Source organism: Catenulispora yoronensis (assembly GCF_039531695.1).
GTDB lineage: Bacteria > Actinomycetota > Actinomycetes > Streptomycetales > Catenulisporaceae > Catenulispora > Catenulispora yoronensis.
In genome coordinates this window covers 31,535-89,205 of the sequence record NZ_BAAAQN010000024.1, presented here as the reverse complement: position 1 = coordinate 89,205, position 57,671 = coordinate 31,535, and the positions used below count along the sequence as shown (strand labels likewise).

Annotated in this window: 48 protein-coding genes, 1 tRNA gene and 1 pseudogene (1 of these 50 cut by a window edge); 31 read left to right on the top strand and 19 right to left on the bottom strand. The window is 72.1% G+C overall.

Translation table 11 applies throughout. The features are described from left to right. The 7 genes from ABD481_RS20925 to ABD481_RS20895 form a co-directional block, all read right to left on the bottom strand. Positions 1-471, bottom strand: partial view of a hypothetical protein gene (locus tag ABD481_RS20925; protein WP_344667392.1) — the beginning only. The gene continues 660 nt to the left of window position 1, outside the view; only the first 471 of its 1,131 coding nucleotides appear in the window; the start codon lies at positions 469-471; the stop codon falls past the left edge of the window. Continuing rightward, positions 468-1,010 carry a SigE family RNA polymerase sigma factor gene (locus ABD481_RS20920; RefSeq protein ID WP_344667391.1) on the bottom strand — a complete coding sequence of 181 codons (543 nt, stop codon included), beginning with the start codon at positions 1,008-1,010 and terminating at the stop codon, positions 468-470. The genes ABD481_RS20925 and ABD481_RS20920 overlap by 4 nt, the downstream gene beginning before the upstream one ends. A gap of 54 nt (positions 1,011-1,064) precedes the next feature. Beyond that, positions 1,065-4,127: a hypothetical protein gene (locus ABD481_RS20915; protein ID WP_344667390.1), complete on the bottom strand. Its 3,063-nt coding sequence runs from the start codon at positions 4,125-4,127 to the stop codon at positions 1,065-1,067. Between the two features lie 8 nt (positions 4,128-4,135). Next, positions 4,136-6,043: an HSP90 family protein gene (locus ABD481_RS20910; RefSeq protein WP_425559242.1), complete on the bottom strand. Its 1,908-nt coding sequence runs from the start codon at positions 6,041-6,043 to the stop codon at positions 4,136-4,138. 276 nt (positions 6,044-6,319) lie between these two features. After that, positions 6,320-6,529: a DUF397 domain-containing protein gene (locus ABD481_RS20905; protein ID WP_344667389.1), complete on the bottom strand. Its 210-nt coding sequence runs from the start codon at positions 6,527-6,529 to the stop codon at positions 6,320-6,322. Between the two features lie 102 nt (positions 6,530-6,631). Then, positions 6,632-6,835, bottom strand: a complete 204-nt coding sequence (locus ABD481_RS20900; protein ID WP_344667445.1) for a DUF397 domain-containing protein — start codon at positions 6,833-6,835, stop codon at positions 6,632-6,634. A gap of 12 nt (positions 6,836-6,847) precedes the next feature. Then, positions 6,848-7,798 carry a helix-turn-helix domain-containing protein gene (locus ABD481_RS20895; protein WP_344667388.1) on the bottom strand — a complete coding sequence of 317 codons (951 nt, stop codon included), beginning with the start codon at positions 7,796-7,798 and terminating at the stop codon, positions 6,848-6,850. Between the two features lie 301 nt (positions 7,799-8,099). Between ABD481_RS20895 and ABD481_RS20890 the strand changes: the two genes are divergently transcribed. Then, entirely contained in the window at positions 8,100-8,363 is a 264-nt protein-coding gene (locus tag ABD481_RS20890; RefSeq protein ID WP_344667387.1) for a hypothetical protein, read from the top strand. Positions 8,364-8,421: 58 nt separating this feature from the next. Next, positions 8,422-8,547, top strand: a complete 126-nt coding sequence (locus ABD481_RS20885; RefSeq protein ID WP_344667386.1) for a hypothetical protein — start codon at positions 8,422-8,424, stop codon at positions 8,545-8,547. Positions 8,548-8,685: 138 nt separating this feature from the next. Here the strand turns inward: ABD481_RS20885 and ABD481_RS20880 are convergent, their stop codons facing one another. Together ABD481_RS20880 and ABD481_RS20875 are read right to left on the bottom strand one after the other, a co-directional pair. After that, positions 8,686-9,717, bottom strand: a complete 1,032-nt coding sequence (locus ABD481_RS20880) for a hypothetical protein (protein WP_344667385.1) — start codon at positions 9,715-9,717, stop codon at positions 8,686-8,688. A 109-nt stretch (positions 9,718-9,826) separates the two neighbouring features. Further along, on the bottom strand, positions 9,827-12,055 hold the full coding sequence (locus ABD481_RS20875; protein WP_344667384.1) for a (Fe-S)-binding protein: 2,229 nt from the start codon (positions 12,053-12,055) through the stop codon (positions 9,827-9,829). Between the two features lie 126 nt (positions 12,056-12,181). Here ABD481_RS20875 and ABD481_RS20870 point away from each other — a divergent pair, with 126 nt between their 5' ends. The 3 genes from ABD481_RS20870 to ABD481_RS20860 all read left to right on the top strand — a co-directional run bounded on the left by ABD481_RS20870 (position 12,182) and on the right by ABD481_RS20860 (position 15,017). Further along, a complete protein-coding gene (locus ABD481_RS20870) occupies positions 12,182-13,120 on the top strand; it encodes a MurR/RpiR family transcriptional regulator (protein ID WP_425559240.1) in 939 nt (312 codons plus the stop codon). A 94-nt stretch (positions 13,121-13,214) separates the two neighbouring features. Continuing rightward, positions 13,215-13,715: an ArsR/SmtB family transcription factor gene (locus ABD481_RS20865; protein WP_344667382.1), complete on the top strand. Its 501-nt coding sequence runs from the start codon at positions 13,215-13,217 to the stop codon at positions 13,713-13,715. Then, a complete protein-coding gene (locus ABD481_RS20860) occupies positions 13,716-15,017 on the top strand; it encodes an MFS transporter (RefSeq protein WP_344667381.1) in 1,302 nt (433 codons plus the stop codon). Positions 15,018-15,095: 78 nt separating this feature from the next. Here ABD481_RS20860 and ABD481_RS20855 read toward each other — a convergent pair whose 3' ends face one another. Then, positions 15,096-15,518, bottom strand: coding sequence for a hypothetical protein (locus ABD481_RS20855; RefSeq protein ID WP_344667380.1), 423 nt, complete (start codon positions 15,516-15,518; stop codon positions 15,096-15,098). Positions 15,519-15,681: 163 nt separating this feature from the next. On the opposite strand from ABD481_RS20855, the gene ABD481_RS20850 reads away from it, so the two are divergent. Further along, entirely contained in the window at positions 15,682-16,209 is a 528-nt protein-coding gene (locus ABD481_RS20850; RefSeq protein ID WP_344667379.1) for a sigma-70 family RNA polymerase sigma factor, read from the top strand. A 139-nt stretch (positions 16,210-16,348) separates the two neighbouring features. Further along, positions 16,349-17,818, top strand: a complete 1,470-nt coding sequence (locus ABD481_RS20845) for a hypothetical protein (RefSeq protein WP_344667378.1) — start codon at positions 16,349-16,351, stop codon at positions 17,816-17,818. Positions 17,819-17,913: 95 nt separating this feature from the next. Here the strand turns inward: ABD481_RS20845 and hutH are convergent, their stop codons facing one another. Then, positions 17,914-19,467: a histidine ammonia-lyase gene (gene hutH / locus ABD481_RS20840; RefSeq protein ID WP_344667377.1), complete on the bottom strand. Its 1,554-nt coding sequence runs from the start codon at positions 19,465-19,467 to the stop codon at positions 17,914-17,916. A gap of 106 nt (positions 19,468-19,573) precedes the next feature. Between hutH and hutU the strand changes: the two genes are divergently transcribed. From hutU to hutI, 4 genes are all read left to right on the top strand, one after another. Beyond that, complete coding sequence (gene hutU, locus ABD481_RS20835) at positions 19,574-21,247, top strand: urocanate hydratase (protein ID WP_344667376.1); 1,674 nt, start codon at positions 19,574-19,576, stop codon at positions 21,245-21,247. A gap of 65 nt (positions 21,248-21,312) precedes the next feature. Continuing rightward, entirely contained in the window at positions 21,313-22,506 is a 1,194-nt protein-coding gene (locus ABD481_RS20830; protein ID WP_344667444.1) for an allantoate amidohydrolase, read from the top strand. Next, positions 22,503-23,909, top strand: a complete 1,407-nt coding sequence (locus tag ABD481_RS20825; RefSeq protein ID WP_425559239.1) for a formimidoylglutamate deiminase — start codon at positions 22,503-22,505, stop codon at positions 23,907-23,909. The genes ABD481_RS20830 and ABD481_RS20825 overlap by 4 nt, the downstream gene beginning before the upstream one ends. A gap of 22 nt (positions 23,910-23,931) precedes the next feature. Continuing rightward, positions 23,932-25,095, top strand: coding sequence for an imidazolonepropionase (gene hutI, locus ABD481_RS20820; RefSeq protein ID WP_344667375.1), 1,164 nt, complete (start codon positions 23,932-23,934; stop codon positions 25,093-25,095). Here the strand turns inward: hutI and ABD481_RS20815 are convergent. Together ABD481_RS20815 and serS are read right to left on the bottom strand one after the other, a co-directional pair. Then, positions 25,089-26,537: a cell wall-binding repeat-containing protein gene (locus ABD481_RS20815; protein ID WP_344667374.1), complete on the bottom strand. Its 1,449-nt coding sequence runs from the start codon at positions 26,535-26,537 to the stop codon at positions 25,089-25,091. The genes hutI and ABD481_RS20815 overlap by 7 nt on opposite strands. Positions 26,538-26,779: 242 nt before the next feature. Beyond that, on the bottom strand, positions 26,780-28,057 hold the full coding sequence (gene serS / locus ABD481_RS20810; RefSeq protein WP_344667373.1) for a serine--tRNA ligase: 1,278 nt from the start codon (positions 28,055-28,057) through the stop codon (positions 26,780-26,782). A gap of 106 nt (positions 28,058-28,163) precedes the next feature. Between serS and ABD481_RS20805 the strand changes: the two genes are divergently transcribed. After that, positions 28,164-28,487 (top strand): rhodanese-like domain-containing protein, encoded by a 324-nt coding sequence (locus tag ABD481_RS20805; RefSeq protein ID WP_344667372.1) that lies wholly within the window; start codon positions 28,164-28,166, stop codon positions 28,485-28,487. Here ABD481_RS20805 and ABD481_RS20800 read toward each other — a convergent pair. After that, complete coding sequence (locus ABD481_RS20800; RefSeq protein WP_344667371.1) at positions 28,453-29,154, bottom strand: glycosyltransferase family 2 protein; 702 nt, start codon at positions 29,152-29,154, stop codon at positions 28,453-28,455. The genes ABD481_RS20805 and ABD481_RS20800 overlap by 35 nt on opposite strands. Before the next feature lie 30 nt (positions 29,155-29,184). On the opposite strand from ABD481_RS20800, the gene ABD481_RS20795 reads away from it, so the two are divergent. Both ABD481_RS20795 and ABD481_RS20790 read left to right on the top strand, forming a co-directional pair. Further along, positions 29,185-29,775, top strand: a complete 591-nt coding sequence (locus tag ABD481_RS20795) for a TetR/AcrR family transcriptional regulator (RefSeq protein WP_344667370.1) — start codon at positions 29,185-29,187, stop codon at positions 29,773-29,775. A 236-nt stretch (positions 29,776-30,011) separates the two neighbouring features. Beyond that, the gene (locus ABD481_RS20790; protein WP_344667369.1) at positions 30,012-31,145 is read left to right on the top strand and encodes an LPXTG cell wall anchor domain-containing protein; all 1,134 of its coding nucleotides are present in this window, start codon (positions 30,012-30,014) and stop codon (positions 31,143-31,145) included. Positions 31,146-31,249: 104 nt separating this feature from the next. Here the strand turns inward: ABD481_RS20790 and ABD481_RS20785 are convergent, their stop codons facing one another. Beyond that, on the bottom strand, positions 31,250-32,242 hold the full coding sequence (locus ABD481_RS20785; protein WP_344667368.1) for a DUF5926 family protein: 993 nt from the start codon (positions 32,240-32,242) through the stop codon (positions 31,250-31,252). A gap of 289 nt (positions 32,243-32,531) precedes the next feature. Between ABD481_RS20785 and ABD481_RS20780 the strand changes: the two genes are divergently transcribed. Continuing rightward, positions 32,532-34,700 (top strand): anthranilate synthase family protein, encoded by a 2,169-nt coding sequence (locus ABD481_RS20780; RefSeq protein WP_344667367.1) that lies wholly within the window; start codon positions 32,532-32,534, stop codon positions 34,698-34,700. A gap of 210 nt (positions 34,701-34,910) precedes the next feature. On the opposite strand, the gene ABD481_RS20775 is transcribed toward ABD481_RS20780, so the two are convergent. Together ABD481_RS20775 and ABD481_RS20770 are read right to left on the bottom strand one after the other, a co-directional pair. Then, positions 34,911-35,732, bottom strand: a complete 822-nt coding sequence (locus ABD481_RS20775; RefSeq protein ID WP_344667366.1) for an ATP-binding protein — start codon at positions 35,730-35,732, stop codon at positions 34,911-34,913. 70 nt (positions 35,733-35,802) lie between these two features. Continuing rightward, positions 35,803-36,696 carry a glycerophosphodiester phosphodiesterase gene (locus ABD481_RS20770; RefSeq protein ID WP_344667442.1) on the bottom strand — a complete coding sequence of 298 codons (894 nt, stop codon included), beginning with the start codon at positions 36,694-36,696 and terminating at the stop codon, positions 35,803-35,805. Positions 36,697-37,023: 327 nt separating this feature from the next. On the opposite strand from ABD481_RS20770, the gene ABD481_RS20765 reads away from it, so the two are divergent. The 8 genes from ABD481_RS20765 (at position 37,024) to ABD481_RS20730 (ending at position 46,182) form a co-directional block, all read left to right on the top strand. Further along, positions 37,024-37,446 (top strand): YbjQ family protein, encoded by a 423-nt coding sequence (locus ABD481_RS20765; protein ID WP_344667365.1) that lies wholly within the window; start codon positions 37,024-37,026, stop codon positions 37,444-37,446. 319 nt (positions 37,447-37,765) lie between these two features. Then, positions 37,766-38,086: a hypothetical protein gene (locus ABD481_RS20760; RefSeq protein ID WP_344667364.1), complete on the top strand. Its 321-nt coding sequence runs from the start codon at positions 37,766-37,768 to the stop codon at positions 38,084-38,086. Between the two features lie 9 nt (positions 38,087-38,095). Next, positions 38,096-38,743 (top strand): thymidine kinase, encoded by a 648-nt coding sequence (locus ABD481_RS20755; RefSeq protein WP_344667363.1) that lies wholly within the window; start codon positions 38,096-38,098, stop codon positions 38,741-38,743. A 55-nt stretch (positions 38,744-38,798) separates the two neighbouring features. Then, positions 38,799-38,883, top strand: a tRNA-Ser gene (locus tag ABD481_RS20750). Positions 38,884-39,054: 171 nt separating this feature from the next. Beyond that, positions 39,055-41,058, top strand: a complete 2,004-nt coding sequence (locus tag ABD481_RS20745; protein ID WP_344667362.1) for a cell wall-binding repeat-containing protein — start codon at positions 39,055-39,057, stop codon at positions 41,056-41,058. A gap of 56 nt (positions 41,059-41,114) precedes the next feature. Then, positions 41,115-43,115 carry a cell wall-binding repeat-containing protein gene (locus ABD481_RS20740; RefSeq protein ID WP_344667361.1) on the top strand — a complete coding sequence of 667 codons (2,001 nt, stop codon included), beginning with the start codon at positions 41,115-41,117 and terminating at the stop codon, positions 43,113-43,115. Between the two features lie 319 nt (positions 43,116-43,434). Next, entirely contained in the window at positions 43,435-45,054 is a 1,620-nt protein-coding gene (locus tag ABD481_RS20735; protein ID WP_344667360.1) for an ABC-F family ATP-binding cassette domain-containing protein, read from the top strand. Between the two features lie 75 nt (positions 45,055-45,129). Further along, positions 45,130-46,182, top strand: a complete 1,053-nt coding sequence (locus ABD481_RS20730; RefSeq protein ID WP_344667359.1) for a GNAT family N-acetyltransferase — start codon at positions 45,130-45,132, stop codon at positions 46,180-46,182. On the opposite strand, the gene ABD481_RS20725 is transcribed toward ABD481_RS20730, so the two are convergent. Further along, positions 46,172-46,801: a hypothetical protein gene (locus tag ABD481_RS20725; protein ID WP_344667358.1), complete on the bottom strand. Its 630-nt coding sequence runs from the start codon at positions 46,799-46,801 to the stop codon at positions 46,172-46,174. The genes ABD481_RS20730 and ABD481_RS20725 overlap by 11 nt on opposite strands. Positions 46,802-46,990: 189 nt before the next feature. On the opposite strand from ABD481_RS20725, the gene ABD481_RS20720 reads away from it, so the two are divergent. From ABD481_RS20720 to ABD481_RS47410, 7 genes and pseudogenes are all read left to right on the top strand, one after another. Continuing rightward, complete coding sequence (locus tag ABD481_RS20720) at positions 46,991-48,610, top strand: HlyD family efflux transporter periplasmic adaptor subunit (protein WP_344667357.1); 1,620 nt, start codon at positions 46,991-46,993, stop codon at positions 48,608-48,610. 188 nt (positions 48,611-48,798) lie between these two features. Then, positions 48,799-49,494 carry an ABC transporter ATP-binding protein gene (locus ABD481_RS20715; RefSeq protein ID WP_344667441.1) on the top strand — a complete coding sequence of 232 codons (696 nt, stop codon included), beginning with the start codon at positions 48,799-48,801 and terminating at the stop codon, positions 49,492-49,494. Then, positions 49,494-50,723 carry an ABC transporter permease gene (locus ABD481_RS20710; protein WP_344667356.1) on the top strand — a complete coding sequence of 410 codons (1,230 nt, stop codon included), beginning with the start codon at positions 49,494-49,496 and terminating at the stop codon, positions 50,721-50,723. The genes ABD481_RS20715 and ABD481_RS20710 overlap by 1 nt, the downstream gene beginning before the upstream one ends. 24 nt (positions 50,724-50,747) lie before the next feature. Beyond that, entirely contained in the window at positions 50,748-51,434 is a 687-nt protein-coding gene (locus ABD481_RS20705; RefSeq protein ID WP_344667355.1) for a DUF5666 domain-containing protein, read from the top strand. An 11-nt stretch (positions 51,435-51,445) separates the two neighbouring features. Next, positions 51,446-52,147 (top strand): response regulator transcription factor, encoded by a 702-nt coding sequence (locus ABD481_RS20700; protein ID WP_344667354.1) that lies wholly within the window; start codon positions 51,446-51,448, stop codon positions 52,145-52,147. Continuing rightward, complete coding sequence (locus ABD481_RS20695) at positions 52,144-53,907, top strand: sensor histidine kinase (RefSeq protein WP_344667353.1); 1,764 nt, start codon at positions 52,144-52,146, stop codon at positions 53,905-53,907. Before ABD481_RS20700 ends, ABD481_RS20695 begins: the two co-directional genes overlap by 4 nt. A gap of 104 nt (positions 53,908-54,011) precedes the next feature. Further along, positions 54,012-54,203: pseudogene (locus ABD481_RS47410) on the top strand (DUF6924 domain-containing protein); the annotation flags it as partial. A 22-nt stretch (positions 54,204-54,225) separates the two neighbouring features. On the opposite strand, the gene ABD481_RS20690 reads toward ABD481_RS47410, so the two are convergent. Continuing rightward, positions 54,226-55,911 carry an AMP-binding protein gene (locus ABD481_RS20690; protein ID WP_344667352.1) on the bottom strand — a complete coding sequence of 562 codons (1,686 nt, stop codon included), beginning with the start codon at positions 55,909-55,911 and terminating at the stop codon, positions 54,226-54,228. A gap of 377 nt (positions 55,912-56,288) precedes the next feature. Between ABD481_RS20690 and ABD481_RS20685 the strand changes: the two genes are divergently transcribed. Beyond that, entirely contained in the window at positions 56,289-57,596 is a 1,308-nt protein-coding gene (locus ABD481_RS20685; RefSeq protein ID WP_344667351.1) for a sensor histidine kinase, read from the top strand. Positions 57,597-57,671 lie beyond the last annotated feature (75 nt).

The following is a 57,671-nucleotide window of genomic DNA, read 5'->3' as shown; positions in this document are numbered from 1 at the left end:
CCCGAACTCGGCCGAGACCCCGATGTTCCCGTCCTTCGTGTTCTCCAGCAGCAGCGAGACCGGCGGCAGCAGCAGCCCCACCAGGTCCATGCACCGGGTCGGCGGTCCGTCGCAGCGGCCGGTGCGCACGTAGGACCACGGCTCGCCGTCCACGGCCCCGCTGAAGTGCACGTCGCCGTTCGCGGCGACGGTCGGGGGGTTGACCCGGACGCCCTGCGCGCCGTCGGCCGCCGCGACCGCGACCGACGCCGGGTCGTCCGTCCCGCCGCCGGCGCCGCCCGCTATCCGCACCGCCGCCGGCGCCAGCACGGCCAGGCACGCCGCGAGCACCAGCGCCCCGCCGCCCACCAGCCGCCGGCGCAGCCGGATCGCCCGGCCGCGCCGCAGCACGGCGTCCACCGGGATCCGCGCCGGCTCGAACCGGCCCAGGTCGGCGAACATCTCCTCGCCCGCCGCGTCGTCGTCGATCACCGCACCACGCTCCCATCCCGGAGCTGCGCGCTGCCCCGGAGCTTGGCCAGGGCCCGGGAGGCCTGGCTCTTGACGTTGCCGACCGAGCAGCCGAGGATCGCGGCGGCCTGGGTCTCGGTGAGCCCGTCCCAGTAGCGCAGCACCACCACCGCGCGTTGTTTCGGCGGCAGCTCCATCAGGGCCGCGACCAGGGCCTCGCGCTGGTCGAAGACATCGGTGCCGTCGGCCACGGACGGCTCGACCGGCACCTGGCCCTCGTGCTCGGCCACCCGCTGCTTGCGGAACCGCCGATGGTTCGCGTTGATCAGGATCCTGCGGATATAGGCGTCCAGGTCGTCGGCCCGGCGGACCCGGCCCCAGGACGCGTAGGCCTTGGCCAGCGCGGTCTGGGCGAGGTCCTCGGCATGACCGCGGTCGCCGGTCAGGCCGTAGCCGAACCGGACGAGGTCGCCCCAGCGGCTGGCCATGTACTCGCGGAACTCCGCCTCATAGTCCTCGCCGCGCACCCGTCCCCCTCGTGCCGCTCTCCATACCGCCATGGAGACCCGGCCCGAATCAGATCGTTGCATCATCCGCGCCGCGGATTCTCCGGGTCAGTCGGAGAGCTGCTCCAGGAACGCCGCGCACCGCACCGCCTCCACCCCGGCCCGCTCGCACGCCGCGATCGCCTCGCGCAGCCGCTCCAGCGCCGCGTCCCGGCTCCCGAACCGGTCCAGCAGCCAGGCGACCATCTGCTCGGAGAAGTCGTAGTCCATCCCGCTGTGCGGCAGCAGGGCCTTGAACCCGGCGGCAGCGCGCTCGGCGTACGGCATCGCCTTGTCCGCCAGTTCGGCGTTCAAGTGCAGCCGGGCCAGCTGGTCGTCGGTCTCGGCGATCTCGTACGCGATCACCTGCGCGTCCCGCTCGTACTCCTCGGACTCCCCGGCGGCGTCCAGCACCTGCGCGGCCTCGGCGAACAGCAGCAGCACCGAGTCCAGCACGTCCTCGCGCTCGCTGTCGTGCGCGATGTCGTCAGACTCGCCGAAGGTCACCCAGGCCAGGGCCCTGAGGGTCTTGGCCAGGTTGATCGGGTCCGGCAGCACCCGCATCAGGCCCACGGCGCGCTCGAAGGCCCGGCGCGCCTCGTCGGGCATCCCGGCGGCGCGCAGCGCGTGCCCGGCCGAGGCGGCCAGCATGGCGTGGCCGCCCTGCTGCGGGAAGTGCTCGGCGATCGCGGCGGCCAGCAGGTACTGCTCGGCCGAGCCGCGGTAGTCCTCCAGCCGGCCCAGGCACCGGGCCAGCGCCCAGCGCGCGTTGACCACCGTGGGATCGTCGAGATGGCGCACCAGCTCCGGCAGCGCCGACTCCAGGATGGCGGCCGCGTCGGCGTCCCGGCCCAGCTGCTCGTAGGCGAAGGCCAGGCTGTGCCGGGCGCTGGCGGCCAGATCGGCGACGCCGTGCCGGTCGGCCCAGGCCACGGCTTCCAGCGCGTGCTCGGCGCTGTCCTCGTAGCGGCCCTGCGCGCCGGTGGCGTTGGCCAGCACCTGCCGGGTGTAGCCGGCCGGGAACCGCTGCTCCGGCCAGCGGCCGGCGATCTCCAGCGCGGCCACGCCGGCCTGCTCGGCCTCGGCGTCCCGGTCGGCGGCCAGGAAGGCCTGCGCGAGCAGCATGTTCGGGTGCAGGTTCGCCCAGGGCCGGCCCGCGCGGTCGTAGAGCGCCATGGCCGCGAGCAGCTCGTCGACCGAGCTCTCCGGGTCGCCGCGGCGTTGCATTATCTCGGCGCGCATCGTGTGCGCCGCGGCCGCGCGCGCCGGGATGTCGAACTCCAGGGCGTCGGCGAGCAGGGCGTCCACGGTCACCTCGAAGGCTTCGAGGGCTGATTCGGCCGCCTCGTCGTCGAGGTCGATGCCGGACTCGGTGGCGCGGCGGGCCTCGAAGGCCTGCGCGCGCCGGACGGTGAGGACGTCCTCGGGTTCGGCGCGGCCGGCCGCGTGCAGGTCCCGTGCCACGCTGTACAGCTCGGCGAGCGCCTCGGTCTCGGCGGACGTGCAGGTGTCCTGGCGCAGCGCCTCGGCCAGCAGCAGCCGGGCGCGGACCGCGACCGTCCGCCCGGCGAGGCCGCCTTCCTCGTAGTGCTCGATCGCGGAGCCGAGCAGTTCCACGGCGCGCAGGAGGTCCTCGTTGTCGAGCGCTTCGGCGGCGCGTTCCTCGGCGAGCTGGCCGCGGGTCTCGCAGTCCAGGTCGATGCCGCGCCGGACGGCCAGCATGGCCATGCGTTCCCAGACCATGGTGGCGCCGGGGTGGGCGGACTGGAACATGCGGCGGGCCTCGGCGAGGAGGGCGTCGAAGTCGGTGTCCTCGTCCGGTTCGGTGTCGTCGTGGGGGTCGGCGTTCTGGTCCGGGCCGGCGTCCTGGTCCGGGCCGGCGGGAACCGGCTGGATCGGCGGCGGCTGCTCCGCCTTCGGCTCCGAAGCCGCGCTCTGCGCCGGGATGCGCACGTCCTGCGGCGCCGCGACCGTCAGCGACCGGATCCCGAGCGGCATCCGGTCGAGCAGCGGCGTCTGCGCCAGCACCCGCGCCGTCCGGGTGCCGACCGTGTCGTTGCCGTTGCGGTCGTCGAACCGCTTGGCGACGGCGGCGATCTCGGTCTCCAGATGCGCCAGCAGCTCGGCGGCGGGCCAGTCGCGGGCCTGCGGGCCCGGGACCGGCAGGTCCGGCGCGCCCAGGGCGTTGACGACGCGGCGCAGCAGCAGCGCGGTGTACGCGAGGAACTCCAGGTGCGGCAGCGGCTCGACCGGGGCGTCGAAGACGTCGCGGTTCTCGGCCAGGATCTCCAGGCCGCGGCCCTCGTTGCCGGACAGCGCGCAGAACTCCAGGTGGCGGCCGATGCTCGCGCGCAGCTCGATCCGGCCCTGGACCAGGCGGTAGCCGCGCAGGTAGTGCGAGCGCGCGGTGTCGACGCGGCCCAGGCGCAGCAACGGCTTCAGCGACTCGGCCAGGGTCCCGGCCGGCTCGGACAGGCAGGTGAGCTCGTCGCTGACGGTCGGCGCCCACAGCGCCAGCGCCTCGGCGTCGGCGCCCTGCTCCGCGCGCCAGGCACCGAGCACGTTGTGCTCGCAGGCCGCGCAGTCGCTCATCCGGTCGCGTTCGGCCGCCAGCCAGCGGCCGTGGTGCTCCTCGGCCGCGGCGGTGTCGCCGACGTGGTGCGCGATGTGGAAGCGCTGGGCGTGGACCGCGCGCAGGCCGTAGCCGGCCCGGCGGTAGCGGCGCTCCATCTCGTCGACGAAGCCGTGGACCGTGGCCAGCGGCACCTCCGGGACCAGCAGCAGGTCGGACGTCACCCATTTGAACTTCCAATGGGTGAGGTGCTCGAACCGGCTCCGGGCGGTCAGGGTGCTGTTGTGCCGGTCCCAGAGCCGCAGGATCCGGGAGAACGGGACCGGGGAGCGGAAGCGCTCGCCGCCGACCTGGTAGGCGTCGATGAGCGAGTGCAGGGCGTGGAGCTGGGTCTCCGGATGGGCGAGGCGGTCGGCGGCGTCGGCCAGCGCCTCGGCGCGGACGGTGCGGGCCCGGCCGTGCGGTTCGCGGTCGTTGGCGGCCAGGGCCGCGGCCAGCTCCTCCGGGGTCCAGGTGCCAGGGCTGGGCACGCGACCGGGCTCGCGTCCGGGATCGGCCATGCGCGCGCTCAGTCCTCGTCGCCCGTCTCAGGCCGCGGGCCGCGGCCGACGGCGTGGCCCAGCAGCCCGAGGAAGGCGCGGTTGAGCAGCGCGGACTCGGCGGCCCGGATCGGCCGCTTGGACAGCAGCAGCGCCTGGCCGTAGACGGCCTCGACCCCGGTCGCGGCCAGTTCGGCGTCGTCCAGCTCGATCAGCCCCTGGACCAGGGAGCTGCGATGGTTGAGCACCAGCCGGGCCCGGGGCCCGGCGGTGCGCAGCGCGCCGAGGATGTCCGCCCACAGGTCGTCGGTCTCGGCGGCGGCCCGGTCCTGCTCGTCGGCCCGGGCCCGCTCGTGCCGGGCCTCGCGGCCGTCCAGCAGCAGCGCCGGGATGGTCAGCGGGTGGAAGGCGCGCAGCGCCACGTCGCAGTCCAGCGGGTCCAGCACCCGGCGGGCCACCGCCAGCAGCCGCCCGGCGGCCAGTTCCTCGGCCGGGTCCACGCCGTCCAGGTGGGCCGCGACGGTGTCCGGGTCCAGGTCGGCGACCACCACGCCGGGCAGCGCCCGGGGCAGCTTGCGGACCAGCTCGGCGTCGTAGGTGTAGCCGCCGTTGACCACGCCCAGGCCGGCCGCCGCCGCGATCGGGGCGATCTGCTGGAACTCCTCGTCGCCGGCCGTGAGGTGCACGACCCGGTGCCGGTCGGCGAACTCGGTCAGCGGCACCCGGCCGGCCGTGGTCTCGAACGGCAGCCAGGGCAGGGTCAGCGCGAACAGGTCGTCGTCGTAGCGGGCCAGGGCCTTGACCCCGAGGTAGTGCACGGCCAGCACCCGGTTCAGGCGGGCCGGATCGGTGGCGGCCAGCCCGGCCAGCCAGTCGCGCAGCCGGGCGCCGAGCGCCTCGCGGACGGCGGTGAGCCGGTCGTCCTCGTAGAGCGCCTCGCGGGAGGCGGTGGGGCGCAGCGCGTCGGTGTCGATCACGCAGCGGGCGAAGAAGGCCCAGTCCGGCAGCAGGCCGCGGGCCTGGTCGGAGAGCAGCATGCCCTTGAGGTGCACCCGGTGCCCGCCCCGGTCGGCGGGGCCGGCGGTGGGCAGGATGTAGGCGGCGCCCCGGATCCCGAGCAGCGGGATGTCGAGCTCGACGACGTCCAGCGGCGCGAAGCCGAGGGTGTCCTGGCAGTAGGCGGCCAGCGCCTCGCGGCGCAAGCTCGGCGAGGGGTGGACCCGGTCCCACACCGCGGGCGTGTCGGTGATCCGGTAGGTGTAGCCGGCCTCGTCCTCCAGGACGGTCTCGTAAGGCAGCAGGCTGCCGTAGTCGCGAGCCAGCTCCACCACGCGCGGCGCCTGGAACCAGAACTCCTTGCCGGGCCCGGGGGTCAGGGTGACGGTGGTGCCCGGCTCGGTCGGCGCCTCGGCACCGGAGAGCAGGCGGACCCGGTACCGGCCGTCGGCGGCCCCGCGCCACTCGACGGCGGGCTCCTCGGGATGCACCGCCGACTTGGTGACCACGGTGATCTCGTCGGCCACCACGAAACAGGCCAGCAGCCCGATCCCGAACCGCCCCAGGAAGTCGCCCCGGCCGAGCTCCAGGACCTGCTCGGCGGCGCCGATCCCGTTCGGGTCGCCGTCGGGCCGCTTGGAGCTGCGGCCGATGGTGGCCAGGAACCGGTGCACCTCCGGCTCGGTCAGCCCGATCCCGGTGTCCCGCACCCGCACCCGGGCACCGGTGGCCGAGATCCGCACCGCCGCGGGCGCCTCGGGATCCACCGCACGCCGCGCCGTGACGGCGTCCACAGCGTTCTGCAGCAGCTCCCGGACGAACACCCGAGGGCTCGAATACAGGTGATGCGACAGCAGGTCGACGATCCCGCGCAGATCCACCTGGAAGGCGTGCGCGGGGGACACCCCGCGCGCGGCGGCGGAAGCGGACTCGGAGACCAGCGGTTCATCGGACGACACGGCCTCGATGCTACGGGCCCGCGGCGACACTCGACGCCGGAATGGCCGCAACCGGCACAGAAGGCGCAGGTGGCGCGCCGGAGAAAAGAAGAGGATTGCGTTGCGCGGGCCGCGCGGACGACGTCGGCGGCGCGGACCGCGGGGGCTCGGAGGCGCGGGGATTCGGGTGTGCGAGGGCTCGGATGATCGAGGACTCGGAGGCGCGAGGGCTCGGATGATCGAGGACTCGGACGATCGCAGCCTCAGACGATCGAGGACTCAGACGATCGCGTCGAACTCCCCGTCCTTCACCCCGGACACGAAGGCGGTCCATTCGGCCTTGGTGAAGCGCAGCACCGGCCCCTCGGGGTCGCGGCTGTTGCGGACGCAGATCTCCCCGGCGCGGACGCTGGTCGCCTCGACGCAGGCCCCGTTGCCGGTGGACGCACGAGCCTTCACCCACTCGGCTGTGCTGAGATTGGACTCCATGACGGTTTCCCTCCCGTGGACGTGCCGTACCGGGAGTTATTACTACCCATGAGTACATGTGGGGAATCGCGATGCGACCCCCCACCGGACGGATCGGCCGAATCAGTGCCCGAATTCGTCGAATTCGCCCGCCTTCGCCCCGTCCAGGAACGCGGCGATCTCGGTGCGGGTAAAGGTCAGAACAGCCCCCTGGGGGTCTTTGGAGTCACGCAGAAGAATCACACCGGCCTCCGGGGAGGCCAGCTCCACGCACGCGCCGGTCCCATTGCTCGCGGCGGCCTTGCGCCATTGCAGGCCGTCGGTCATGTTCGCCACTTACTATCCCTCTCCATCTTCCGCGGACCCGGACGGCCGCGCGGTGGTCCAGTGTTCGTAGTTGCCCTTCGCGATCCGCATCAGGAACTTGCGGGTGTCCGACGGACTCAGGGCCTTCTCGGTGAGCTTGGCGAACTTGGCCACGACCATGGCGATCTCCGAGTGCCCGCGGACGAAGAGGTCGATGAAGATCCCCTCCAGGTAGCAGGTGCTGGAGGCCTTGTCGGCGCCCTCGTCGACGTCGAGCAGGTTGATGGTGGCGCCTTCCATCCCCTGGTAGAAGTTCGCCTCGTAGGGGATGATCCGCAGCGTGACATTGGGCAGCCGGCTGGCCTGGATCAGCCGGTCGACCTGCTCCTCGCGGATCGCCCGGTTGCGCTTGTCCATGCCCGCGGGCCGCCACAGCACGTTCTCGTCCACGACGATGACCGCGGTCAGCGTGTCCTCGGCGTCGGCGTCCCAGATCCGGCGCTGGCGCGACATCCGGACCGCGACGTGCCGCTCGACGTCCTCGCCGACCAGGTCGCCGTTCAGCGAGACCACCAGCCGCGCGTAGCGCTCGGTCTGGAGCATCCCGGGGATGAAGGTCGACTCGTAGTTCCACAGGCTCCGGGCCTTGGACTCCAGAGCCACATAGGTCGCGTACTTGGCAGCGATGGTCGAGCTGGAGTTCTGGTCCGCGGCCGCGGCCTCCTTGCTCAGCTTCATCAGCTGTTCGCGCTGTTCCTCCGGGGCGTCGTAGAAGACGCACAGGTCGCGCACGTCCCGGGCCACCGCGCCGCGCTGGCCGTTCTCCATCCGGCTGATCTTCGCCGGCGAGCACTCCAGCTCATTGGCGGCGTCGGCGATGCTCCGGCCGGCCCGGATCCGCAGCGTCCGCAGTTCGTTGCCGAGTTCCCAGCGCAGCACATTGATCCCGGACACCGGCTGGCTGCGCTCACTGTTGGCTGGCACCTGGGGCCTCCTCGCCGTCAGGTCTGCTTCGCATGATCTGTCCGTATGTTCGGCATGAATGTTCTATGTGCATGTTCGCTGGGCATCTACCCAGTGAAATCTCCGGGCGAAAGTGCCAGTGGCAATTGACACACCACCGGATGCGGAGCATCGTACAACTCAGAGAGGGTGCGCGACAGGGTTCTGTGACAAGAGCCACCCGCCCGGAGCAACGACAAGCCGGGCCGACGTAGTGCGGCGTCGACCCGGCATAAGGAAGGCCCCTACCGGAACACTCATCAAAGAGAACGGAAGCAGCCTCGTGGAATCCCATACCCAACCCTTCCCCGACGAATCACAAGGCCTTGAGAACTGCCCGCGCTGCGTGCGCGGCCGGATCGGTGCCGAACGCCTGACCTGCACCCTGTGCTTCGGCGCGGGGATGGTGCAGCCCTGGGTCGCCGACCAGGAGCGGGCGCACCAGGCCAGCTGGGAACGCTACCTGTCCGGGCGGACAGGAACCGACCCCGACGGCTCCGAAGGGCCCGGCGACGGGCCCGCGGGCCTCGGGGCGCGCGCGGCCTAGTCCTCGGACGGGGCGGCGCGGCCCGACGCCAGACACCGAACGGGAGGCGGTCGACGTCATGGAAGTTTTGCTGATCTTCGGAGCCGTGTACGGCGCGTTCCTCGTCGGACGGCTGCTGCAGTACCTGTCGGATGCGAAGAACGTGCTGGGCAAGGGCGGTGACCGGAGCGACCGGCGGCGCTAGGAGCGCACGGCGCTGAATCAGTGCACCAGGATCAGTACACAAAAGGATCAGTACACAAAAGGTGCGCCCCGCGCGGAGGAGGGGGCGCACCTGTTGCTTGCTCCGGGTTCCGTCCCGGGCCGGGCGGCCCGGACCGGGTCAGCTCGCCAAGATCTTCGCGGTGTTCTGCACCACGTTCACCTGGATGTTGTGCTGGGCGTTGGTGTCCTGGTGCACCGGCCCGGTCAGGTCCTGCGTGATGTCGCCGTCGGTGCCGTTGCAGTGGCCGGCCGGGACGCAGGAGATCCGGTAGCCGCCGGCCGGGACGCTCAGCGTCACCTCCGCGGGCTGGCCGGCCGTGACCCGGATGGTCTGGATGGTCTGGATGTCGCCGGTGAGGTGCAGGTCGATCTTGTCGCCGATCGGTGCGAAGACGTCCAGGTTGGCCGCGCTCACATCGGTGGCCTGCACCCGGCCGTTGGCCGTGATGCTCACGTCCGAGGTGGTGGCCAGGTGGTCCACGGTGACGTTGCCGCGCCCGGTGAACAGGCGCACCGCCGCGGCCAGCCCGGTCGCCGAGATGTCGGCCTGGTCGCTGGAGTGGTCCATCATCGCGTCGACCGACATCGAGCGCGGCACCTCGATGTCGTACGCCGAGGAGCAGTCGTTGTTCGGGCAGTGCACGCTGATGATCAGCCAGCCGCCGCTGGAGATGATCTGCCGCTGCACCGGCTCCAGCAGCGTGGCCCGGTCGGTGGCCTTGATGGTGACCCGGTCGCTGTCGGTGCCGTGCACGTTGATCGCGCCGTTGCCGTCGATGGCGATCAGCAGGCGCTGCACGTTCGTGTACGCGTAAGTGTGCTTGCTGGTGCGCGGGTAGTGGTGGATCAGCACATTGCCGATCCCGGCCAGCCCCACCAGCACCAGCAGCGTGACCGCCAGGGTGCGGGTGAACCGCCAGGCCCGCCGGCCGCGCACCCGCCATGGCGACTCCGGCTCGTCCGGCACCGCCGGCCGGGTCCGGGTCCGCAACGGGACGGTCGCCTCGTCGTGGTCGTCCCGGTCGTCGAAGTCGTCGTCGAAATCGTCGTCCGGTTCGACGGTCGGCAACGCCGACGTCGGGTAGCGCGGCTCGTTCTCGCGCGTCGTGCCCAGGTCGTCCCGGTAGCCGTTCGGCTCGTCGAAAGACACTGCCCCACCTCCGCCGCTCCCCTTACCCCGCGGAGGCGAGGCTAGCAGCGTCGAACAGCCACTCGATGGCTGCTCGGCGCTTTTTGTCAGCCCTTTACTGGATGATCAGTCACGCACCCGCCGCCACGGCAGCCGGTCTGACCGAAGTAAGCAGCAATTGCGCCACATCAACCACTTCCATCGACTCAGGCACTTCGCCCGCCTGCTTGCGCGCGGTGATCGAGTCGCCCAGCATCACCAGGCAGTACGGGCACGCCGTGGAGATCACGTCGGGGTTGGTGGACAGTGCCTCGTCGACCCGCTCGACGTTGATCCGCTTGCCGAGCCGCTCCTCCATCCACATGCGCGCGCCACCGGCGCCGCAGCAGAAGCCCTTCTCCTTGCAGCGGTGCATCTCGGTGTTCTTCAGGCCCGGCACCTTGGCGATGATCTCGCGCGGCGGCGTGTAGACCTTGTTGTGGCGACCCAGGTAGCAGGGGTCGTGGTAGGTGATGTTCTGGTCGATCGGGGTGACCGGGGTCAGCTTGCCCTCGGTGACCAGGCGGTCCAGCAGCTGGGTGTGGTGCACCACGTCGTAGTGCCCGCCGAGCTGCGGGTACTCGTTGGCCAGCGAGTTGAAGCAGTGCGGGCAGGTCGCCACGATCTTCTTCTTCTCGACCGGGGTCTCCGCGCCGAAGACCTCGTTGAGCATCTCCACGTTGCCCTGGCCGAGCATCTGGAACAGGAACTCGTTGCCCAGGCGGCGCGCCGGGTCACCGGTGCAGGCCTCCTGGCCGCCGAGCACCGCGAACTTCACCCCGGCGATGTGCAGCAGTTCCGCGAACGCCTTCGTGGTCTTCTTCGCGCGGTCCTCCAGGGCTCCGGCGCAGCCGACCCAGTACAGGTACTCGACCTCGCTGATGTCGTCCAGCGTCTCGCCGAACACCGGCACCTCGAAGTCCAGCTCCGCGATCCACTCGGTGCGCTTCTTGGGCTGCATGCCCCAGGGGTTCTGGGCCTTCTCCAGGTTCTTCAGCATGGTGCCGGCCTCGGACGGGAACGAGGACTCGATCATCACCTGGTAGCGCCGCATGTCGACGATGTGGTCGACGTGCTCGATGTCCACCGGGCACTGCTCGACGCAGGCGCCGCAGGTGGTGCAGGACCACAGGATGTCCGGGTCGATGACGCCGTTGTCCTCGGCGGTCCCGATCAGCGGCCGCTCGGCCTCGGCCCGGACCAGGTCCGGCAGCGAGAGCCACTTCTCCTCGGCCAGCTTCTCGGTGCCCTCCAGGTCCTTGCCGCCGCCGGCGAACAGGTACGGCGCCTTGGCCGCGGCGTGGTCGCGCAGGCCCATCATCAGCAGCTTCGGCGACAGCGGCTTGTCGGTGTTCCAGGCCGGGCACTGGTCCTGGCAGCGGCCGCACTCGGTGCAGGTGGAGAAGTCCAGCAGGCCCTTCCAGGTGAAGTCCTCGACCGCGCCGACGCCGAACCTGGCGTCCTCGGCCGGGTCCTCGAAGTCGATCGGCACGCCGCCGGACACCATCGGGGACAGCGCGCCCAGCGCGGTGCCGCCGTCGGCCTTCTTCTTGAACCAGATGTTCGGGAAGGCCAGGAACCGGTGCCAGGCCACGCTCATCGTGGAGTGCAGGCCGATGGTGATGGCCCAGACCATCGAGATCACGATCTTGAGCATCGCGACCGCGTAGATCCAGTTCTGCAGCGACCCCTCCGACATCCCGTCGAAGGCCTTGATCAGCGGGTAGCTGACCGGGTAGTGGACGCTGTAGGAGGTCTCGCCGGTCAGGGCGCCCTCCAGCCCGCGCAGGGTCAGGATGCAGAAGCCGATGCCGAGGATGACCAGCTCGACGAAGTAGCCCTGCCACATCGTGGAGCCGAAGAACCGCGAGCGCTTGCCCTTCTCCTTGGAGCCGGGCCCGGCGGGCCGGTTCCGCAGGCGGACCGCGATCAGGCCGGCGATCGCGAAGATCATGACCAGCGTGATCAGCTCGACCACGAACTCGAACGGCCACCAGTGCCCGATCAGCGGCAGCGCGAAGTCCGCCTCGAACAGCTGGCCGTAGGCCGTCACCAGGGTGAAGAACAGCAGGCCGAACCCGACCATGACCACCCAGTGCATGGCGCCGATCCAGCGCTTGCCCTTGCGCGCCAGCCGGGTGTGGCCGAGGAACTCCCGGACCAGGTTCCGGGTCCGCTCCAGCGGCTCGCCGGTCCGGGCGCCCGGCGCCGTCGACTGCCCGAGTTTCACGAACTGGTAGATGTAAACGCCGGTCCGCCCCAGCAGACCGAAGCCGATGACCGAGATCACCAGCGAGACGACGATGGCTGCGAGCTGCATAGCCTCGGTCTCCTCCTACACGTGCGTATCGACGGACACATCCCGATCACCGTCCGTACGGAGGGTACGGTAGTCGAGGCCCCAGAATATTCTACTGACGAGTAACTTCCGGCGCGCCACTCAGTGATGTTGGCAGCCTCACAGGGAGGAGGGAAGCTCGTGACGGCCCCGGACGCTGTGACTCCCACTACATCGCCGACCCCCAAACCGGCTCCCGCCCTCCCACCAGCGGACGAACTCCTGGCCCTGTTGGACGGCCGGCGCCTCTCGCCGGCCCAGCGGCGCATAGCGCACTATCTCTTAGAGAATCTGACCGAGGTCGCGTTCCTATCGAGCATGGAGCTCGCCGAGCGCGTGGGCGTGAGTCAGCCGTCGGTGACGCGCTTCGCCGCCGCCCTGGGCTTCTCCGGCTATCCCGAGCTCCGCGCGGCGCTGCGGCCCATAGCGCTCCGGGTCCCGGAAGCGGGACTTCGCGATCGCGGCGCGGGCAACGAACTGCATGCCGCTCTGGAGAGCGACCAGGCCAATCTGGAGGCGCTCCACAAATACGCGGCCGATCCGGACCGATTGGCCCAACTGGGTGGCGACCTCGCCGCCTCGGAGCCGCTGACGGTCCTCGGGCTCCGGATGTCGGGACCGGTCGCGTCGTACTTCGCCTACGGGGCCGCGCGCATCCACCCGGACGTCCGAGTGATCGACACCCCGGGCTCGCAGGCCCACGAGGCGCTGCTCCAGGCGACGTCCGCGGGCGGCACCTGGCTCGTCGCCTTCGTCCTTCCCCGCTACGCCGCCGAGTCCGTCGCCGTCCTGCGCACCGCGCGGGAGCTCGGGATCAGGACGGCGGTCGTGACCGACATCCCGCTGGTGCCGTTCGCCCAGCTGGCCGACGTCCTCCTGCCGGTCGGCGTCGGCTCCCGCTCGGTGTTCGACTCGCACGCGGCGCCGATGGCCTTCGCCGCGCTGCTGCTCCAGGCCCTGGCGGACGCCGCCCCGGAGCGCACGCAGGAGCGGCTGGAGGCGTACGAGGCCCTCGCCGACGCGCGCGGGTTCTACGTCACCAAGTGACATAAACATCCTTATCCGCTTGTTCCCGGACCGCTGTCCGCCCTGACGGTCAAGGACTTTTGACTATCGGTCAAGAGTCCTTGACCATAGAGCCATGACGGATCGTGTCCACATCGAGAGCGACGAGCAGCTCCGGGCCATCGCCAGCCACATGCGCCACCGGATCCTGCGCGTCCTGCGCGACGGCCCGGCGACGATCACCCAGGTCGCCGAGCGCCTCGGCATCGCCAAGGGCAGCTCCAACCACCACATCAAGATCCTCGCCAAGGCCGGGCTGGTGCACGTCGTCGAGACCCGCAAGGTCGGCGGCGCCACCGAGCAGTACTACGCGATGACCGGCAAGACCATCGAGCTGCCCCAGACCGGCACCGGCCACCACGAGGTCCTGATGCGGCACGCCCTGATGGACGTCGAGGCCGCGCCGCCGAGCGACCAGCGGACCGTCGGGCTCAAGCACGCGCGCCTCAGCCCGGCCGCCTGGGACGAGTTCAACGAGCGCGTCCTGGCGCTGCTCCAGGAACTGAACGACCTCTCCGACCCGACCCAGCCGGCCGCCGACCTGTTCGTGGCCTTCTACCGCCCGAAGGATGTCTGAATGACCAGTCGGATGCCCCAGCGCTTCTACCGCATATGGAGCGCGTCAGCGGTCTCCGCCCTCGGCGACGGGATCTACTTCGCCGCCCTCCCGCTCCTGGCCCTGACGCTGACCCACAACCCCATCCTGCTGGGGGCGATGGAAGCCTGCGCGCTGCTGCCCTGGCTGTGCTTCGGCATGATCGGCGGCGCGCTGGTGGACCGCTGGGACCGCCGCCGCACGATGGTCCTGGCCGACCTCTTCCGCTTCGCCCTGCTCGTGGTCGTGACGCTCCTGGTGATGTCCGGATCGGCCGACATCTACCTCCTGTTCGCCGCCGCGTTCCTCCTCGGGACCGGCCAGGTCCTCTTCGACTCGGCCTCCATCGCCTACCTCCCGGAGGTGCTCCAGGACCGCGACCTGGCCCTGCTCCAGCGCGCCAACTCCCGGATGCAGGGCGCCCAGCAGGCTTTCGGCGGCTTCGTGGGGCCGCCGACCGGATCCCTCCTGTTCGGCCTGGGCCGCGCGGTGCCGATCCTGGGCGACGCCCTGACGTTCCTGTTCAGCGCCGTGACCACCTGGACGCTGCCCAAGACGCCCGCGAAGCCCGCCAAGCCGCGCGGCTCGCTGCTCCGCGAAGCCCGTGAGGGCGCGGCCTACCTCTTCAAGAACCGTCTCCTGGTGGGGCTCTCGCTCCGTCCCGCGGTGGGCAACTTCGCCTTCCTGGGCTGCAACGCGGTGCTCGTCCTCTTCGTGAAGGACACCCTGCACCTCGGCACGACCGCTTATGGCATCTACCTCACCGCGAACGCCGTCGGCGCCCTGCTCGGCAGCGCCGTGGCGGCCCGGACGGCGGCGCGCCTCGGCACGGGTACCTCCCTGACGGCCACCGCCGTGCTCGAAGCCCTCGCGCTCCTCGGCATCGGCCTGGCTCCCAACGCCTGGATCGCCGGCGTCGGCGAACTCGCCCTCGGCCTCGGCATGGGCGTCACGATGAGCCTGGCCCCGGCCATCCGCCAGGCCGTGGTCCCGGACGAGCTCATGGGCCGCGTCGGCGCCACCGGCCGCCTGATCGCCCTGTGCGCCGGTCCGCTGGGCGCCCTGTTCGGAGGCTGGCTGGCCAATGTCGCGGGGGTGCGGGCCCCGTTCATCGTCGGTGCCGGGATCCTGGCGACGATGACGGTGATCGTGGGGACCATGACGAACAACCGCACGATCGAGGCGGCGCTGGCGGAGGCGAAGGCGCGGCGCGAGGGGAGCGCGGACGAGAACGGTGCCGAGACCGGCACCGAGGACAGTGCCGGGGCCCTGGCCGTCGCCTGATGAAGGACCCTGACGGATCCTGAAGAACCCTGACAAACGCCAGTAGCCTGACCTCCGGCGGCACGCACGGCGCCGCGCCTAGACGTCGTACCAGCGCGCGGTCTGCCGGGCGATCGCCGCGCACGCTCCGGCCAGCGGTATCTCGAACATCATCGCCAGGAGCAGCGCCACCGCGAAGTCGCTCCCGTTCGACAGCATCACGTCGAACCATGCGTCCATCCCGAACAGCGTCGCGGCCACCGTGGCCGCCGTCCGCGCGCGGTGGTCGTGCCGCACCAGCAGCACGCCCAGCGCCGCCAGCGCCAGCGCCTCCATGGTGTCCAGGCCGATCCACACGGTGGACCAGTGGCTCACCACCGCCTTGCCGTGCAGGGTCTTCGCCAGGAACACCATCCAGGCGACCAGGACGATCGCCGCGCCGACGAAACCGATGGCCATCTTGTGGCGCGCCGCCTGGGACGCCATCAGGCCCCTGGCCCATATCGAGACTCTCAGCCGCATGGATGTCATGATCCATCGCCCGGCGGCGCACCCGCCATGATGTCCGCCCCCGGCCTCCAGTGGTGCCAGCCCTACCCTGAGAAACGCCGGGTTCCGGGTGCAACCGAGCGGGCGGCCCAGACGTGGTCTCCCTGAATCGTCCACCGAAGCAGGGGGAGGTGCCGTGGCGGAAGCTGAGGCGCCAGAAGGCTTTGACACGTTCTACCGCGCGACGGCGCACCGTGTGGTGGGTTACCTCTACGTCGTCCTCGGGGACCTCGCCGACGCCGAGGACGCAGCGCACGAGGCCTACGCCCGGGCCTGGCAGCGCTGGTCGAAGGTGCGGCACTACGAGGACCCGGAGGCCTGGGTCCGGACCGTGGGCTTCCGGGTCGCGGTCAGCGCGTGGCGCAAAACCGTCAACCGGCTGACCGCGCACCACGCCCGGCCGCCGGATCCGGTCCCCGACCTCACACCCGACCGCCTCGCCATCAGCGCGGCCCTGCGCAAGCTGCCCGCCGAACAGCGCCGCGCGCTGGTGCTGTTCCACCTCCAGGAGATGAGCGTCACCGAGATCAGCGCCGAGACGGGGGCGCCGGTCGGGACGGTGAAGGCCCGGTTGTCGCGGGGGCGCAAAGCATTGGCACCGCACGTGTGGGAGTTCGCCGACGACGAACCTCAGGCCCCGAAGGGAGTGGCATTCGATGCCTGACCCGACTTCGAATCAGAGCCCGGACAACGGTCCCGGCGCAGGCTCGCCCTCGGCTTCGCGAGGGAATCAGAACTCGGACTCGCAGCCCGGACCGCTCTCGAACCGGCGGCGGAATCCGGATCCAAGCGCGCTTCCCGACATGGGCGCCCCCCGCGAGACCTTCGCCGAGACCCTCGCCGCCCTCGCCGAGGCCGGCCGGGCCCACATGCGCCCGACACCCTTGGCGGCAATCGCCGACCGCCATCGCAGTCGCCGCCGCCACCGCACCTTCGCGGTCGCCACCCTCGCCGCGGCCACCACCTGCGCGGTCGCCATCGGCGTCGCTCTCGCGGCGAGCCCAGCAGCCCGCAAGGCGCCGACACCTCCGGTCGGCCCGACGCCGACCATCGCTACCAGCCCGGCCACACCATCGTCCTCGCCATCAGCCTCGTCCACGGCGACCACGGCTCCGACGCCGACCACCACCGGGCCCGCGACCTCCTCGAACCCGGCCTCGTCCGCGACCCGCACCGACCCGCCGGCCTCCACCACGCCCGCCAACCCCGCCGGCTCGACCGTCCCCCCGGAGTTTCTCGACCCCGCGCTCCTCCCGCTGTCCGCCGTCCTCCACTGGGTACCGGGTGCTGTCGACCCGCTCCATGTCGAGCAGCCCCTCCCCTCCACCTGCGGCAGGATGCCCGGCACCGAACTCACCCAAGGGGTCTCCCAGCTCGCCTACTCGTCCCCCACCGGGCCCGAACAGACCACCGAGGACATCTACGCCTACGACACCGAGGCCCACGCTGCCGCCAGGTTCAAAGCCATCGTTCCGAACTGCGCCGGCTCGGCCTCGAACGCGCCCCGCACGGCCGACGGCTTCGCCTGGGCCGAGACGACGGCCTACGCCACCGACCACCTCGTCGTCGTCCAGCACCGGAACCGGATCGCCGTCCTCGAATACTTCCAGCGCGCGGGCTGGCACGCCTACGACGCCGGCCACGACGCCGACGTCATGGCCGCGATGATCCACGCCCTCCAGGCCGCCGGCGTTCCGGATTCCGCCTTCCTCACCCCGTCCCAGGTCCCGTTCCCCGACGGCCGGCCCTGGGCGGCCCCCGGCGCGGACCTCGCCGGCAGCGCCATCCCCGTCACCGACGTCTGCGCCAGCGCCTTCGACCCGATCGACACCACGGCCGACGGCCACGCCGCCCCCGACTCCCGGCAGCGCAACTGGGCTCCGGGCAACACGGCCGACGTCTCCCCGGCCGAGGAGAACATCCATGTCTTCGCTTCCACGGGCGACGCGATAGCCGCGTACCAAAAGGCGAAGGCTCTCTACGCGTCCCAGACCTGCCACCACACCGAGGACACGGTCGGCAACGTCACCAGCGTCGTCACACCCGGCGGTGCGATGGGCGCGAACAGCGCTTCTCCGCAGGGCTTCGCCATCGGCCGCACCGATACCTACACGAACTCCGTGACCACCGGAACCTTCAACCAGTTCCGCACCTACGTGGTCCGCAAAGGCGCCACCATCGCCGTCCTCTCAGTCCCGGTCACCATGGACCACGTCACCGATTCCTCCAACGACCAGGCCACTCTCAGCGTCGTCGCGGCGCATCTTCCCTAAGTAAAACCGGCCGCTACATAAACAACGGCGCGCGCCACCGGGGTTCTCACCCAGTGACGCGCGCCGGCCTGCGAGAGGGTCGCCCCTCACTCACCTCATCCCAAAGTCCCCACCGCGGCCTCGACCGCGGCGACCACTCCTCCGCCCTTCAAGGCCTCCTCAGCAGCCCTCAACTCCGGCGACAGGAACCGGTCCGGCCCCGGGCCGCCGACGCCGCCGTCGCGCAGCGCGCGCACGGCCGCCCCGGTCCCCTCGGCCGGCACCAGCGGAGCGCGCAGGTCCAGCGCCCGCGCGGCCGTGACCATCTCCACGGCGATGATCCGCCGCAGGTTGTCCACGGCGGTCCGCAACTTCCGCCCCGCGGACCAGCCCATCGAGACGTGGTCCTCCTGCATCGCCGACGACGGGATCGAGTCCACCGACGCCGGCACCGCCAGCCGCTTGTTCTCGCTCACCAGCGCGGCCTGGGTGTACTGCGCGATCATCAGGCCGCTGTCGACGCCCGGGTCGTCGGCCAGGAACGGCGGCAGGCCGTGCGACCGTGCCACGTCGAGCATCCGGTCGGTCCGCCGCTCGGCGATCGACCCGAGGTCGGCGACGGCGATGGCCAGGAAGTCCAGGACCATCGCGACCGGGGCGCCGTGGAAGTTCCCGTTGGACTCCACGCGGCCCTCCGACAGCAGCACCACCGGGTTGTCGACGATGGCCGCCAGTTCGCGCTCGGCGACGGTCGCGGCGTGCGCCATCGTGTCCCGCACCGCCCCCGCGACCTGCGGGGCGCAGCGCAGCGAGTACGCGTCCTGCACCCGCGTGCACTCGTTGGGCTCGCGGTGCGATTCCATGATCGGCGAGTCGTGCAGCACCTTGATCAGGTTCGCGGCGGACGCGGCCTGCCCGGGGTGCGGCCGGATGGCGTGCAGCTCGGGCCGGAACACCTTGTCGGTGCCCAGCAGCGCCTCCACCGACATGGCGGCCGAGATGTCCGCGGCCTTGACCAGCTCGGTCAGGTCCGCCAGCGCCAGGATCAGCATGCCGAGCATGCCGTCGGTGCCGTTGATCAGCGCCAGCCCCTCCTTGGGCGCCAGCTCCAGCGGCATGATCCCGTGCTGGGCCAGCACCGGCCCGGCGGGCAGGACCGAGACCCCGTCCGGTCCGACCACTTCCCCCTCGCCCATCAGCACCAGCGCGACGTGCGACAGCGGCGCGAGGTCCCCCGAGCAGCCCAGCGAGCCGAACTCCCGGACCGCCGGCACGATCCCGGCGTTGAGCAGCGCGGCCATGGTCTCGGCAACGACCGGCCGGACGCCGGTGTGGCCGGTGGCGAGGGTCTTCAGCCGCATCAGGGTCAGTGCGCGCACCACCTCGGGCTCGACCAGCGGCCCCATGCCGGCGGCATGCGAGCGGATCAGCGAGCGCTGGAGCTGGGCCCGCAGCTCGGGGTCGATATGCCGGGTGGCCAGCGCGCCGAAGCCGGTGGAGATCCCATAGGCCGGGGTCGGGGCGGCGGCCAGGCGGTCGACCAGGGCCCGGCCCTCGGCCAGCACCTTCAGCGCGGCCTGGGACAATTCGACCCGGGCGCCTTCGCGGGCCACGGCGACGATGTCGCCGAAAGTGAGATCCGCCTCACCGATCACGACTGTCTGGCTCATGGACACTGTGCTCCCTTGTGGGGTCGCGACCTTGTGGGGGTACGACTCGGTCTGAATGAATGAGATCATACGGTCGATCGCCCGGATGAATGAGAGGGGACCAGCCATGACCGCGACCAGTGGCCCGCGCCCGGTGCGCGCCGCCCGTGGGACCAGCGTTTCCGCGCGAGGTTGGCAGCAGGAAGCCGCGATGCGGATGCTGATGAACAACCTCGACCCGGAGGTGGCGGAGCACCCCGACGAGCTCGTGGTCTACGGCGGCACCGGCAAGGCGGCGCGGAACTGGTCGTCGTTCGACGCGATGGTGCGCACGCTGCGAACGCTGAAGGACGACGAGACCATGCTGGTGCAGTCCGGCAAGCCGGTCGGCGTCATGCAGACCCACGAGTGGGCGCCGCGCGTGCTGCTGGCGAACTCCAACCTGGTCGGCGACTGGGCGAACTGGGAGGAGTTCCGGCGGCTGGAGGCGCTCGGCCTGACCATGTACGGGCAGATGACCGCCGGCTCCTGGATCTACATCGGGACGCAGGGCATCCTTCAAGGCACGTACGAGACGTTCGCCGCGGTGGCCGCGAAGAAGTTCGGCGACACCCTCGCCGGGACCATCACCCTCACCGCGGGCCTGGGCGGCATGGGCGGCGCGCAGCCGCTGGCCGTGACCATGAACGGCGGCGTGGCGATCTGCGTCGACTGCGACGAGCGCTCGATCGACCGCCGGGTGGAGCACCGCTACCTGGACGTGAAGGCGGACTCGCTGGATCACGCGCTCCAGCTCGCGGTCGCCGCTCGCGACAAGCGTGAGCCGCTCTCGATCGGCGTGCTGGGCAACGCCGCCGTGCTGGTCCCGCAACTGCTGGCGATGGACGCGCCGATCGACATCGTGACCGACCAGACCTCGGCCCACGACCCGCTGGCCTACCTGCCGATCGGCGTGGACTTCCACGACATGAAGCAGTTGGCGAAGGACAAGCCGGCGGAGTTCACGCAGCGCGCGCGGGAGTCGATGGCCAAGCACGTCGAGGCCATGGTCGGCTTCCAGGACAAGGGCGCCGAGGTCTTCGACTACGGCAACTCGATCCGCGGCGAGGCGCAGCTGGCCGGCTACGCCCGCGCCTTCGACTTCCCGGGCTTCGTCCCGGCCTACATCCGGCCGCTGTTCTGCGAGGGCAAGGGCCCGTTCCGCTGGGCGGCGCTGTCCGGCGAGGCGAGCGACATCGCCAAGACCGACCAGGCGATCCTGGACCTGTTCCCGGAGAACGAGTCGCTGGCCCGCTGGATCAAGCTGGCCGGGGAGCGGGTGCGCTTCCAGGGCCTGCCGGCCCGGATCTGCTGGCTCGGCTACGGCGAGCGGCACCTGGCCGGGGAGCGGTTCAACGCCATGGTGGCGGACGGCACGCTGGCCGCGCCGATCGTGATCGGCCGGGACCACCTGGACTGCGGGTCGGTGGCCTCGCCGTACCGGGAGACCGAGGCGATGGCCGACGGCTCCGACGCGATCGCGGACTGGCCGCTGCTGAACGCGATGGTGAACGTGGCCTCCGGCGCCTCGTGGGTGTCGATCCACCACGGCGGCGGCGTCGGCATGGGCCGCTCGATCCACGCCAGCCAGGTGACCGTGGCCGACGGCACGGCGCTGGCCGGGGAGAAGGTCCGCAGGGTCCTGACGAACGATCCGGGGATGGGCGTGATCCGGCACGTGGACGCCGGCTACGACCGGGCCGACGAGATCGCGGAGGAGCGGGGCGTACGGATCCCGATGCGAGAAAGCGGAAGCGCGTAAAAGTGTCCTTGCTCGAAACCATCCACAGGGCTGTGGACGAAGCGGAGGCGAGCGGCTACCACGAGATGTGGCGCTCGCTTCTGCCGCTCGGCCTGAACCCCGACACCGGCGGCTACCGCCGGTTCGCCTGGAACACCGCGGATCTGGCCTGCCGCGAGTGGTTCCGCACCGAGGCCGCGGCGCGCGGCCTGGACATGGAGACCGACCGCAACGGCAACCTGTGGGCGTGGTGGGGGCCGAAGGGCCCCGGCGCGGTCGTCACCGGGTCGCACCTGGACTCGGTGCCGGACGGCGGCGCGTTCGACGGTCCGCTGGGCGTGGTGTCGGCGTTCGCGGCGATCGACGTGCTGCGGGCCCGCGGCTTCACCCCGGCCAAGCCGTTCGCGGTGGCCTGCTTCTCCGACGAGGAGGGCGCGCGGTTCGGCGTCGCCTGCGCCGGCTCGCGGCTGCTCACCGGCGCCCTGGATCCCGGCAAGGCGCGCGCGCTGCGCGACCTGGACGGCGTCACGATGGCCGAGGCCATGGAGCGCGCCGGCCAGGACCCGGACACCCTCGGGCGCGACGACGAGCGGCTGGCGGGCGTCGCCGCCTACGTCGAGCTGCACGTGGAGCAGGGCAAGGCGCTGGCCTTCACCGAGTCGCCGGTGGCGGTGGCCTCGGCGATCTGGCCGCACAGCCGCTGGCGGTTCGACTTCGGCGGCGAGGCCAACCACGCCGGGACCACCCGGTTGGAGGATCGGCGCGACCCGATGCTGACCTACGCGAACACCGTGCTGGCGGCGCGGAAGAAGGCGAAGCTCGGCGGCGCGGTGGCCACGTTCGGGCGGCTGGTGGTGGAACCCAACGGGACGAACGCCATCCCGTCGCGGGTGCGCGCCTGGCTCGACGTCCGGGCCCCGGCCGAGGAGATCCTGGCGGCCGTGACCGAGGAGATCGTCCAGGCCGCCGGCGAACGCGCCGGGCGGGACGGCACCGTGCTGGCCGCCGAGCGCGAGTCGCACACGCCGGTCGTGGAATTCGACCACGTTTTGCGGAACCTTTTGACGGGCACCCTCCGTCAAAGCTTCGGAGCCGTGCCGGTCCTGCCGACCGGCGCGGGGCACGACGCCGGGATCCTGGCGGCGGCCGTTCCGACCGCGATGCTGTACGTCCGCAACCCCAGCGGCGTGTCGCACGCGCCCGGCGAGCACGCGGAGGACCGCGACTGCCTGGCCGGGGTGACCGCACTCGCCGACGTGTTGCAGGAGCTGGCTCAGTGACATTCGAAGAAGGCCGGTCGGACAGCGGGCGGCGCGCGCCGGAGCCCGGGGGCGCGGCGCCGGTGAAGTTCTGGTGCGATCTGGCCTGGATCCACGGCGAGGTCAAGAGCAAGGTGCTGATCGAGACCGCCGCCGGGCGGATCTCGGCGGTGACCTGCGGGGTGCGCAACCCGCCGCAGGAGGCGGTGCACCTGGCCGGGTTCACGATGCCGGGGCTGGCGAACGTGCACTCGCACGCCTTCCACCGGGCGCTGCGCGGCCGCACCCAGGTCGGGCAGGGCACGTTCTGGACCTGGCGGGAGCAGATGTACGCCGCGGCCGCGCACCTGGACCCGGACTCCTACCGGGACCTGGCCACCGCAGTGTTCGCGGAGATGGCGCTGGCCGGCGTCACGGCGGTCGGGGAGTTTCACTACCTGCACCACTCGCCGAAGGGCGGGCTGTATCAGGACCCGAACGCGATGGGCCACGCCCTGGCCGAGGCCGCGGCGGCGGCCGGGATCCGGCTCACGCTGCTGGACACCTGCTATCTGGCCGGCGGCTTCGACACCGAGCTGACCGACGTGCAGCGCCGGTTCTCCGACGGCGACGCGGGCCGCTGGGCGGACCGGGTGGAGGGGCTGCGCAAGGCGTACGCGGGCTCGGAGACGGTGCGGATCGGCGCGGCGGTGCACAGCGTCCGCGCGGTGCCGGTGGACCAGCTGCCGCCGGTGGTGGCCTTCGCCGCCGAGCACGAGCTGCCGCTGCACGTCCACCTGTCCGAGCAGCGCGCCGAGAACGACGCCTGCCTGGCCCGGCACCACAAGACGCCGACCGAGCTGCTGCACGCCCACGGCGCGCTGGGCCCGCGCACCACGGCGGTGCACGCCACGCACCTGTCGCAGATGGACATCGACCTGCTCGGCTCCTCCACGACCGCGGTGTGCATGTGCGCCACCACCGAACGCGACCTGGCCGACGGCATCGGCCCGGCCCGCGCGGTGCACCTGGCGGGCTCCCCGATCAACCTCGGCTCCGACTCCCACGCGGTGATCGACCTGCTGGAGGAGGCCCGCGCGGTGGAACTCGACGAGCGCCTGCGCTCCGAACGCCGCGGCCACTGGCGCGCCGCCGAACTCCTGCACGCCGCCACCGCCGCCGGCCACGCCGCCCTCGGCCGCCCCGAAGCCGGCACCCTGGCCCCGAACGCCCCGGCCGACTTCACGACCATCGCCCTGGACACCGTCCGCCTCGCCGGCGTCCAGCCCGCCCACACCGCCGAATCGGTGGTCTTCGCCGCGACCGCCGCCGACGTCCGGCATGTCGTGGTCAACGGCCGGTTCACGGTGCGCGATCATCGGCATGAGCTGGTCGAGGACGTGCCGGGACGGCTGGCGGCGGCGATCGGGGCGATCTTCAAGTAGCCCGCGACGACAGGGAAGCAGCGTGACCACCCTCATCACCGGCATCGCCGAGCTCACCACCCACGCCGAGGCCGGCATCCTCGCCGATGCCGCGCTCGTCGTCGGCGACGACGGCCGGATCGCCTGGACCGGTCCGGCGTCGCGGGCGCCCGACGCCGACGAGCGCGTTGATGTCGGCGGGCGCGCGGTCGTGCCCGGGTTCGTCGACAGCCACGCGCATCTGGTGTTCGCCGGGGATCGGTCGCGGGAGTTCGAGGCGCGGATGACCGGGACGCCTTACTCGGCCGGCGGTATCCGCACCACCGTGGCCGCCACCCGCGCCGCCGGCGACGACGTGCTGCGGGCCAACCTCGCGCGGCTCACCGGCGAGATGCTGCGGCAGGGGACGACCACTGTCGAGTGCAAGTCCGGCTACGGACTCACCGTCGCGGACGAGGCGCGGGCGCTGCGGCTAGCGCGTGAGCAGGTCGAGGCCGTCACCTATCTCGGTGCGCACGTCGTGCCCGCGGAGTACAAGGACCGCCCCGACGCGTACGTCGACCTGGTCAAGGGCGAGATGCTCGACGCCTGCGCCCCCTACGCCGACTACGCCGACGTCTTCTGCGAGCGCGGCGCCTTCGACGAGGAGCAGACCCGCGAGATCCTGACCGCCGCGCGGGAGAAGGGCCTCGCGCTGCGGCTGCACGCCAACCAGCTCGGCAACGGTCCCGGGGTCCGGCTCGCGGTCGAGTTCGGCGCCGCGTCCGCCGACCACTGCACGTTCCTGGACGCCAAGGACGTCGACGCCCTGGCCGGTTCGGAGACCGTCGCCACGCTGCTGCCCGGCGTCGAGTTCTCCACCCGCTCGCCGTATCCGGACGCCCGGCGCCTCATCGAGGCCGGGGCGACCGTCGCGATCGCCACCGACTGCAACCCAGGGTCCTGCTACACCAACTCGATGCCGTTCTGCATCGCGCTGGCGGTGCGCGAAATGCGCATGTCGCCGGCCGAGGCGCTGTGGGCGGCGACCGTCGGCGGCGCCAAGGCCCTGCGCCGGACCGACGTCGGCCGACTCGGGGTGGGCGCCCGCGCGGACTTCGCCGTCCTGGACGCCCCGAGCTTCCTGCACCTCGCCTACCGGCCGGGCGTTCCGCTCGTCCACAGGGTGTGGAAGAACGGAACGCCCGCGCCCGGCCTGTCTTACTGACCGGCGACCCGACCGGCGATCCGACCGGTGACCTGGCCGGCGACCGAGTTCAGCACCGAGGCGCCGTTCGACGTGTAGTGGCCGCTGTGCGCCGCGTCGGTGATCTGCGCGCCGACGTGGTCGCTCACCGCCTTCGGTCCGCCGAAGACGTCGACGTACGCCACACCGTCGTACTTCGCCAGGCCGTTGAACCACGGGCCGATCGTGTCCGGCAGGCTCGCCGGGTCGGTCAGCAGCAGCGGCTGCTGGAGGTTGGCCACGAAGGCGCCGCCGGCCAGCGCGTCGGCGAAGGTGGTGCCGCTCGCCACGCCGATCAGGTAGCCGCGCGGGAACTGCTCCATGATCTTGGAGGAGGTCGCCCAGCGGTCGTTGCCGGACAGGTCGCTGTGGCACTTGCCGGCCGCCAGCACGTCCACGGCCTTCACCGCCGCGCCGCCGACGGCGGTGACCGCCTGGCAGTCCGCGGTGCCCAGCTTGCTCTGGACGTACGCCGCGCTGGCCGGGTCGTAGAACCCGGCGCCGTCGGTGAGGATGATCGCGGCCGGCCGGGGCTCCTGCCCGGCTTCCTCGGTGGCGCGCGGACCGGCGGCCAGCGGCCCGGCCGACAGCGCGTCCGGGAACAGCCGCCCGGTGGCGACGACCACGGTCTTCGGGTCGCCCATGCCGTCCTTGGCGATCTGCAGCGCGGTGTCGAACCGGTCGTGGCCGGCGAACCGCTGGACCTTGTAGCCCTCCTTGACCAGCTGCGCGTCCACGGCCGCCGGCACCGCGGCGAACCCGCCGAGGATGTAGACGGTGTGCCCCTTGGGCACGACGCGGTTGATCTCGGCGTCCGCCGGCCCGTAGAGCCCGGCGTTCGGGTCGGTCAGCAGCAGCGGGCCCTTCCGGTAGGCCGCCAGCGGCACGCCGGCCAGCGCGTCCGGGAAGTTCGTCGACGTCGCGATGACGGCGGCCTGCGCCTGGCCCCAGGAGTTGTTGGGGTCGGTGTTGAGCCACTGCTTCTTCGAGATCTGCACGGCGGTGTCCAGGCGGTCCTGGCCGGAGATCCGGCCCACCAGCGCCTTCCCGGCCGCGCCCTCGGAGAGGAAGTGCCCGCTCTCGATCGCCGGGGTGAAGCCCGGCCAGTGCATGGTCAGCGTCACCCGGTAGTCGCCGGGGTTCTGGTACAGGTGCGTGACCGAGTTGTTGTTCGCCAGATCGACGTGCTGCCCGTCCCCGAAGTCCAGGACCGCGGTGCAGCCGTGCGCGGAGTCGATGGTGTTGCCGGCCAGGCTGATCGTGACGTTCACCGGCGCCACCGCGGCGGCCGGGGAGAAGCCCAGGTTCGCCTGCGTCTCCTGGTGCGTGCTGCTGCACGGTCCGGCGATCCCCGTGGCGTTGGCCGGCGCCGTCGCCAGCGCACCGGCCGCCGCGCCCGAAGCCAACGCGACGGCGGTGAGCAAGGAAGGTGTTCTGCGTCTCATCCGAGGGCCCCCGATGTCTATGACATCCAGTCATTGGAAGATTGCTGACGGGTCGGCAGACTAGTGGTGGGGGCCGGTTTTTGTCTCAACGAACTGAGATCAAATCCCGCATGACGTAGACGGAATCGCACTATCGCATGAGCTCGCCGGGCGCATGGAAAAGCGGCCGTCCGAATCAATCCAAGTGATCCGGACGGCCGCCGCTCGTTCCCCGATTCGCCTCAGCCGGCGATCGGCTCCAGCTTCTCCCGGCCGCCGAAGTACGGCCGCAGCGCCTGCGGCAGCGTCACCGAGCCGTCGGCGTTCTGGTGGTTCTCCAGGATCGCCACGATCATCCGCGGCATGGCGCACAGCGTGCCGTTCAGCGTCGCCAGCGGCTGGACGCCGTCGGCGCCGCGCATGCGGATCTGGAGCCGGCGCGCCTGGAACTCGGTGCAGTTCGAGGTGGAGGTGACCTCGCGGTACTTGCCCTGGGTCGGGATCCAGGCCTCGCAGTCGAACTTGCGGGCCGCCGAGCTGCCCAGGTCGCCGGCCGCGACGTCGATCACCCGGAACGGGATCTCCAGGGCGGTGATGAACTCCTTCTCCCAGTCCAGCAGGCGCTGGTGCTCGGCCTCGGCGTCCTCGGGCGCCACGTAGGAGAACATCTCGACCTTCTCGAACTGGTGCACCCGGATGATGCCGCGGGTGTCCTTGCCGTAGCTGCCGGCCTCGCGGCGGAAGCAGCTGGAGTAGCCGGCGTAGCGCAGCGGGAGCCGGGCGGCGTCGAGGATCTCGTCCATGTGGTAGCCGGCCAGCGCCACCTCCGAGGTGCCGACCAGGTACATGTCGTCCTCGGCGAGGTGGTAGACGTTCTCGGCGGCCTGGCCGAGGAAGCCGGTGCCCTCCATCGCCTCCGGCTTCACCAGGGCCGGGGTGATCATCGGGATGAAGCCGTACTTGACCGCCTGGGCCATGGCCAGGTTCATCAGCGCCAGTTCGAGCAGGGCTCCGGCGCCGGTCAGGTAGTACTGGCGCGCGCCGCCGACCTTGGCGCCGCGCTCGAGGTCGATGGCGCCGAGCAGCTTGCCGAGTTCGACGTGGTCGCGCGGCTCGAAGCCGTCGGCGGCGAAGTCGCGCGGGGTGCCGACGGTCTCCAGCAGGACGAAGTCGTCCTCGCCGCCCTCGGGCACGCCGTCCACGACGATGTTGGACAGCGCCAGCTGGAGCTGCTTGAGCACGCCGTCGGCCTCGTGCTGCTCGGCCTCGGCGCCCTTGACGTCGTCGGCGAGCTTCTTGGCCTGCTCCAGGAGCGCGGCCTTCTCCTCGGCCGAGGCCTTGGGGATCTGCTTGCCGAGCAGCTTCTGCTCGTTGCGCAGGCTGTCGAAGCGGGAGACGGCGGCGCGGCGCGCCTCGTCCGCGGACAGGAGCGCGTCGACGAGAGTGGGGTCTTCACCTCGGGCGCGCTGCGAGGCGCGGACACGCTCCGGGTCGGTGCGGAGCAGACGCAGGTCAATCATGGACCAAGGCTAGCCGGTCGGGATGGCCGCGCCGTAATGCTTTGATGGATGTCCGACCCCAGAATCGCCGTTGTCGGCGGAACCGTCTCTAGACCCGGGAGTGCCCATGCTCGCCACGACTGATGTGACCTCGCTGCCCGAGGACGGCTACCTGCTGGACGTCCGCGAGGACGACGAGTGGGCGGCCGGGCACGCCCCGAGCGCCACGCACATCCCGATGTCCGTGTTCGTGGCGCGCAAGGAGGAGATCGGCACTCCGGAGGGCCCGGTCTACGTGATCTGCCGGGCCGGGAGCCGGTCGGCGCAGGTGGCCACCTACCTGAACCAGAACGGTGTCGAGGCGGTGAACGTGACCGGCGGCATGCAGGCCTGGGCGGCGGCGGGCAAGCCGGTCGTCACCGACGCCGGCGACGCCGGGACCGTGATCTGAGCGCCAGCCACACATCGCGGTACTGGCGGGCCCGGTGCAGCTGGGCCCGCCAGTCCGTGCCGGTGACCCGGTGCCGCAGGTCCGCGGGGACTTCCACGACCTGGTGGCCGGCCGCCAGCAGATCGACGGTGAGGCCGACCTCCACGCCGAACCGGGACGCGAAGCGCACGGCGCGGGCCGCCTCGACGGTCAGGCAGCGCTGGCCGGACAACGGCGCGGCGGCCTCGAAGCCGGACTGCTTCCGGATCCCGTCGCGGGCCAGCCGGACCACGAACCCGTGGCCGCCGCCGGGTTGCGGCGGCGGAACCGCGACGGCCATGGCGCAGGATCCGGAGCGCACGGCTTCCAGGAGCGGCGCGGCCGCGGCGGCGCTGTCCTCCAGATCGGCGTCCAGGAAGAGGACGAACCGCGTCTCCGGCGGCAGCGCGGCCACGCCCGAAGCCAGCGCGGCGCCCTTGCCGCCGCGGGCCCGGCGCCGGACCACGCGGGCTCCGGCCTCGCGCGCCAGGCGCGCGGTGGCGTCCCGGGAGCCGTCGTCGACCACGAGGACCGGGGCGAGAAGGGCCGCGGCGCGCACCGTGGCACCGATCCGGCGCTCCTCGTTCCATGCCGGAATCACAACGAGTACGTCACTCGATGTGACCTCTGTGACAGATTCGGGCTCCATGCCCCGATGCTAGATGTAGCTTTACGAGGGATGGACCGCAGCCGACACAGCGACGACAAGATCCTGGACGCCGCGCAGAGCGCGCTGCTGGATCTGGGCCTGCGCAACACCACCCTGGCCGAGGTGGCGCGGCGCGCGGGCGTGTCGCGGATGACCTTGTACCGCCGCTACCCCGACATCGACGCGCTGCTGACCGAGGTGCTCGGCCGGCAGCTGATCCGCGTCGTGCGCCGCAACGCCGGCCTGAAGGAAGTCACCGGCCTCGACCGCTCCGCGCGCGACCTGCTGGTGACCGGGACGGTCGAGGTGGTGCGGGCGTTCCACGGCGACCTCTTGATGCACAAGATGCTGGACTCGGACGCCGAGTTCCTGCTGCCGTACCTGACGCGGGAGTTCGGCGGGCTCCAGCACTACGCGCTGGATCTGCTGTCGGTGCGGCTGGAGCAGGGGCACGCGGACGGGTCGATCCGCCCCGGGTCGGTCGCGTTGCAGGCCCGCACGGTGCTGTTGACGGCGCAGTCGTTCGTGATCTCGGCGCGCGCGGCCGGGCCGGTGCCGATGGACCGGTTGCTGGAGGAACTCAAGGAGATGCTGGACGCTTATCTGCGGCCGGTGAAGTGACGGACCGGGACCGCTGCGTAATACCCGCTGCCCACTGAAGGGCTAGACGCCCGGGCGCTGGTGACGGGGGATGCACCAGCGACCGGACTCCAAGCACCCTAACGAGGCAGATCGTTTAATGCAAAACTATCTGGGCGGGCCGGAGGCCGGCACCGGCTCGGAGACCCGTTCGAGGCGCGAATCAGTGGCGTGCGAAATGACGGATTCATTGCTGTTCATGCGATTTCATGGCCGCCATGGCACAACCGCACACCCAAGCCCGGTCCGGCGCCGCCCGTCCGTGGCGGACCGGGGCCCTGGCCGCGGCGGCCGCCGCGGGCGGGGTGGCCATCGCCAGCGCCGGGCTGCTGCTTCCCGGCCGGCCCGCCGCGGCCGCCGCCGACGTCGCCACCAGCGTCCTGGTGAACCTCACCATCGACGACGTCCCCGCGCTCGGCCTGACCGCGTTCCACGGGACATACGCGACCAGCGGGATCCCGCAGAACGGCGGCGACCACGCCGCGGACCCGGCGCAGGACCCGGACGGAGTGTTGCAGCACATCACGATCGCCGGTCCGGCATCGTCCAAGACGCACTCGGATCCGGTGAAGAACTGGGCGCAGAGCCAGCTGATCGCGGCGATCGGGACGAGTCAGCCGCCGCCTCCGCCGCCAGTGATGTATTTCATGAACGGCACAGAGATCTACACCATCGCGTCCCTGGACTCGTACGCCGAGTGCACGTCGCCGCCGGTCGGCCCGTACGCCCTGGCCTACGTGCACACCGACGCGAACGCGGTGAACGTGCTCGGGACCATCGTCCCGGAAGGGACCACCGTCAGCATCCCGGTCACCGGCGCGCAGATCGGCGTCCCGACCGTCGACCATGGCACTCTGAGCGCGCAGTACACCACGACGGCGGACCCGCCGCAGCAGACCGCCGGGGCCACCTCCGCCCATGCGCACATGGATCTGGTCCTCTCCGGGACGTTCTACGACGTGGCGGGCACGCAGCTCTACAGCGGACCGGTTCAGCAGGCCCGGTTCGGCGACGTCACCGCGACCTGCCAAGGCTCCGAACCGACGACGAGCAGTACGTCGGTGCCGACGACCACGCCCGTCACGCCGCCCACCACGCCGACGTCCGCGAGTCCGCCGCCGACGACCCCGCCGACTCCGCCGACTCCGACCACGGTTCCGACGTCCAAGCCCCATCCGCCGCACCACTCGTCGCCATCGCCCGGAGGCGGCGGGCAGACGCGGCCGGCCGGGACGCTGCCGGACACCGGTGGCGGATCCTCGGGCTGGTGGATGGCGTTGTCGGCCATCGGGCTCGGCGCTGGAACGATGCTGCTGTTCCTCGCCACGCGGCGGCATGGCAAGCATCTGTGATGAACGACTGCGTCCGCACATAACGAGAAGCGCGGAAGTCCCTGAGGACTTCCGCGCTTCTCACTATGCAGAGGCCTATACCGCCCTCATAGGGAACGCAATACTTAGCGAAGCGTCACCTGGCGGCTCACCAGACCGGCCCGCGCGCGCCGCTCCTCGTTGCTCAGCGGCGTCTCGTCGGCGAGCGCCTTGGCGAGCCGCTCGGCGAACTCGGCGGCCGGCTTCTCGATCTCCGAGGCCTCCATCTCCTTGGGGAGGTCCCACACCGGCACGACAAGGCCGCAGGCGCGGAACGCGCCGACGTAACGCGTGCCCTCACCGAGGTTGGACTGCTTGGCGGCGTGCAGCCGCGCCAGCGCGTCCATCAGCTTCTCTTCCTCGTACGGCATGACCCAGCGCAGGTGGCCCTTCTCCCGGATGCGGGTCCAGTACGCCGAGGGCACGGACTCCAGCTTCTTGGTCGGGTAGGCCGCGGCGTTGGCGTGCTCCAGGGACATCTGGGCCTCGGCGGAGACGTCGGCGCCGTCGATGATCCAGAAGCCGAAGTCGTCGTGGACGGTGATGTCCAGGCCCTCGGCGGAGGTGTCGAGCAGATCGCGCAGGCGCGGGCCGTCGGCCGAGGGCGCCGCGGAGTCCACGACGGTGCCCGGCTCGCTGTCCAGCGCCCGCAGCAGGGCGTCGGCCAGGTCCCGGTCCGGGTCGCCGGAGGTGGCCAGGGTCTGGAGCGCGAGCATGATCTCGCCGGTGTCGCGGTGCACCGCCGGGGCCGCCATCGGCAGCACGGTGGCCAGCGTGATCTTGCGGTCGGCGTGCTCGCCGAGCAGCTTCAGCGGGGCGGTGGCGGCCGGCACCAGCTCGCGCATCGCGACGATGTCGGTCTCGCCGGGCAGCCCCTCGAACGGGCGCTTGGCGGCGGTGACCTCGGCAGCCTGCTGCTGGGCCGCGGCCGACGCCTCCCGTCCGTGGCAGGCCTTGTAGCGGCGGCCGGAGCCGCACGGGCACTCCTCGCGCCCGCCGACGACCGGGATCTCGCCGTCCGCCGGGACGCCGACCTTCGCAGCGCCGGCCTTGGCCGCCCTGCTCGACTTCTTGCCCATGCCGGCCCTTCCTGCCCTGGGATGATTGCACCGGCCAGCCTAGTGGGCCCGGAGGGTGGGACGAGCCGACACCGCCGGTGACACCCTGCTCGCCACCCTGCTACTGTGCGGGTATGCGCTCGTACCAGCAACAGTGGTGGTGGTCCGCCCCAGGCGGACCCCGGTAGCAGCGCACTCACGCTCACCCACCGGCCGCCTTGAGAGGCGGCCGGTTCTGGTATCTCCGGGGACTTTCCGGAGGGCAGCCGGTGGGCCTCGCGGAGAGCGGCCTCGATCGAGAGGCACCGCAATGGCACACCAGGCGATGACGTCCCCCGCCGATCCGACGGGCCCGTCGCTGGCCTCCGCCCTGTCGCAATCCCCTTCCCATCCGCTCGCGGCGCTGCCCGCGGGACCGTTCGCGTTGCTCCGGCGCGGCGCCGAGGCCGACGTGGAGCTGCTCACCGGCGCGGCGTTCGAGCAGTTCCCGGCGTTGGCGGACCTGCCGACCGAGGACCCGGACGAGCTGCTCGTGCTCGTGCCCTACCGGCAGCTGACCGAGCGCGGCGACGCCTGCCACGACGACCACGCGCCGCTGCTGGCGCTGCGGGTCACGGGGCGCTCGCGCCTGGCGGTCGGCGCGCTGCCCCCGGCCGTCGCGCCGGTGCTGCGCGACGGCGCGTTCGACGTGGACGACGACGCCTACGGCGCCTCGGTGAAACGGGTGCTGGACGAGGAGATCGGCGCCGGCGAGGGCTCGAACTTCGTGATCCGGCGGACCTTCGTCGGGCACTGCGACGCCGCGCGGGAGACGGCGTACGGGGCCTTCCGGGCACTGCTGGACAGCGAGCGCAACGCCTACTGGACGTTCCTCATCGACACCGGCGAGCAGCTGCTGGTGGGGGCCACGCCGGAGCGGCACGTGTCGCTGGCGGACGGCGTGGCGGTGATGAACCCGATCAGCGGGACGCTGCGCGAGGCGCCGGCGACGGCCTCGCGCGAGCGGATCCTGGAGTTCCTCGGCGACGCCAAGGAGCGCGAGGAGCTGGCGATGGTCGTGGACGAGGAGCTGAAGATGCTGGCCGAGGTCGGCGACCTCGGCGGGTGGGTGCGCGGGCCGTACCTGAAGGAGATGACGAACCTGGCGCACACCGAGTACTACATCGAGGCCCGCACCACGATGGACCCGCGGCTGATCCTGCGCACGACGATGTTCGCGCCGACCGCGACCGGCTCGCCGATCCGCAACGCGTTCCGCGCGATCAAGCGCCACGAGCACGGCGGGCGCGGGTACTACGCGGGCGTGGTGGCGCTGATCGGGCGGGACGCCGCCGGGCAGCCGACGATGGACGCGCCGCTGATGCTGCGGGTGGCGTATCTGGACTACGACGGGACGGTGCGGGTGCCGGTCGGGGCGACGCTGGTGCGCGGCTCGGACCCGTTCGAGGAGGTGCGGGAGACCTACGCCAAGGCGGCCGGGGTGCTGCGGGCGTTCGGGGTGCGGTTCGGGGCGCGGAACAGCGGGATCGAGGGGATCGGGGAGGCGGATCGGGGCGCCCCGGGGGCTCCGGGGGCTCCAGGGGCTCCGGGGACTCCGGGGGGCGGGCTGGAGGGTCTTGATGTGCACGACGGCGCGGCGGACTACCGGGCGGCGAGTCCGGCAGCGAGTCCGGCGGCGAGTCCGGCGGCGGCGCGGCGGGGGCCGATCGGGGACGCGGTGTTGGGGCGCGGGGCGGAGATGGCCGGGGTCGCCGGAGCGGCTGGGGCGGTCGGGGAAACCGCGGAGCAGCCGGCCGCGCGCACCGCGCCGTGGTCCGACGACCCCGAGGTGGCGGCCGTGCTGGCGGCGCGCAACATCGGCCTGTCGCCGTTCTGGCTGAACGAGCACGAGCCGGCCGAGCTGGTCGACCCGGCGCTGGTCGGACGCAGTGTGCTGATCGTCGACAACGAGGACGCGTTCACCTCGATGCTGGCGGTCGAGCTGCGGGCGCTCGGCCTGGAGACCACGCGGGTGGCGCACGACGAGCTGCCGGACCCGGCCGGGTTCGACCTGGTGCTGCTCGGCCCCGGCCCCGGCGACCCGCGGGACGTGGCGACGCCGCGGATCCGGGCCGTGCGGAACCTGGCCAAGCAGATGATCGACCTGCGCAAGCCGACACTCGGCCTGTGCCTGGGGCACCAGGCGCTGGCCGCCGCACTCGGCCTGGAGCTGACCCGGCTGCCCACGCCGATGCAGGGCACCCAGGTGGAGCTCGACCTGTTCGGCAGTACTGAACGGGTCGCGTTCTACAACTCCTACGCCGCGAAGCTGCCGGAGTTCCTGGTGCTGGAGTCCGTGCCGATCCCCGGCACCGGGCTCGCGGCGGCGCTGCGCGGACCGTCGTTCACCGGTCTGCAGTTCCACCCCGAGTCGGTGCTCACCCTCGACGGGCTGGGGATCCTCGGACGCGAGATCCGGAGGCTGCTGACGGCGCGTTGAGGAGCTGTCGGCCCCGGCGCCGGTATCGGCATCGACATCGGTGCTGACGCCGGCCCGGGAGCCGACGCCGACCCAGGGGCTGACGCCGGCCCGGGTGCCGGCGCCGGTTCCGGGACCCGGTCGGTGACGGCCGCCTGGTCGTCACCCGCACCGTTGCCCCGGGCCCGCGCCACACGCCCGGTCCCGCGCCTCACGCCCCGGCTCCGCGCCTCAGGCCCCGGTCATCCGGACCCCGGCCGGGTACCGGGGCACCCAGGCGGTATCGGAGCCGGCCCCGGCCCCGGACTCGCCCCGTCCGCCCCGCGCCTGGCCCAGGCGCGACCCGCCGAGGCGGGCGCCGCGCATTCCGCGGACCCGTCCCGGGCTCGGGAAGCGTCCGGCCAGGGCCGTGCCCATCCGGCGCCACCAGCGGCGCGGCGGGTCCGGCGGGGGCGGGGGCGCGGCGTGCCGGGCGTGCAGGCGGACCGCCGCCCACACCGTCTTCGGCGCGCTCGGGTCGTCCGCGCGCACCGGTCCGGCCTGCCGGTCCCATTCCTGCGGGCACGGTTCGACGCCCCAGGCGTCGGCCAACAGCCCCACAATGCCGAGTCCGCGGCCGTCGACCGCGGACTCGTCCACCTCGTCCAGGTCCACCGCTTCCAAGTCCGCGCGCTCCGGACCGGAGGTGACCTTCGCCACATTCTCGGGATGGTGACCGCCGTCCGTGACGGCGATCCGCAGAACTCTGCTGTCCTCCATCCACCACGCCACCCGGATGGTGCCGCCCGTCAGCGGCAGCGCGTGCCGCAGAGCGTTGCTCACCAATTCCGAGAGGATCAGTACCGCGTCGTCCGCGACCGACGGCGCCACACGCATCCGGTGGAGCGCGTCGGCCAGCGCATGGCGCGCCGCCCCGACACTCTCGGGCGCGTGCGGGAAATCCGTCCCGCCGACTTCGTTGTTCGGTCGCGGCGCCTGCCCGCGCTCGACCGTTTCGGATATCTCCGCCGATTCCCGGGGACTCTCCGGTTTCACCGACATGACGACCCCCACGGCTCCCTCCCTGCCGACGAGGAGCTACTCGCGGTAGATGCCCGGTTCGTCCTCGGAGAAAACTGGAACCTCAGGGTTTATCAGGGTTCAACCCGGTGACGGCGGGCTGAGACCCGGCGGACACCCGCGCGCCGTCCCGGCCCAGTCTGGCCAGGACGGCTTTGGGGCGGTTGGAGATGATCGCGTCGACGCCGAGTTCCACGCACAGATCGATATCCGAGGCTTGGTCGACGGTCCAGACATGGACGCGGTTTCCCAGAGAATGCAAGCGTTCCACGTATTCCGGATGAGTTCGCAGAATGTGGATTCCGGGTCCTGCGATACGCACTCCGCGCGGCAGCGAGCCGTCCCGGAACCGCAGCGGCACCCGGTCCAGGAGCAGCACGGTCTCCAGGGACGGCGCCAGCCGCCGGATCCGGCGCACGGACAGCGCCGAGAACGACATGACCCGGACCGGGGACCGCTCGCCGAGGCGGGGGTGCGCCAGCCCGAACCGGTCCAGCAGCGCCACCAGGTGCTCCTCGACCAGGCCGGCGTAGCGGGTCGGGTGCTTGGTCTCGATGGCCAGCTCCACCCGGCGCGGGTGGTCGACGACCAGCTCCAGCAGCCGCTCCAGGGTGAGCACCCGGTGCGCGCCCTCGCGGCGCAGGTCCGGGTACTCGACGTAGGCGGCGCCGGGGCCCTCGGCCCCGGGGGCCGGCTGCTTCCAGGAGCCGAAGTCCAGCTGCCGCAGCTGGGCCAGCTCCAGCGTGGAGACCACGCCGCGGCCGTTGGAGGTGCGGTTGACCCGGCGGTCGTGCACGCACACCAGGTGCATGTCGGCGGTGAGGCGGACGTCGCACTCCAGGCCGTCGGCGCCCTGCAACAGCGCGGACTCGTAGGCGGCCAGGGTGTGTTCGGGCACGTCCTCGGAGGCGCCGCGGTGGGCGATGACCGGGATGTCGGCGGCGGCGCGCGGGGGCAGGGCCGGGCCGGAGGCGTTGGTGCGCAGGCCGACGTGGAGCGCGTGGGTGGGACGACCGCTCAGGCTGCTAGGGCCGGCCAGGCTGCTCGGTCCGGCCAGGCTGCTCGGGCTGTTCGGGGGCTCAGGCCGGCGCGTTGATTGCACACTCGAAATCCTTCCAGACTCCACCCGTCGCGCGGTCGCAAACCGTGTCCGGTATCCGCCCTATTCAACAGGCTTTCACCGCGACTTCAAGGGCCCGCCATCCTCTCTGTCCAGACAGTGGGGGTCTTGTCGTATCGTCGTACCGACGGACCACGACCGATCATCCGATCTCAGGGGGGACCCATGAGCCAGCAGCCGTACGGACAGCCCGGTTACCAGCAGCAGCCGCCGCCCCAGCAGCAGCAGTACGCGCCGCCGCCGCAGCAGCAGTTCCAGCAGAACTTCCTGTGCGTCACCACCAACGACATCCCGGGCTACCGGATCGACGTGGTGTACGGCGAGGTCTTCGGCCTGACCGTCCGCAGCCGCAACGCCTTCAGCCAGATGGGGGCCGGCCTGAAGTCGATGTTCGGCGGCGAGCTCAAGGGCATGACCAAGGCGCTGGTCGACAGCCGCAACGAGGTCATGCAGCGGATGATCCAGGAAGCGCTGAACCGCGGCGGCAACGCGATCGTCGGCATGCGCTTCGACACCTCGGAGATGGGCGACGTCTGGACCGAGATCTGCGCCTACGGCACCGCGGTGAGCATCAGCCGGGTCGGCTGACCGGGCGCGGACCTGGCCGGGCACAGAACTGGCTGGACACGGACCTGGCTGGACACAGAACTGCCTGGACACAGACCTGCCTGGGTACAGCCCTGGTCGGCGCGGCCTGGCAGGCAGGTCCGGGGCACCATCGGATCGCCGCCGACCGGCCGAGCCAGTTCGCCGTCACGCCATGCGTCCCGCGCGGGCGCGGAACCCGCCAACCGGGGTCCGCGCCCGCCGCTGTCTCTCGCGGTCATCCACCGCTTCTCCCCGCCGCCACCCGCCGCCATTTCGCAAGGTTTGCGTTTCGCGCATCCCCGGCGGATATCGTGAGCCGATGATCCGTCGCCTGCCGGCCGCGTCGGCCGCCGCCGTCGCGGCGGTGCTGTGTTGTCTGGCCGGCAGCGGGTTCCGTATGGTGCGGCTGATCGCGCGGGTGGAGCGGGTGTCGGTGTGGACCGTGCTGAACACCCGCCGGAGTCTGGCCTTCAACGCCTGGAGGGCGGCGCTCACCACCGGCGACCGGGTGCTGTTCGGCGCCGTCGGCGTGGCGGCCGCCGCCGGAGTGCTGGCCGCGCCGTATCTGCGGCCCCGCGTGGCCTCGGCCGCCACCCGCTTCCGCGCCGCGCTCGCAGCGCGCGTCACCCGTAGGGGATAATCAGCGACCATGGCCGAGCTCGTCTTCTTCACCGGAACCATGGACAGCGGCAAGTCGACCCTCGCCTTGCAGCTCGACCACAACCACAACGCCCGCGGCCGGGCCGGGCTCATCTTCACCCGGGACGACCGGGCCGGCAGCGCCACCATCTCCAGCCGCCTGGGCCTGAAGGCGGCCGCCGTCGAGGTCGAGGACGACACCGACCTGCTGAACCACGTGGTCCAGATGATGTCGGCCGGCGGCAAGGTCGACTACGTGGTGGCCGACGAGGCCCAGTTCTACACCGAGGACCACATCGAGCAGCTGGCGCGGATGGTCGACGAGCTGTCGATCGACGTCTACGCCTTCGGCATCACCACCGACTTCCGCACCCGCCTGTTCCCCGGCAGCAAGCGCCTGATCGAGCTGGCCGACCGCATCGAGGTGCTCCAGGTCCAGACCCTGTGCTGGTGCGGGGCCCGGGCCACCCACAACGCCCGCACCGTCCGCGGCGAGATGGTCCTGGAGGGCGAGCAGGTGATGGTCGGCGACACCGCGGTCGAGGACGAGATCGGCTACGAGGTGCTGTGCCGGCGCCACCACCGCCGCCGCCTGACCGCCGCCCGCTCCGGCGCCGGCTCGCTGAGCCCGGACACGCTGCCGTTCGGCGCCGCCTGACCGGGACCGGCCGGTTGTGAGAGACTGCTTCCTCACGGGCGCCCGAGGCGCCTGAGGAGGATTTGCCTAGCGGCCGAAGGCGTTGGTCTTGAAAACCAAAGTGGTGAGAGCCACCGTGGGTTCGAATCCCACATCCTCCGCTGCCGCCGGCGCCCCGAACCGCACGCCTGCCTGACCGGATCCGTCGAGCGGCCCCGCTCTACGCATCGATTGCGTTTTTCGCATCGTGCACGGCCTGAATCAGGGCTCGGAAAATAAGTGCCGGGTCATGCCCTGCCTTCGCTCCGCTCTCGTCATTCGGGGATACCACTTTGCCCAAGATCCATACCCTGCGACTGGCCACGCTCGCCGTCGCCGGTACCGCGTTCCTCACGGTCGGAGCCGGTCCGGCCCTCGCCGCCGGGCCGTCCGGCGGGTCCGTCGCCACGAGCGACGCGCCCGCCGCTCCCCTGGTCGTCGGCCTCGGGTTCTACTCCGGCACGCTGCACGCCACCGCGAACCTGTACGTCTACAACGTCGATCTGGCGAAGCAGCCGACCACCACCTACCGGATCGACTGGGGTGACGGCAGCGAGCCCTGGACCCGGACCGGCGGGACCGTGCCGAACGGCCTGGACATCCAGCACGACTATCCGCACGCCGGGCTCTGGACGGTGACGGCGACGGTGGACGACGGGACGTCCACCGCCGGCAAGACCACCTCCTACACCGCGCACTACCCGACGGCTCCGACCACGCCGGGCACGACCTTCACCCCGGTGTCCGGGAACGCACCGCTGGCCGGGGACCTGAGCATCGTCAACGGCGCCGTGGATCCCGCGGCCGCCAAGAGCTACGTCGTGAACTGGGGCGACGGCTCTCCCTTGCAGACGGTGGCCGCCGCCGTCTCGGGAGCGACGCTCGTCCACCACATCTTCACCACGCCGCGCTCCTACGAGGTGTCGGCGGTGACCAGCGACGGCGTCGACACCTCGCTGCCGCCGACGTACCCGACCAGGGTCGGCGCCTGGGGCGTGGCGTTCGCCACCACGGTGAACACGTCCGCCTTCGCGACGGTGTCCATCACCTCCTCGGCGGGTCCGGCCCTGCCGACGTACAGCGACTACTACGTCTACTCCGTCAACTGGGGCGACGGCACCACCTCGTCCCTCACCCAGTCGCTGGGCATGACCCACCAGTACAAGTCCGGCGGCTCGTACCCGGTCACGGTGACCATGGCGCCGACCATGGACGTCGACCGGACACCCGCCTACACCTGGACCGCCACGTCGACGCTGGCCGTGCCCACGCCGCCGCCGCCCGCGCCGGTCGCCACGGGTGCGCGCCCGGTGCAGCGCATCGGCGGCGACGACCGGATCGGGACCGGGATCCTGGTCTCCCTGAACGCCTGGAGCTCCTGGCAGAACCCGTATCCCACCCTCGACCGCCTTCCCGCCGACGCCGTCGTGCTGGCGCGGGCGGACGGCTTCTCCGACGCGCTGGCCGGGGTTCCGCTGGCGGCGCACGTCAACGGCCCGCTGCTGCTGACCGACGGCGCCGCCCTGCCCGGGAACGTCGAGCGCGAGATCGGCCGAGTCCTCAAGCCCAACGCCGGCAAGACCGTCTACCTGCTCGGCGGCCCGGCCGCCGTGTCCCCGGCGGTCCAGCAGCGACTGGGCCAGCTCGGCTACACGGTGCAGCGCTACTCCGGCTCCGACCGGTTCGGCACGGCCCTGGACATCGCCCGGCGCGGGCTCGGCGACCCGGCCAGGATCGTCGTGGCCACCGGCCTGGACTACCCGGACGCGCTGGCCGCCGGGCCGTACGCGTCCTCGGTACTGGGCACGGCCGGGCACGAGGCGGCCGTGGTCCTGTCCCAGGGCGGGGCCCTGGACCCGGCGACCGCCGGGTACATCGGCTCCCGGCTCGCCGGCTCCAGCGCGGGGGCGCCGGCGGTGGTCACCGTCGGCGGCCAGGCCGGCCACGCGGTCGACGCGGCGTTCCCGGCCCTGGCCGGCCACGAGCTCAAGCTGGAGGGCTCGGACCGCTTCCGGACGGCGGAGAAGGTCGCGTCCCGGTTCACCGCGGTGTCGCGGATCGGGGTGGCGACCGGCACCGGCTACGCCGACGCGCTCACCGGCGGAGCGTTCGCCGCGGCCCGGCACTTCCCGATCGTGCTCACCGAGCCGGCCGGCCTGGATCCCGCGGCGCACGACACGATCGCGACATTCTGGACCCAGCTGTCCCGCGCGTACCTCTTCGGCGGCAAGGCGGCCCTGACCGACCAGGTCCTGCACGAGGTCGACGCGGTCCTCAACGCGATGTCGCAGCCGTGAGCCCGGCGCGCTCCCGAAGCCGTCTCCGACGCGCCCCTTCCGACCAGGAAAGCACAATGCCCTCCATCAGAACCCGCACGACATCCCTGTCCCTGGCCGGCGCGGCGGTGCTGGCCCTCGGAACGGCGGCCTGCCCGGCCCAGGCCTCGGCCGCGGCCTCGGGCCTGCCGCAGCACGCAGCCCGCAACGGCGCCATCACGTTCGCCGCTCCGTACTTCACCGGCGTGGCCGCTGTCGATCCCGTCACGGGCGCCAACGTCCCGTTCCCCATCCCCGCGCTCAGCGCCCTGAAGGGCACGCTCAGCGACGTCGCATGGGCGCCGGACGGGACGAGGATCGCGGCCGTCCTGGCCCACGGCACGACCGAGGGCCGGGACCTGATCACCTACTCCTTCCTCGACCAGACCGTCACCACGGTCGAGGCCGGCATCCCGCTGCTGTCGGGTCCGTCCTGGACCCCGGACGGGTCCGCCATCCTGTTCTCCAGCCCCAGCGGGCCGCAGCGCAACGGGCCGGACGTCCTGTGGACGATCAGCCCGGCGGCGGGCAGCGTCGAGCACCAGGCGCTGCCCGACGAGCCGAAGTGCCAGGAGATCGAGCCCTCGGCCGGGCCGGGCGGCGCGATCCTGTTCACCCGGACCCCGTACCTCTCCTGCGACGGCGGCAACGGCATCGGCTACTCCGTCAACGGGCACACCACCGTCATCGGCCAGGCGCAGGACTTCCACCCGGCGCTGTCCCCGGACGGCAGGACCATCGTGTACTGCCACCCGGACCCGACCAGCGGCAGCTACCAGATCTACCGCTCGGCGATCGTCGACGGGATTCCGCAGCCCGGCGTCCCGCTTCCCGGCACGCCGAACCGGGTCACCGGCGACCTGGTGTTCTCGCCCGACGGGTCGGCCATCGCGTTCCACGTCGCCACCGCCTCGGGCGGACAGCTGATGACCATGCCGGCCGCCGGCGGCACCCCCGTCGGCCTCGGCCAGCCCGGAAGCACCGGCACCCGCCTGAGCTGGCAGCCGGTCTTCGACAAGGACGTGGTCCGGCTCTACGGCGACAGCCGCGTCACGACGGCGGTCAACGCCTCGCGCTTCGAGTGGGCCGGCAACGGCACGGCCGACCCGGCCCGCAAGCAGGCGAAGGCCGCGGTCATCAGCCGGGCGGACAACTACGCCGACGCGCTCGGCGGCGCCGTCCTGGCCACCCGGGCCGGCGGCCCGCTGCTGCTCACCGCGACCGGCACCCTGGACCCCGCGGTCCGGGCCGAGCTCGACCGCATCCTTCCCGCCGGAGCACCGGTCTACGTCCTCGGGGGCGGCGCCGCGGTCTCCCAGAACGTCGAGAACCAGCTCGCCGGCCGCTACAAGGTGCAGCGCGAGGCGGGCTCCGATCGCTATTCCACCGCGGTGGCCGTGGCCAAGGCCACGCTCGCGCTGACGCCCGCCTCGGGCAACCCGGTGCACATCCTGGCCGCCACCGGCCTCAACTACCCGGACGCGCTGTCCGCCGGCGCCGCCGCCGGAGCGCTGGGGAACGGTGTGGTGGTCCTGACCGCGGACGGCCGGCTGCCGGACGCGACCCGGCGCTTCCTCGCCGACCCGACCGGCACCCGGGCGGCCGTCGAGGTCGACACCATCGGCGGCCAGGCGCACCAGGCCATCCCCGACTACGTGGGGAGCGTGCCGCTGCCGGCCGGGTCGTACATCAGGGACTACTCGGGCCAGGACCGCTTCGACACCTCCTACAAGGTGGCCAACAGCCTGCTGACCGGCCTGGTCCCGACCGCGGCGGGCATCGTCACCGCCGAGAACTGGCCCGACGCCCTGGCCGGCGGCGCCCTGCTCGGCACCCTGCGGGGACCGCTGCTGCTCTACCCCTCGGCCGCGACCGCCGCGACCGGTGCGACCGACAAGTGGCTCCGGGCCAACGCGGCCCATCTGCGCTCGGTGCTCATCCTCGGTGGTCCGAACGCCTTGGGGCCCTCGACGCCGCGCCTGATCCAGAGCGACATCGCACCGCCCGGCGGATCGGTCTACACGGAGAACCCCTACTGACCAATCACGTGTTCTGCTGAGCGATACGGCTACGAGCCGGTGCTGCTCGGGCGTCCGGATCCCGGTGCCCGAGCAGCGCTGTCTCCGGCCGCCTCAATAAACCCCTTAACGGCACCGGCTCCCGTGTTACCGTAATAAGCATCCCCGTTTAGAGGAGCGCGACATGTTGGGCGAAGACGACATCTCCGGCTGAGCTGCCGGGTGGTCGAGCGTGGGTGGGTCGTCGATCCGCCGCTCGGCGTCTGTGTCTTCTTGTCTCCCCACTGGTCTTTCCCGTATCGAGCGGACTGCTCTGCGGGCTCCTCTAGGGCGTGTTCCCATGTCTTTCTCCCCCATTGTCGTCGCCGACCTGTCGTTCTCGTGGCCGGACGACACCCCGGTGTTCCAGGACCTCTCCTTCAATGTCGACGCCGAGCGCGTCGGGCTGGTCGCGCCCAACGGGGCCGGGAAGAGTACGTTGCTCAAGCTCGTCGCGGGGGTGCTGACGCCGCGGTCCGGGAGTGTCTCCGTGGAGGGGGTGCTCGGGTATCTGCCGCAGGATCTTCCGTTGACCGCGGAGCGCAGCGTGGCCGAGGTGCTCGGAGTCGCGGAGGTCGTGGCGGCGCTGGACGCCATCGAGGGCGGCGACACCGACGAGCGGCACTTCGCGGTGATCGGCGACGACTGGGACGTGGAGGACCGGGCCCGGGTCGAGCTGGAGCGGCTGGGGCTGGACCAGGTGTCGCTGCGCGACCCGCTCGGTGCGTTGTCCGGCGGGCAGGCCGTCTCGCTGGGGCTGGCCGCGGAGCTGTTGCGGCGTCCGGACGTGCTGCTGCTGGACGAGCCCACCAACAATCTGGACGGACCGGCCCGCCGGCGCCTGTACGAGGTGCTGGAGAAGTGGCGCGGCTGCCTGCTGGTGGTCAGCCACGACCGCGAGCTGCTGGAGCGGATGGACCGCATCGCAGAGCTCGACGACAGCCGGATCCGTTTCCACGGCGGCAATTTCAGCGCGTATCAGGAAGCTGTCGAAGCAGAGCGGGAGTCGGCGGAACGCCGGCTGCGCAACGCCGAGCAGGAGCTGAAGCGCGAGAAGCGGGAGATGCAGCAGGCCCGGGAGCGGGCCGAGCGGCGGGCCGGCAACGCGGCGCGCAATCTGGAGAACGCCGGGCTGCCGCGCATCGTGGCCGGCGGGCTCAAGCGCAGCGCCGAGAACTCGGCCGGCACCGCGCGGCAGATGCACGTCTCACGGGTGCAGGACGCGAAGGAGCGGGTCGACGACGCGTCCCGGGCCGTGCGCTCGGACCAGCAGATCGCGCTGGAACTGCCCGGGACGCGGGTCCCGGCCGGCCGCACCCTGTTCGTGGGGGAGCAGCTGCGCAAGCGCTTCGGCGACCGGGAACTGTTCGCCGGCGAGGGCGTGGACCTCACCGTCCGCGGCCCCGAGCGCATCGCGCTGACCGGCGCCAACGGCGCGGGCAAGTCCACGCTGCTCCGGCTGATCAGCGGCGACCTGGCCCCCGACGCCGGCTCGGTCCAGCACGCCGACGGCCGCACCGCCTATCTCTCCCAGCGCCTGGACCTGCTGGACGAGGACCGCACCGTGGCCGAGAACCTCGCCGCCGCGGCGCCGACCCTGCCCGACGCCGAGCGCCTGCATCTGCTGGCCCGCTTCCTGTTCCGCGGCCGCCGCATTCACTTGCCGGTGCGCGCGTTGTCCGGCGGCGAGCGCCTGCGCGCGACGCTGGCGTGCGTGCTGTTCGCGGAGCCGGCGCCGCATCTGCTGCTGCTCGACGAGCCGACGAACAACCTGGACCTGGTGAGCGTCGGACAGCTGGAGAGCGCGCTGAACGCGTATCAGGGGGCGTTCATCGTGATCAGTCACGACGAGCGTTTCCTCGCCGAGATCAAGGTGGAACGGCGTTTGGCGCTGATGGAAGGGCGGCTGGTGGCGGGCTGACCGCGGATCCGCTCATCGCAGCATCCTGTTTTATTCGCGAGCACGCCGGCCGGTCCGGCGGTAGCGTCCGATGGCATGACGCCACCTCCGCCGCCCGTCATCGAACCGTTCGACCCGCACGCCGCCTCCGAGGCCGACCTGGACGCCCTCCACGCGTTCCGGGTCGCCGCGCGGGCGGTCGACATGCCCGAGGACCCGGCTCCGAGCCGCGCCGCGGTGGTCGGCCAGGCGCGGACCGCGACCTGGTCGGACAGCGTGCGGGCGCTGTGGGTGGCCCGGGTCGACGGCACCGTGGTCGGGCTGGGCTCCCACGAGCTGCTCGCGGGCGTGAACTCGACGATCGGCTACGTGGACCTGCGGATCCACCCGGCGCATCGGCGGCGCGGGATCGGGACCGCGCTGATCCGGCCGATCGCCGAGTCGGTCACGGCGGGGGGCCGGGACCTGGTGCTGGGCGTGCCGGTGAAGCCGGGGTCGGCCGGCGAGGCGTGGGTGACCCGGCTGGGCTTCGCCTTCACCGCCGACGTCGTCGTCCAGCGGCTGGTGGTGCGCGGCGAGGACGCCGTCCGACCCCGGTCGGCGCCGGTGGCCCCGGGCTACCGCCTGGTGGAGTGGTCGACCGCGGCGCCGGAGGAGCTGATCGCGTCCTATGCCGCAGCCCGCCAGGCGATCGCGGACGCCCCCAGGGGAGGCTCCTCCTATCGCGAGGAGGGGCGGTGGACGCCGGAGACCATCCGCGAGGCCGAGCGCCACTATGTGGAGCAGGGCGCCCAGGAGCGGGTCGCGGTCGCGGTCTGCGAGGCGGACGGCACCGTGGCCGGGCTGACCATCGTCGTGCGCTACATGTTCCGCCCCGAGTTGGGGTACCAGTTCGACACCGCCGTGATGCCCGCCCACCGGGGCCGCGGCCTCGGTCTCGCGCTGAAGTCCGCCATGCTCGGCACGCTCCGGAGCGAGTGGCCCGAGTTGGAGCGGATCCACACGAGCAACAACACGACGAACACGTACATGCTCGCGGTCAACGAGGAGCTGGGATTCCGGCCGCTGCGCCATGGGCGCTATTACGAACTCCCGACCGCGCAGTTGCTGGCGAACCTCGCCCAACTGCCGGACGCCGTCAGCCGGTGAGCTTCGCGACGTCGGCCTTCGCCGTCGCAAGGTCCTGCGTCACCAGGGCGGCGGCCGCGTCCAGGTCGTCTTGGGCCGCGGTCCCCTGCTGGTACCGGGACGCCGTGGCCACCCAATCGCTCAGGTCCCACTTGGCCTTCGCCATGTCGCGCGTCCACTGGTTCAAGGTCCCGGGTTTGCCGTCATAGGCGGCCGTGGCTTCGTTCACGGCCTCGGTATACGTCGCGTCCGCCTCAGGGTTCGGTGACAGCCGGAACTTCGCGAACGCCGCGGCCGGCGAGGTCGAATCCGTGAACGCCTGGCTATAGGCGGCCTCGGAGGCATAGTGCGTAGTGCCGATGATCGTCTGGCCGGTCGCGAGCAAGTCCGTGTAGTGCTGGACGGATGCCAGCAGGATTTCGGAAGCCTTAGCTTTTCCTGAGAGATGGTCCGCGCCGCCGGAGCCGCCGGAGCCGCCGTCCGCGCTCCGCCGAGCATCCGGATCCGCGCCGAGGCCGGCCGACGCGCCGGCCACCGATCGCGGGTCGTCGTCGAATCCGCCCAGCGCGGCGACCGCGGCGAGCAGCACCATCACCCCGGCCAGGACGGACAGCAGGGTCAGGCCCTGCCGCTGCCCCATGCCCAACACCCGGCGCAACGGCCGGCCGCGGCGGCCCGTCCCGGGCCTCCAGTCAATCTTCGGCACCCTGGAGAAACTAGCGGGGACCACCCCCTGTTCACCAGGGTGTCGAATAGTACTGAGGCCCAGGCTGAGACTGAAGGGCGCCCTTCACCTTCGCTTCAGCCAAGCAGAGAAACCTCTGGCGCCATGACCGATAGCCCGCGACTCCCCAAGGGAGTCTGGATAAACACCTCGCTCGCCGTGGTCGTGGCCGCCGGCGGGGCGGGCGCCTGGGCCCTGCTCGGCAACGACACCACCACCAAGGCCGCTTCGAGCAGCCGCACCGTCGCGGTGCAGCGCGGCGACGTCACCGCGCAGGTCTCGGCCTCCGGCAACGTCACGCTGCCCGCCCAGGACTCCCTCGCGTTCACCGCTTCGGGCACGGTGACCGAGGTCGACGTGAAGGTCGGGGACGTCGTCAAGGCCGGCCAGGTGCTGGCCAAGGTGGACCCCGCCGACGCCAACCAGCAGCTGACCGCCGCGCAGGCCCAGCTGGCCACCGCGCAGGCCCAGCTGACCAAGCTGCAACAGGGCCAGACGCCGCAGCAGCAGGCGCTCAGCGCCCAGCAGCTGAAGTCGGCCCAGGACAGCCTGGCCGCGGCCCGGACCTCGTACAGCGACTCGCAGAACTCGATATCGCTGGACGCCTCGAACCTGGCCTCGGCGGTCGGCAACGCCAAGTCCGCGCTGAGCGCGGACCAGGCGACGCAGGCCGCGGACTGCGCCGCCGGCGCGGCCAAGGCGGCGGCCTGCACGGCCGACGCCAACAAGGTCGCGCAGGACCAGAACGCGCTGACCCAGGCCCAGAACGCCCAGAAGACCGGGACGCAGAAGGACACCCAGTCGCTGCACCAGGCGCAGAACTCGCTGAACCAGGCGCAGAACTCCTACAACACCACCGTGGCGCAGCAGGCGGTCTCCGCCGCCCCGGCCACCCCGGACCAGCTGGCGCAGGCCAACCAGTCGGTGGTGAACGCCCAGAACTCGGTCGCCTCGGCGCAGAAGGCGCTGACCGGCACGACGATCACGGCGCCGACCAACGGCACGGTGCTCTCCGTCGGCGGCGTGGTCGGCGACGCGGTGAGCGCCGGGTCCTCGGGCTCGTCCTCCTCGTCCTCCTCGGGGTCGACCGGCTCCTCCGGCGCCTCCGGGTCGTCCGGGTCGTCGAGCTCCTCCAGCACGGCCAAGTCCGGCACCGGCTTCATCACCCTCGGCGACATGAGCACGCTGACCGTGCGGGCCCAGTTCGCCGAGACCGACGCCTCCAAGCTGAAGGCCGGGGAGTCGGCGCAGATCTCGATCAACGCCGTCCCGGGCTCGGCGCTGACCGCCTCCGTGCAGTCCGTCGACCCGACCGCGACCGTGGTGTCGAACGTCGTGGAGTACGGCGTCACGCTCCAGTTCACGGCCGGCCAGCAGGACCTGGCCTCGCTGAAGCCGGGCCAGACGGCCTCGGTCACGGTGGTCACCGACAAGGTGACGAACGTGCTGTACGTGCCGTCCTCGTCGGTGACCACGGTCGGCGGGCAGAGCACGGTGACGGTGGTCAGCGGCAAGGCCCAGACCCCGACGCCGGTGCAGGTCGGCGTGGTCGGCGACCAGACCACCGAGATCACCTCCGGCCTCAACGAGGGCGACCAGGTGCTGCTGTCCTCGCGCACCACCACGGGCACCACCACGAACCGCGGCGGGTTCACCGGCGGCGGCGCGGCCGGCGGCGGCCTGGGCGGCGGCCTCGGCGGCGGCCGGGGCGGATTCGGGGGGTGACCGGCATGCGCGGCAAAGACGGCCGCAGCGATCCGGAGGCGCTGGACACCCTGGTGCTGCCGACCGTTCCGGACGCTCCGCACACCGCCGGCGGCCCGGGCGGCCCGGGCGGCCCCGGGGGTCCGGGCGGCGGGCCCGGCGGCCCCGACCCGGTCATCCAGCTCACCGACATCACCAAGACCTACGGCATGGACGGCACCGCGGTGCACGCCCTGCGCGGCGTGACCCTGACCGTCCCGACCGGCGACTACGTGGCCATCATGGGCGCCTCGGGCTCGGGCAAGTCGACGATGATGAACATCATCGGCTGCCTGGACGTGCCCACCTCAGGCAGCTACCGGCTGGACGGCATCGAGGTCGAGCAGCTCTCGGACCGGCAGCTCGCGCTGGTCCGCAACCGCAAGATCGGCTTCGTCTTCCAGTCCTTCAACCTGCTGCCGCGCACCACCGCGCTGGACAACGTCGAGCTGCCGCTGATCTACGCCGGGGTCGGCACCGCCGAGCGGCGCAAGCGGGCCCGGGCGGCGCTGGAGCTGGTCGGTCTGGGCAGCCGCCTGGACCACAAGCCCAACGAGCTCTCCGGCGGCCAGCAACAGCGGGTGGCAGTGGCCCGGGCGCTGGTCACCGCGCCGGCCCTGATCCTGGCCGACGAGCCCACCGGCAACCTGGACAGCACCTCCTCGGCCGACGTGATGGCGCTGTTCGACCGGCTGCACCAGGCCGGGCGCACGATCGTGCTGATCACCCACGAGCACGACATCGCCGAGCACGCCGACCGGGCGATCCGGCTGATGGACGGCCGGATCGTCTCCGACGAGCGCAACGGCGCCCGGGGCTGGCTCTCCGGCCGGCCCGGCGCCGGCGCCACACACGGGAGCGTCTGATGAGATTCCGCGAGGTCTTCCGCTTCGCCTTCGCCGGCCTGCGGGCGAACAAGCTGCGCTCGGCGCTGACCACCCTGGGCATCCTGATCGGCGTGGGCGCGGTGATCCTGCTGGTGGCGGTCGGCAAGGGCTCCGGGGCGCAGGTCCAGGCCAACATCAACAAGCTGGGCACCAACCTGCTCACCGTCTCCCGGCAGGCCGGCGGCTTCGGCCAGCGGGCCTCGCGCAACACCGGGACGCAGAGCTCGGTCTCGGCGCTGACCACCGCCGACGCCCAGGCGCTGGTGGATCCGACCAACGCCCCGGACGTGCTGTCCTCCTCGCCGGTGGTGACCGCGAGCCCGACCGCCACCTACTCCGGGGCCACGCACCAGATCGCGCAGCTGGTGGGCAGCGTGCCGGCCTACTTCACGGCCACCAACTGGGAGCTCGCCGAGGGCTCGCTGCTCGGCGACGACGACGTGACCCAGGCCCGCAAGGTGATCGTGATCGGCCAGACGGTGGCCACCGACCTGTTCGGCACCGCCGACCCGGTCGGGCAGCAGGTGCAGATCAACAGCGTCCCCTACACCGTCGAGGGCGTGCTCAAGGCCAAGGGCTCGACCGGCCTGAACGACGCCGACGACTTCGCGGTGGCGCCGCTGACCACCGTGCAGAACTCGCTGACCGGCTTCGGCTCGCTGAACCAGATCGTGGTGGAGGCCAAGTCGGCCTCGGCCACCACCGCGGCGCAGGACGAGATCACCTCGATCCTGATGTCCCGGCACCACCTGGCCGCCACCGCCTCCCCGGACTTCCGGGTGCTGAACCAGCAGTCGCTGCTGGCCACCTCGGACTCCACCACCCACACCTTCACCGTGCTGCTCGGCGCGGTCGCGGCCATCTCGCTGGTGGTCGGCGGCATCGGGATCACCAACATCATGCTGGTCACGGTGACCGAGCGGACCCGGGAGATCGGCATCCGCAAAGCGCTCGGCGCGCCGCGCGCGGCGATCCTCGGCCAGTTCCTCATCGAGGCCGTTTTGCTGTCCCTGATCGGCGGAGCGCTGGGGGTGATCGCCGGCCTGGTCGGCACCCGGTTCACGGTGGCCGGCGTGAAGCCGGTGATCGTGCCGGCCTCGATCGCGCTGGCCTTCGCGGTGTCCGCGCTGATCGGGCTGTTCTTCGGGTCGTTCCCGGCCAACCGGGCGGCCAAGCTGCATCCGATCCAGGCCCTGCGCCACGAGTAAGCAACCACGAGCGGGAGAAGTCAGATGTCTGAGAACCAGGCCGGCCAGTCCGCCGGCGACGGCACCGGCACCGGCACGGGATCCGAGTCCGGCACCGGCAACGATGAGTTCGAGCTGCTGTCCACCGCGCCGAGCGCGCCGGACATCGCCGGCCAGCTCAAGGCGCGCAACGGCGGCGGCGGGCTGCCGAAGGTCACGCTGGCGCTGATCGGCGTGGTGCTGGCGGTCGGCGGCTTCGTCGGCGGCATCGCGGTCGGCAAGTCCAACACCGACTCGACCAAGACCACCAACAACGCCGCGACCGGGACCGGGGCCAACCGGGCCCGCGGCTTCGGCAACGGGCAGTACGGCGGCACCAACGGGCCGTCCGGCGCGCCCAGCGGCGCGAACGGCCAGTTCGGCCGGGGCGGCACGGTCACCGGCAAGGTGACCGCGGTGAACGGCAGCACGCTGACCATCACCGACTCCACCGGCAAGCAGGTGACGGTCGACACCGACGGCCAGACCACCATCACCATCGGCAAGACCGGCGCGCTGTCGGACCTGGCCGACGGGTCGGAGGTGACGGTGATCGGGACTCCGGACAGTAGCGGCAAGATCACCGCGCGTTCGGTGCTGAGCGGCATCAGCAACTTCGGCGGGTTCGGCGGGGGCCGGGGCGCCCGCACCCCCTCGGCGTCGGCGTCTTCGCCTGGTGGGTCAAACGGGTGATACTGGACGGGATGGACACCCGAGAATCCCGCAGCCTGCTGGTCGTCGACGACGACACCGAGATCCGTGACGCGGTGGCCCGGGCGTTCCGCCTGCAGGGCTACCGCGTCCGCACCGCCTCCGGGGGCCTGGCGGCCCTGGAGCAGATCGCCGCCGAGGCCCCGGACGCGATCGTGCTGGACGTGATGATGCCCGAGCTGGACGGGGTGGAGGTGTGCCGGCGCCTGCGCGGCGTCGGCGACCACACCCCGGTCCTGCTGCTGACCGCGCGCGACGCGGTCGGCGACCGGGTGGCCGGGCTCGACGCCGGCGCGGACGACTACCTGGTGAAGCCGTTCGCGCTGGCCGAGCTGCACGCCCGGGTGCGGGCGCTGCTGCGGCGCGCGGAGTACGAGCCGCTGCCGGAGTCCGAGCGGCTGGTGTTCGAGGACCTGGAGCTGGATCCGGAGTCCCGGCTGGCCTACCGGGCCGGACGCTCGATCGAGCTGACCCGGACCGAGTTCGCGCTGCTGGAGCTCCTGATGCGGAACAGCGGGCGGGTGCTGCCGCGGGAGGTGATCTCCGACCGGATCTGGGGCTACGAGCTCGGGCCGGAGTCCAACTCGCTGGAGGTGTTCGTCTCGTGCATCCGGCGCAAGACCGAGGCCGGGGGCGAGCCCCGGCTGCTGCAGACCGTGCGCGGGTTCGGGTACACGCTGCGGGTGCCGGCGTGAGCTGGGCGCTGCTGCGGCGGGCGCGGCGGGCTGTGGCCGGTGCGGGTGCGGGTGTGGGTGCGGTGGTCGGGGCAGGTGCGGGGGCGGGTGCGGGTGCGGTGGTCGCGGCAGGTGCGGGGGCGGGTGCCGGGGTCGGCGCGGGTGCGGGGGCGGGTGCCGGTGCGGTGGTCGGGGCGACGCCGTTCGAGACGGCGTCCTTCCAGGCGTGGCCGCGCGAGGCGCCGCCGCTGCTGACGCCGCCGTACGTCGCCGCCCCGAGTCCGAACGTGAGCCCGCTCCCGGGCGCCGGGGGCGACGGCGGTACCGGCGACAGCGGTACCGGCACCCCCGTGCGCCGCCGGCTCAGCTTCTCGGTGTGGCGCCGTCTCCCGTTGCGCGCGCGCCTGGCCCTGGCCGCGTCGGTCGCGGTGGCCGCGGGCGTCAGCGGCGGCGTGGCGTTCGCCTACCTGGCGGTGCGGCACGAACTTATCCAGCACATGGACGAGGGCCTGCACAGCCAGGGCGAGCGGATGCAGAACAGCCTGCAGCGCGGGTACCTGCACCCGTTCCCGGACCGCACCGCGCTGTACGGCGAGCTCCAGGGCAAATGGCAGCTGATCGACAGCAACGGCACGGCGCTGACCGTCAAGCAGGTCAGCGAGCGGGTCGCGATAATCGTCCCGGCCGACCAGCGGATAATGCCGATCTCCCCCACGGACGCCGCGGTGGCCGCCGGGGACGAGACCGACCACGTCTCCTCGGCCCACATGGGCGGCGACCACCTGCGGATCCTGACCTTGCCGATCGGCAACAACCGCGCGGTGCAGATCGGGTTCTCGCTGTCCGGCGTGGACCGCCAGCTGTCCACCCTGGGCTGGGAGATGTTCGGCGCGGCCTCGGCCGGCATCGTGCTGGCCGCCGGGCTGGGCTGGCTGGTGACCCGCAGCGCGCTGCGGCCGGTGGCCGAGCTGACCGGCGCCGCCGAGCGCATCGCCGCCACCCACGACCTGGCGCACCGGATCCCGGACGCCCGCCCCGGCGAGTCCCGCGACGAACTGCGCCGCCTGGCCGCCAGCTTCAACTCGATGCTCGACGCGGTGCAGGAGGCCACCGACCGCCAGCGACAGCTGGTCGCCGACGCCTCCCACGAGCTGCGCACTCCGCTGACCGCGCTGCGCACCAACGTCGAGGTGCTGGCCAACGCCCCGCGCCTGGACCCGGAGGACCGCGAGGCCCTGGTGAGCAGCATCATGAACGGCCTGGACGACCTGACCGCGCTGGTGACCGACACCGTAGAGCTGGCCCGCGGCGAGGAACAGGCCGACCACTTCGAGGAGCAGCGCTTCGACCTGCTGGTGCAACGCTGCGTCGACCGCGCCGCCGCCCACTGGCCGAAGGCGGTGTTCCGCGCCGACCTGACCGAATGCGACGTCGTCGGCGTCTCCGACCGCCTGGCCAAGGCCGTCCGCAACCTCCTCGACAACGCCGCGAAGTTCTCCCCCGACGGCGGCCTGGTAGAGGTCGGCGTGACCGCCCACCGCCACGACGTGACCCTGACCATCCGCGACCACGGCCCCGGCATCCCCACCGAGGACCTGCCCCGCGTCTTCGACCGCTTCTACCGCGCGGCCAGCGCCCGCGGCCTCCCCGGCTCCGGCCTCGGCCTGGCCATCGTGGCCCAAGTGGCCGCCGGCCACGGCGGCACGGTCAGCGTGGCGGCGGCACGGGGCGGCGGCGCGGAGTTCACGGTGACGCTGCCCAGGGCGGCGGCGGAGGTCTGAGGCGGGGGGTGTCGGCTGTCGAGGTGTCGGCTGTCGGGATCTTGGGTGTCGGGATCTCGGGTGTCGGCAGCCGACGTTAGGGTCGCGCGCATGGAGCATGGTCAGCGATCGTGGCTGCGGCGGAGGCGTTGACACGAGGAGGCTTCCAAGCTTTCGTCACCACCTGCGATGACCGCGCTTTCGCCGACCTGACTCCGGCCGAGGTCATGGAGCACCTGCCCAACTACCACTGGCACAAAGTCCTGTTCCTGGTCGACGCCGTCACGATTCGGCATCCCGAGCATCCACTGGCGCAGACCCGGACGGCATCGTGCGTCTCTACTGAGCCGCCCTACCAACGCCAAGCACCTCGTAGACCAGCTCCCGCCCCGCTCGCGTCCACACCACGTCCTCGCCGACGTCCCACCAGCCCTGCTCCCGCAGTGCGTAGCGGGAGATCTTCTCGGTCGCGGTGGTGATCAGTGTGTCGGTGACGCGGACGAAGCGCGGGGCCATCTTGGTGCCCAGATCTGCTTGCGCCGTCAGGAAATCCGCGAAGGCGCGGGGATCGAACCCAGCACCCTGGTTCAGGACCAGGGAGCACATCACAGCGTCCCCTGAGACCTCGTCGGGCACCGCATAGGCCGCCACCCCGGACACCGGCTCCCAGCGCGCCAGGATGGCCTCCAGGAGCGCTACGGACAGGTTCTCGCCGTCGACGCGCATGCGGTCGGCCTTGCGGGCGGCGAAGTACAGCCAGCCGGCGCTGTCCGCGTAGAAGAGATCCCCGCTGTGGTAGCGGCCCTCGGTGAAGCGTTCGGCGTCGGCTTCGGGGTTCTTCCAGTAGCCGGTGAAGGCGCCGGGGCCGGTGCGGACCAGTTCGCCGATCGCGGCGGCGCCGTTGAGGAGGCGGCCGGCCGGGTCGAAGGCGCCCGGCGGGCAGGGGGCGCCGGTCTCGGTGTCGAGGACGGACAGGGTCGGGTCGGTGCGGCCGACGGCTGTGCCGCGGGCCAGGACGGCGGCGGGGAAGGTGCGGGGCGCCACGATGTTGATGCCGCCCTCGGAGGCGCCGTAGCCCTCGGACAGGGGGCAGCCGAAGCGGCGCTCGAAGCGGTCGCGGTCCACCGGGCCGGCCTCGGTGCCGAAGCCAGCGCGCAGGGTGTTGCGGGCGTCGTCGGGGTGCTCGGGGGTGGCCAGGATGTAGGAGACGGCGCGGCCGACGTAGGTGAAGTACGTGGCCTGATAGGCGCGGACGTCGGGCAGGAAGCCGGAGGCCGAGAAGCGGTCGCGCAGGGCCACGGCGGCGCCGGCCACCAGGGCCGGACCCCAGTTGGCCAGGACGGCGTTGCCGTGGAACATCGGCATCGGGATGTAGCAGACGTCCGACGCCGTCAGCGCGAACCGCTCGGCCATCGCGGCGCCGGAGGCGGCGAGGCGGCCCTGGACACAGGTGACGGCCTTCGGCGCGCCCGTGGACCCGGACGTGAAGTACAGCAGCATCCGGGTCTCGTCGGTGATCGGCGCGACCGGGTCGACGTCCTCGGGTCCGACGCCGCGGAACGGCGCCAGCGCCTCGGCGTAGTCCGGATCGTCGACGACCAGCAGCGGCAGGGCACCGCCGCCCGAACTACCGCCACAACCACCGCCCCGACCGCCGCCCGCCCCACCCCCCAACCCGATCCCCGCCAGCAACGGCAGATACGACCGCGACGTCACCAGCACCTCGCACTCCGCGTGCCGGATGTCGCGCGCCAGCTCCGCGCCCCGCCGCGTGGGGTTGACGCCGACCAGCGCCGCCCCGGCGAGCGCCGCCGCTTCGAGCCAGAACACGAACTCGGCGGTGTTGTCCGCCAGGATCCCGATATGCGGCTCCATGCCGGGCCGGTGCCGCCGCCGGAACAGCGCCGCCCTGCTCGCGGCCGCGGCCGCCGTCTCCGCATGCCGATACCGCACCCCGCCGGGCCCCAGCAGCCCGGTGCCGGCGCGCCGGGCCTGGGCTCCGATCAGCTCCGCGACCGTCACCATGCCGCGTATGGAAGGCCATCCCGCGTGAAGCCGCAAGAGGTTACGCTGAGTAGGTGGACGTGAACGTATCGGCTACGGACAAGGTCCGAGTGACGGTCGACGCCGACCGGTGGGCGGCGGTCAAAGCTGCACGCGGTCGGCGGCGAGACGCGGGTGGAGAAGCTGACGTGGACCGCCTCGACGACGAGCATCGGACCTCCGTCATGACTTCCGCGACCCCGGTGGCCCCTGCGACACTGGGGGCGCCCGAGCCCCGAGGGACGTGGTCCGCACCACGGCTCCCGGTCCGCCGGGCCCCCGGGGTAGGGATAACCGGGGGTTGAAGTTCCCGGGCCGCACCGTGGGCCGGACGGCCATGATCGGCAAGACTCTCTCCCATGAAGCGTTTCCTGTTGAGCCCGTTCGCCGCGCGGACTTGGCGCCAGTACCTCTACGCCCTCGTGTCCGCGCCCCTGGGCCTGGCGGGATTCGTCTACGTCGTCGCGACGCTGGCCGTCGGCGGCGCGCTGAGCTTCACGTTCGTCGGACTGCCGCTGATCGCCCTGGCGATCTTCCTGGCCCGCCACTACGCCCGGTTCCAGCGCCTGCTGGCCCGGGGCCTGCTGGGCGCCGAGATCGAGGCCCCTCCGCCGAACCAGCGCTGGGCGGCCTCGCACGGCGTGCTGGCCAAGCTCGGCGCGGCGCTGGGCGACCTGCCGGCCTGGCGGTCGCAGGCCTATCTGCTGGTGCGCTTCCCGCTGGCCATCGCCTACACCCTGACCCTGGCCTTCGGCGTGGTCGAGGCGGTCACGCTGATCACTTACCCGATCTGGTGGTCGATCTTCGACATCCAGAACACGGACAGCAAGGGCGTCGTGCACCACTCGGCCCTGCAGATCGGCGACGGCTTCTACTTCGACAACCTCTCCCGGGCCCTGCTGCTGACCGCGGTCGGCCTGGTCTGGCTGTACGCCGGGGTGTGGATCCTGAAGGCCCTGCTCCGGCTCGACAAGCTCCTGATGACCGCGCTGCTGGGCCCGACCCGGGGCGAGCGCCGGGTGGAGGAGCTGACCGTGAGCCGGGCGCACGCGGTCGACGACTCGGCGGCCGCGCTGCGCCGGATCGAGCGCGACCTGCACGACGGGGCGCAGGCGCAGCTGGTGGCGCTGGCGATGCAGCTGGGCGAGGCGAAGGAGAACCTGGACGCCTCCGGGCCCGGGGGCGAGGCGCTGGACCTGGCCGAGACCAGGGCCCTGATCGACAACGCGCACCGCAACGCCAAGCTGGCCATCAACGAGCTGCGGGACCTGGCCCGCGGCATCCACCCGGCGGCGCTGGACAACGGCCTGTCGGACGCCCTGGGCACGCTGGCGGCCCGGTCGGCGATGCCGGTGACGGTGTCGGTGGCGCTGGGCGAGCGGCCCTCGGGCGCGATCGAGACGATCGCCTACTTCTGCGCGGCCGAGCTGCTGACCAACGCGGCCAAGCACGCGGCCCCGACCCGGGCGGCGCTGACGGTGGTGCAGGAGTCGGGCAAGCTGATACTGACCGTGGAGGACGACGGGCGCGGCGGCGCGCGGGTCGGGTACGCCGGGGGCCTGGCGGGCCTGTACGACCGGGTGCGGACGGTGGACGGGTCGCTGGCGGTGGACAGCCCGGTGGGCGGCCCGACCCGGGTCGTGGTGACGCTGCCGATGCGGGTGTGACGCGCGGGGCGGCGACGCGCCGCTGAGCCGACCGGACGCTTCTCCCGGCGGCCGGGCCCTCCGAGGGCCCGGCCG

Bases quoted from the DNA above. Each gene is read 5' to 3' on its own strand.
- ABD481_RS20700 (WP_344667354.1), top strand. From the start codon at position 51,446: ATGGACACCCGAGAATCCCGCAGCCTGCTGGTCGTCGACGACGACACC.
- ABD481_RS20845 (WP_344667378.1), top strand. From the start codon at position 16,349: ATGGGCGCCCCCCGCGAGACCTTCGCCGAGACCCTCGCCGCCCTCGCC.
- ABD481_RS20740 (WP_344667361.1), top strand. From the start codon at position 41,115: ATGCCCTCCATCAGAACCCGCACGACATCCCTGTCCCTGGCCGGCGCG.
- ABD481_RS20710 (WP_344667356.1), top strand. From the start codon at position 49,494: ATGAGATTCCGCGAGGTCTTCCGCTTCGCCTTCGCCGGCCTGCGGGCG.
- ABD481_RS20760 (WP_344667364.1), top strand. From the start codon at position 37,766: ATGATCCGTCGCCTGCCGGCCGCGTCGGCCGCCGCCGTCGCGGCGGTG.
- ABD481_RS20860 (WP_344667381.1), top strand. From the start codon at position 13,716: ATGACCAGTCGGATGCCCCAGCGCTTCTACCGCATATGGAGCGCGTCA.
- ABD481_RS20885 (WP_344667386.1), top strand. From the start codon at position 8,422: ATGGAAGTTTTGCTGATCTTCGGAGCCGTGTACGGCGCGTTCCTCGTC.
- ABD481_RS20790 (WP_344667369.1), top strand. From the start codon at position 30,012: ATGGCACAACCGCACACCCAAGCCCGGTCCGGCGCCGCCCGTCCGTGG.
- ABD481_RS20715 (WP_344667441.1), top strand. From the start codon at position 48,799: ATGGACGGCACCGCGGTGCACGCCCTGCGCGGCGTGACCCTGACCGTC.
- ABD481_RS20855 (WP_344667380.1), bottom strand. From the start codon at position 15,518: ATGCGGCTGAGAGTCTCGATATGGGCCAGGGGCCTGATGGCGTCCCAG.
- ABD481_RS20870 (WP_425559240.1), top strand. From the start codon at position 12,182: ATGTTGGCAGCCTCACAGGGAGGAGGGAAGCTCGTGACGGCCCCGGAC.
- ABD481_RS20875 (WP_344667384.1), bottom strand. From the start codon at position 12,055: ATGCAGCTCGCAGCCATCGTCGTCTCGCTGGTGATCTCGGTCATCGGC.
- ABD481_RS20735 (WP_344667360.1), top strand. From the start codon at position 43,435: ATGTCTTTCTCCCCCATTGTCGTCGCCGACCTGTCGTTCTCGTGGCCG.
- serS (WP_344667373.1), bottom strand. From the start codon at position 28,057: ATGATTGACCTGCGTCTGCTCCGCACCGACCCGGAGCGTGTCCGCGCC.
- ABD481_RS20685 (WP_344667351.1), top strand. From the start codon at position 56,289: ATGAAGCGTTTCCTGTTGAGCCCGTTCGCCGCGCGGACTTGGCGCCAG.
- ABD481_RS20725 (WP_344667358.1), bottom strand. From the start codon at position 46,801: ATGGGGCAGCGGCAGGGCCTGACCCTGCTGTCCGTCCTGGCCGGGGTG.
- ABD481_RS20805 (WP_344667372.1), top strand. From the start codon at position 28,164: ATGCTCGCCACGACTGATGTGACCTCGCTGCCCGAGGACGGCTACCTG.
- ABD481_RS20755 (WP_344667363.1), top strand. From the start codon at position 38,096: ATGGCCGAGCTCGTCTTCTTCACCGGAACCATGGACAGCGGCAAGTCG.
- ABD481_RS20730 (WP_344667359.1), top strand. From the start codon at position 45,130: ATGACGCCACCTCCGCCGCCCGTCATCGAACCGTTCGACCCGCACGCC.
- ABD481_RS20915 (WP_344667390.1), bottom strand. From the start codon at position 4,127: ATGGCCGATCCCGGACGCGAGCCCGGTCGCGTGCCCAGCCCTGGCACC.
- ABD481_RS20785 (WP_344667368.1), bottom strand. From the start codon at position 32,242: ATGGGCAAGAAGTCGAGCAGGGCGGCCAAGGCCGGCGCTGCGAAGGTC.
- ABD481_RS20795 (WP_344667370.1), top strand. From the start codon at position 29,185: ATGGACCGCAGCCGACACAGCGACGACAAGATCCTGGACGCCGCGCAG.
- ABD481_RS20800 (WP_344667371.1), bottom strand. From the start codon at position 29,154: ATGGAGCCCGAATCTGTCACAGAGGTCACATCGAGTGACGTACTCGTT.
- ABD481_RS20690 (WP_344667352.1), bottom strand. From the start codon at position 55,911: ATGGTGACGGTCGCGGAGCTGATCGGAGCCCAGGCCCGGCGCGCCGGC.
- ABD481_RS20920 (WP_344667391.1), bottom strand. From the start codon at position 1,010: ATGGCGGTATGGAGAGCGGCACGAGGGGGACGGGTGCGCGGCGAGGAC.
- ABD481_RS20780 (WP_344667367.1), top strand. From the start codon at position 32,532: ATGGCACACCAGGCGATGACGTCCCCCGCCGATCCGACGGGCCCGTCG.
- ABD481_RS20865 (WP_344667382.1), top strand. From the start codon at position 13,215: ATGACGGATCGTGTCCACATCGAGAGCGACGAGCAGCTCCGGGCCATC.
- hutU (WP_344667376.1), top strand. From the start codon at position 19,574: ATGACCGCGACCAGTGGCCCGCGCCCGGTGCGCGCCGCCCGTGGGACC.
- ABD481_RS20765 (WP_344667365.1), top strand. From the start codon at position 37,024: ATGAGCCAGCAGCCGTACGGACAGCCCGGTTACCAGCAGCAGCCGCCG.
- hutH (WP_344667377.1), bottom strand. From the start codon at position 19,467: ATGAGCCAGACAGTCGTGATCGGTGAGGCGGATCTCACTTTCGGCGAC.
- ABD481_RS20720 (WP_344667357.1), top strand. From the start codon at position 46,991: ATGACCGATAGCCCGCGACTCCCCAAGGGAGTCTGGATAAACACCTCG.
- ABD481_RS20830 (WP_344667444.1), top strand. From the start codon at position 21,313: ATGTGGCGCTCGCTTCTGCCGCTCGGCCTGAACCCCGACACCGGCGGC.
- ABD481_RS20705 (WP_344667355.1), top strand. From the start codon at position 50,748: ATGTCTGAGAACCAGGCCGGCCAGTCCGCCGGCGACGGCACCGGCACC.
- ABD481_RS20900 (WP_344667445.1), bottom strand. From the start codon at position 6,835: ATGACCGACGGCCTGCAATGGCGCAAGGCCGCCGCGAGCAATGGGACC.
- ABD481_RS20905 (WP_344667389.1), bottom strand. From the start codon at position 6,529: ATGGAGTCCAATCTCAGCACAGCCGAGTGGGTGAAGGCTCGTGCGTCC.